Origin of the sequence: Flavobacterium salmonis (assembly GCF_903819435.1) — a bacterium.
Lineage (GTDB): Bacteria > Bacteroidota > Bacteroidia > Flavobacteriales > Flavobacteriaceae > Flavobacterium > Flavobacterium chungangense.
Genome location: NZ_CAIJDP010000046.1, coordinates 1 through 57,671, shown reverse-complemented (window position 1 = coordinate 57,671; position 57,671 = coordinate 1). Strand labels below are relative to the sequence as shown.

The following is a 57,671-nucleotide window of genomic DNA, read 5'->3' as shown; positions in this document are numbered from 1 at the left end:
ACCAAATGACTTGATTTTATACGGTTTGTAATCCTGACGCATCGCAAAAAAACGTCCGTTTCCTAAAATCGTTCCGAGCATATTTTTGCCTTCTTTCAATTGCGAAGTCACATCAAAAACATTGTATTTTACGTTTTTGGTGTAATCCGTCGGAACGGGAGCCAAAACCTGATCGCCAATTTTATTTCCATTGATGTACAACTCATACAATCCCATCCCCATAATATAAACCTTGGCGCTTTTGACTTGTTTTTTCAAGTTGATTTCTTTTCGCAAATAACGAGCAGACAATCTCGAATATTGGGAAACGCTATCATCTTTCGATAATTTTTCATAGCCAATCCAGCGTGTAGATTTCCAATCCGCATACGTTAAAATCCCGATGCTGAAATGGGCAGTTACAGCCGATTTGATTTCGCCTTTATTCGTAAAAACAGTTACTTTCCAAAATGCATTTTGTCGGTCTCCCAACTTTTTTCCGTTGTAGATAATATTAACCGATTCGTTGCTTGTTACTTTTCCGCTATCCCACAAATCGGCTTTGTTCGAGTTCAGATTTTCTAAAGTTGAAGCGACCATAATTTGATACGCCGTTTGTTTCACATCATTCACCTCCGACTTTATCTGCCAGCTCAAACGGGGCTGAACGACATCGATTCCTTCCGGATTGTTCAGCATTTCGCATTGCAGATTGGTTACGCTGATTTTGTTTTGGGCTTTCGCCGAAAGTGAAATCAACGTTATAATGATGAATGTAAGATGTAAAAAAAACTTTTTCATTGTTTTGTTTTTATGTGTTTTAGAATTGATTTAGAAATCAATCTAATTAAAACTATTATTTTTTACAGAGAGTAAGTACTACCATACCTTCCTCTGATTTTATCCATTAAGCTTAAATCTTTAACTTGAATCTTCCTGTCAGTTAATATTTTATGTGCGTTCCAGCGAATTTTCCAATTGGTATCTTTTGTCTTTTCTCTTAATTTTGAAATAACAGACTGTTGAATGCCTACTCCATTAAAATCCAACCAATAATCTAATAATGCTAAAGAATTAAAGCGAATTTCCAGTTTTTGATTATCTAATTCTTTAACCAGCATTTCTCTGACTTTCTCTGCGTCTAACGAATCAGTTTCATCAACTGTAATATTCTCCAAAAGCGGATAAAGCTGGTTCATTTTATCGTGAGTGATCGCAATTTCAAAAACCCTTGCAAATTCTTTGGTTAAGAAATCAGTCCAAAAACTATAGTTTTCACATTCAGACAAAGAATAATAAATAAGATTAATCTTATCGGTTTCAGAAAACAGTTTATCCACACAATAGCGTTTCAATTCCTCAATATTATCCCTGCATAATTTTTCCGTCTCTACTTCTATTTTTTCTGATGCTTCAAAGTCAAGATTAGAATATTCTTCGTAGCCCATTATACTGTCTAATACCATTTTAAATGTTTTAATTATTTGGATTTTTTTTAAGTTACATTAATTAGCAACTAATTTCTCCAATTTTTCCGAAACCCCAATCTCTTTTCCGTTTTTAAAAATTCGAAATCCTTTTCCTTTACCGTATTTCTCTCCAGTTTTATCCCAAAGAATCGTAATGATATTCCCGTGATACAACACATTATCCAGACAAAACCAATCCCATTTTTCCTGTGGAATCAACGGATTTACTTCAATTTTTTCGTCTGCTCTCGGACGTAAACCCACCAGTCCCGTAATCATCAAATCGTTAAAAGTCGAATGATTGTAATAACGGCTTCTCTCCTTGTCACCCATCAACCAATAACCTGTCGTTTCATCCAGATATTCCCCAATGTATGGCTTACCACGATAATATTGCGACTGCACATACAAATCCATTTGCTTGAAATAATCGGTTTTAGCAACGAAAGTCTGATTGTAATTATTCAGAACATTTGCCAAAGCTGTCAAAGTCTGTGAACTCGCAAAAGGCCAAATCGCACCATCCCATTCGCAGGTTCCGGTTCCGTGAGTTCTAAAACGCGGACTTCTGCGCTCCGCCGTTGTTAAACCAAAAGGTGCCGAAAACCCTTTTTCATCCTTAATCTGTTCCCAGGCTTTTTCAAAACCTTTGTCTTTTTGTGGCAGATTAAAATACCACGGAATAAATCCAATCGCTTCCCGAACCTGCGCCAAAGTATCTTTCTCGGTAAACGTTTCAAAGAATTCACTTTTCGCATTCCATAATTTGGTTTCTACCAATTGTTGCAAAACATCAGCTTTGGCTTTAAATTTAGCCTCCACTTCTTTGTCACCTTTCATCGATGCCATTTTCGAAATCGCCACGGCATTTCCAAACATATAACTGTTAATCGTCGGTCTTGCATTTTGTACTTTTCGCCCACCACTCAACGATTCTTCCATTCCGTCTTTTACATCGTGTTGCCAAAACAAACCATCTTTGCGCTGACGGTCTTTTTCCCAAACCGCATAATCCGCAACCATATCCGGGTACATATCCAATAAGAATTTTTCATCTTTATTCACCAAATACCGATTGTACAGCGCATCAGCCGTCCAACTGCTGAATTTATACAATTTGTTCATCGGTTTTCCTTCATTGCCACGGTACCAAATTTTGACATCCTGCTCAATGTACTGCGGATCGTGCACCCAACGGAATTCATTAATATGATGCCCCACTGCACAAGCAATCAAATTGTATTTATCGGCATACGAACGATCTACTAAAAACTCAGTAATTCCGAAACCAAGTGGCGTTTTCTTGATGTGTTTTCGAGCCGTCCACCAACGATAATAATAAATCTCCTCAAAATTTTGCTGTGGACATTCAAACAACGGAACATTCTTTTCCATCCAAGTCCAAGCACTGTCATTCGGAATCGCAAATTTCAGATTCTCATCCTCCATCGTGTTGAAATAATCCACATAATGCTTAAAATTATCCGCTTTCAAAACAACAGAAGTTCCTTTTTTAGAATGCCCCGCACCCGATTTACAACCGCTGTTCAAAGCCGAAATCAGAATCGCAAAAGCAATTATTTTGTATTTTAATTGATGTAACATATTCAAATTATTTTAATTTTTTGGGCGTGACCCTCCGTAAAAACTTCGGGTCGTGCTGTACGTTCCCGCTTTTTTTTGATAGGCAAAAAAGCCTCTCAAAAAAAGAGCTCCACTGCCATCACTCACGCGGATAACAATCACGTTTATTTTATTTCTACTTCTTACAGGTTTTCAAAACTTGTAGATTTCCTTCTATTTTTTTTCTAACAGTTTTGTCATTCCGAGGAACGAGGAATCTCCGCAAGTAACTCTACAATCAAAATCGCCAATCTTTGTCGATCCTGCAACGGAGATTCCTCGTTCCTCGGAATGACAAACAAGATGGGATATGTCTAATAACTTAATTCGCAGAAAAACTATAAGTCTGCCCCGCTTTCATTTCCACATCATATTCATTGTACTTCGGCAATTGCACTTTAGGCAATTTTGCTTCTTTAGAAATGATTGGCTTTTTCACCTCAACATCATAAAACAACGGATTCGGGTTTTTACATTTTGCTTTTTTAAGCACAACTCCTTTATCTGCTTTTAACGTATTTTCCAATTTCAATCGACAGTTTCCTCCAATTTTTGAATACACTTTCAAAGTTGAAACCTTATTGTTTTTCCAGGTCATATCAATTACAAAACCACCTCGGGTTACCAGACCTTTGATACTTCCGTCTTTCCAGACCGTTGGCAAAGCAGGCAATAAATGAATCGCATCTTCCTGACTCTGCATCAGCATTTCGGCAATTCCTGCGGTGCAACCAAAGTTACCGTCAATCTGAAACGGCTGGTGTGCATCGAGCATATTGGGGTAGGTTCCACCACCTTTTCTTTGGTCAGCGGTTACCAAGTGTAATTGATCCTGAATTAATTTGTAGGCGTGATTTCCGTCTAATAATCTTGCCCATAAATTCACTTTCCAGCCCATTGACCAGCCTGTTGATTCGTCCGTTCTGTAAATCAGGGATTGTTTGGCTCCTTCGAATAATTCCGGCGTTTTGATTGGTGAAATCTGATTGCTCGGAAACAAACCGTACAAATGCGAAACGTGTCGGTGGTTGTCTTTCGGGTTGTCCCAATCGTCCTGCCATTCCTGCAACTGACTGTGTTTTCCGATTTTCATCGGAGGCATTTTTGCCAAAGCGTCGCTTAATTTTTTCGTATAATTTGCATCCGGTGCAACCAGTTTCGAAGCTTTAATCACATTCGAAAACAAATCAAAAACCAACTGATTGTCCATCGTAGTTCCCGAAGCAATAGTCGATTTTCCGGTTCCGCCAGCGTGTGTATTTTCAGGAGAGCTTGACGGCACCACCACCAAATAGCCTGTATTTGGATCCAAAATCATAAAGTCCAAAAAGAAATCTGCAGAACCTTTAATTATCGGATAAATTTCCTTTAAATAATTGATGTCCCCTGTGTACAAATAACGTTCCCACAAATCCTGCGAAACCCAAGCACCGCCTGTCATCCACATTCCAGACGCGGCCGAATCTACCGGAGCGGTTACGCGCCAAATATCGGTGTTGTGATGCAAAACCCAGCCGTTCGCATTGTACATTGTCTTGGCTGTTACTGCTCCCGTAACACTTAATTCTTTTGCCATTTGGATAAAAGGCTCGTGCATTTCGGTAAGATTGGTTACTTCTGCCGGCCAATAATTCATCTCGGCGTTGATGTTTGTAGTGTATTTAGAATCCCAGGGCGGAGTTACCATATCGTTCCAGATTCCTTGCAAATTGGCAGGCTGACCTCCCGGCTGTGAACTTGAAATTAATAAATAACGTCCAAATTGAAAATACAAACTTGCCAATTGTGGATCGAATTCCTTTTTGAAATCACGGATTCTTTCGTTTGTTGGTTTTTTGATGGCATCGTTTGAACCTAAATCCAATGAAACTCTGTTGAAGAATTTTTGGTAATAAGCTACGTGTGCTTTTTTTATGGTTTCGAAATCTTTCGAAATAGCTTTTTCCAAAAATGATTTGCTTTTCGCTACTTCGTCTTCCGTAATGTCCTGATAATTTTTGAAATTGGTCGCTATCGAAATATACAACGTCACCTCATCGGCTTTGTTGATGATTAGGATTCCATTGCTTGCCGAAATTTCTCCGCCTTTATTTTTGGCTTCGATTCGTCCCTGAAATTTCACTTTTCCTTTTACGTTCTCGAAATTAGTCCCAACTCCCGAAAGGATAATTTGGTTTCCTTCTGTCGAAGGAACGGTTTTGTCAATCGGGCTGTTCATAAAAACATTCGCCGTAATCTGTCCCGGCTGACTTGCCGATAATTTTACGACAATCACCTGATCCGAGAACGAAGTCAATATTTCTCTGGTAAATTCAACTCCGTTTACCGTGTATTTTACTTTTGCTGTAGCGTTTTCGATATCCAAGTCACGGTAATAATTGGTATATTTTTGATGTCCCGGAAACGAAATATACGCACTCCCAAAAGTTTGGTAGGGCATTCCGTCATTGGTTTGCGACATAATATCCTGCGTTGCCAAAGCCTGTGCTTCATCAAATTTTCCTTCGAAAATCAGCTGTCGCACTTTTGGCAAAGCTTCAATTGATTTGGTATGTGCATTGCTGTTTGGCGAACCTGCCCAAATAGTTTCTTCGTTCAATTGCAAACGCTCCACTGCGGGATCTCCAAAAACCATCGCACCCAAACGGCCGTTCCCTAAAGGCAAAGCTTCGTTCCAGATGGTTGCGGGTTTATCGTACCACAGTTTTAGTTCGTTTTTCGTTTGCGCTGTTGTGTTTTGTAAAACAAATAGCGAAAGTCCTAGAAAAGCAATTATTTTATTTTTAAACTTCATATTTTTATACTTTTTGGGCAAAACCCTAATTATTTTTAACCCCAAATTTCACAAATTATCACAAATTTTTCCAGTTACGAGAGTGCGTGAGGGATAGAAGCTGGCTACCGAAGTAGCGCGGATAGCCCGACCCGATTTGAGAAAGGGGGCGACTATGCGGTTTCGAGAGTTGCCCCGTTTTTCAAATTGGGTCACGCCCAACTATTACTTCTTGACTTCATACACTTTCAGATTTTTTTCTCCGAACATTTCATATAATTTGTTGATGTCTTTCAGCGCATTTTTAGGCAGATTTTCGGCTTTGTTGCCAAAAACATATAACTTATCGTAAGGCTCAATCACACAGGTCGATTCATCTATTTCGCCTTTTTCGTTCTTCACTTTGTTCAGATCCAGACCTAAATATTTAGCCATAAACGGGTACAGCGCCATACGTTTTGAAACGCCAAAATCGTGGCCTTCCTTGGCAAAATGAGCGTTTTCTACCAAATCTTTTTTGCCGTATAATTCGTAAGTTCTTTGGATGAAAGGGAATTCCAATTCGGGAACTGCAAGCGTCCAGTCTTTTCCGTCTGACACAATCAATTGAGGTTTTGGCGCCATCATTGCCGAAATTTCTGCATTGTTGGTTCCGTTTCCGCAAAGGTGAATTCCGCGACCGCTCTCGCACGGACAACCACCCGAAAAATGCGAAGAAACCATCACCACGGGAGCCGAAACCGTAATTCGATCATCCAAAGCGGCCAAAAACATCGTGTGCGAACCTCCGCCGGAACCTCCAGTAACGCCCACTCGCAAAATATCGGCATTTTTTATGGTTGCTAAATAATCCAGTAATCGGATTCCGCTCAAGACCTGAACGGTTGAGGCGATACTGTTTCGGTGTGTTTCATCGGGAAATTGCAATAGGGATTCGCCCCAGGCAAATAAGTCGTAACTCACTACGATTGCTCCCATTTTGGCCATTATGGCACAACGGTATTGTTCGTCTTTTCGGTATCTTCCGTCCCCGAAATGCCCGTCCGGCGTTAATATTATCGGCGATTTTTTATTCAAAGGATAGGGTTTGTAGATCGATCCCGTTGTGTAAACGCCTGGCAGAATTTCCACCGCAATATTTTCAACGCTGTAACCTTTATAAATCCTTTTTGGGGTTAAAATTGGTTTTGATTTGGGCATTGGCGGTGCTTTGTCCAAACCAAATGACGTGATCATACAGGCTTTTATTTCTTTTTTGCGTTTTTCCCAGTCGGCAACATTGGAATATAAAGTGGTTAAATAATCCAAACGTTCTTTTCCTTTATCGACTGAAACTTTATGACTTTCATATTTTCGAATTTGATATTTCCCATCTGGCTGTTTGAAATAAGTTAACTCAAAAGGGACTAAAACATTCGCCATCGAAACTTCCAGATTGCCTTGTTCAATTCGCCAATCAGCGTAATCGAGTTCTTTTCCTTTTAGTAAACCTCTGTCATCAATTACTGTGATTTTGAAAATGGTTTCAATGTTTTTGATGGTTTCCGTAACCGGTTTTCTGAAATTCGTATCGGATGTGCATTGCGCGTTTGCGAGTGTCAATCCAAAGATTGAAACCAAAAAAGCAAAAAGTATGTTTTTAATTGTAGTCATTTTTAAATCTTATAATTTACATTCAATTGTATATTTCCCTGAACCTAATTTCAAATCTTTAGTCGTTTTTCCGTTGACTTTTATTTCTGAATTATTGGCGATTGGCAATTTTATGGTCGCCGATGTATTGGCTGGAATCTCCACTTTCAGGATTAGCTTTCCGTCTTTTTTCTCCCAGGCTGAAGCAATCTTTCCGTAAATGGATTTGTAGGCTGCTTTTACAAAAGTCATATCGGCTACGATTTCCGGCTGAATAAAGAAATGCTTGAAACCCGGATTTTGATCGTCGGGAACGATTCCGGCCAGGCTTTGGTAAAACCATTCTTCGATTTGTCCCATCATAAAGTGATTCCACGAATTTCCTTTGCGCGGATCCCATTGTTCGGTTAATGTCGTTAGTCCAAATTTAATCTGAAATCCATAACCCGGCGCATCGTAATGATTGTTCATTTTGTACATCATTTCGTTTTCGCCGTTTCGTGCCAAAGCCTGAAATAAATAGCGGTTTCCAACATCGCCTGTCGTCAGTCGGTCGCCTTTTGCTTTGATATCATTCAATAAATTCTGCATCACCGCCTGTTTGTATTGCGGTTCTGCGATATCCATAAAAACGGGAACGGCATTGCTGAACTGACTGCTGGTTCCATATTGTTTGGTTTCAGGATTGAAAAACTCCTTGTTGAAAGCGTTTTTGATATCCGAAGTCAGCTTTTCATACTTTGCAATATCTTCTGTTTTGTTCAATAATTTAGAGGCTTTTGCCAATAAACTCGCTCCATAAAAATAATGAGAAGTGGCCGAAAGTGCAATCGGACTATTTTTGGAATAACCCGCCGGATGTGTTCCATAATCGTACCAATCGCCCAATCCGTGCGAGACAATATGGTTGGTCGCTTTTGTCCCTAAATAATCCACATACCTTTTCATCAGGGGATAATATTTTTCAATCAACGAAGCGTCACCGTAATATTCGTAATACATCCACGGCAGAATTACGCCTGTCACACCCCATTCCGGAGAATCGGTAAAATCACCTCCGAAAACTACATATTCGGGAACGATGGTTGGGATTAATCCGTTGTCTCGCTGTGAATCTGAAATGTTCTGCATTGTTGCCGGAATAAAACTTTCGAGATTATAATTGAACATTAAACCTGGTCCGTTTAAGTGAATTTCTTCTAACCATCCTAACTTTTCGCGTTGCGGGCAATCGGTAAAAACACTTTGAAAATTACTTTTGATGGCGTTATTAATCAGCAAGTGTGTTTTGTTGAAAATGTCATTGGAAGATTCAAAAGTTCCTGCTTCTCCTGCTGAATTGTAAATGAAATTCGATTTTAAATCTACCAATGTTGGCAGATTTTCGTCTTTAGTTTCTTTATAATTGATGTTTTCTATTTGCACATATTGAAAACCGTAATAACTGAATTTTGGTTGCCATTCTTCAACTCCTTCGCCCTTCAGCGTATAATCGTAATAATACGGTTTTCCGGTTTTTCCCTGACTGACAGTTCCGTCCTCATTCAGGCTTTCTCCTATCCAAACACGAACGGTTTGCCCTTTTTTTCCTTTGACTTTTATGGTGGTAAATCCCGAAAGATTTTGTCCCATATTGAAAACATAGAAATTAGGTTTTAGTTCTTTTGCTGTTGCAACTTCGTATTGTTTTTGGATTGTAATGGGTGTGGTAGTCTGTGGTCGCAAAACTCCTTTTGGTGCTTCCTGAACGATTACTTTTTTCCAAGCCGAATCATTGAAATCTTTAGTATTCCATCCTTTTTGTTCGAGATTTGCGTTATAATCTTCTCCTCCAAAAATACTGTTGTAAGTGATCGGGCTTTTGCTGTATTTCCATGTTTCATCTGATTTTATAAAATCTTCCGTTCCGTCTTTATAAATGACTTTCATTTTGAAAAACAAAGTGGGCGGCCCAAAACTTACATAAAATTTCGAATAACGCTCGGCAAGTGTGTTGTACATTCCGTTGCCTAATAAAACTCCAATTACATTTTCACCTTTTTTTAGTTCTTCGGCAGTTAGTTCATAAGTATTGAAATTGACTGTTTTATCGTAGTCTGTCCATAACGGAGCAAACTCGCTGTTGCCGATTTTCTTTCCGTTAATCGTTAATTCATAATGTCCCAATCCCGAAAGATAAACAACTGCTTCTTTGATTTCTTTGTTAGTTGTGAAAGGTTTGCGAAGCATAATACTTCTGCGCGACAACGAATCGGAAGCATTGATTAATGAGGCCTTTTTCTCTTTGTTGAAAGTGGCGGTGTGGTAATTTCTGCCTTCTGGTAAATGACTTTCGGCTTTGGTAATTGCTCCAATCCAAGTTGGATTTAATGCTGAAGGTGCAATTCTGAAAGAAGCTGTTTTGCTCCAACTGGAAGCTTTGTCTTTTTGGTTCCAGACTTTGACTTTCCAAAAATATTTGGATTCGTTTTTTAATGAAATTCCGCTGTAACTGATTTGAAGATTTTTATTGGAAATTACTTTTCCGCTGTTCAAGATATCTGCTTCGTTTTTCTTCAATTTTTCTTCTGATGAAGCAACTAAAATCTGATAGGCAGATTGTATAACATTCTGTTCTTTTGAAACCAACTGCCAGCTTAATCTTGGTTGGTTTTCAATTACTGCCAATGGGTTTTCTGTCATTTCGCATCTTAAATGCACAGCAGAAATTTGTCCATTTAAAATGAACGAAATCAGAAGACAAAAGAGGAATAATATGTTTTTAAAATTCTTCATATTTTATTTTTTGCACGCAGATTCAGCAGATTGGGCAGATTTATTTTTTTAATTTTTTAAATATTTCAATCTTATAATTTCTTTGTCACCAATGATTTAATATTAAAAACTGCTTCGGGAATTAATTTTCCTGTATCCGGTAAATCGGTGAAATCCGGTGTGTCTGGTTCGGTGTCTGCATTTGGTGCGTAACGCTGATCGCCTGTGCGGAACATAATGCGTGAAATGCCATCAACCGGAGCATAGAATATTTTGTTGGTTTCTTTTCCGTCATTCCCTTTTACGGTGTAGGAACGGGAAGTTACGTCCAGTTTTACAGTAATCGTGTATTCTTTTCCTGCCTCATATTTTCCAATTCCGCCGTGACGGGCTCCGTGTTTCACTTTTATTTCTCCATCCGAATCGAAAACGATGCGAATCGCAGGCAATCCTTGTTTGTTTTGGAATTCTACCTGTAACAATCCGTGATTATTTTGTTCGGGTTTTACGGTGAAAGTGGCTTCCATTTTTTGGGCAAACGGAATCACACGTTCGGCGCGGGAATAGTCAAAAAAGTCCTGATCTCTTAAGGTCAGCCATTTTTTGCCATCTGTTTTCTTTTCGATTTTGGTGGATGCCCAGGATAAATTGTAAGTGTTCCATAATTTTAATTCTTCGCCGTTTGGCAAATCGTTGAAAACATCATTGGCGTTTTCTTTTACTTCACTAGTCACCGGAACTGGTACCGAAGCTACCCAAATGTCTTCTTTGTTGACGCTGTAGCTTACCCAAAGTTTTCCGTCAGGCGGAGTTCCGTTTCCTTCGAGGATTCCGCGGACGTATTGTGGTCCTACAGATTTGTAGTTTCCTCCGTAACGCATCGGGCTTACTTCACCGTGAACCAATAATAAATCTTTGTAATTTAGTCCGTCGTCACTTGTTGAAATTGCCAATGGCCAACGGTATTCTGATGGATTGTAAACGGTTGCATAACGATTATCGGAAGTTTTTTGTCCCCAGATTTTCGCATTACTATTTACAAATCCGGGCGCTCTTAACGGCGTGTATTCCCAGGTTTTGCCATCGTCTTTGCTTAAAGATGTTAAAGCGAATTTCCATAAACCGACTATATTTCCGTTTGGTAAATGGTAATAATTAAAGGCTTTATATTGTTTTTTTAATGGAATCAAAGCGTCATCTCTATCGGCTTCTTCGACCCATTGTTGCATCAGTAAAGGTTTTGACATCAGCTCATCGCAGGCTTTGACGAATTTTTTATCTTTGCTTTTGGTATAAAACGGAAAGGTCGTTGGCAACGGATTTCCGGTTTTATTGTATCTGATAAAATAAATTGGACCATACGTTCCGTCTTTATAAATTTCTCTAATTACACGACCAATTCCTTTTCCGTCATTCGGATCGTCTTTTTTGTCCAAGGCTACTCCGTAATAACCGGTTGCCAGCAATCTGTTGTCGGAGGAAACATAAAAGCCCATTCGTTGGTGCATAATGGCATCGATGTTTTTGGCAACTACTTCTACTCCTTCTTTTTTAAAGCCGTCAGGAACGTGGTAAATTGGAAAAAGCACGGCTGGTTTTGTCCAGTTTACCCCATCTTTGGAAGTCATCATAAAAGTCTGGCTCGGCGGAATGTGTTCTCCGGACGGGTCGCTTAAATAATGCAGGTAAAAAGTATTGTTCCAATATGCCATCATCGACTGGTGGTTGTACGTCCAGCCAAAACCGTCTGCTTTTTCAGGATGTTCACGGCTGGCGCGCATAATCTGTGTGGCGTGAACACCAACTGCAGGACTCAATTGTCCGTGGTGGTAATCGACATTGGAAAGTGTTTTGCCTGTATATCGTATCGTGTCTTTTTGGGCTTGAACCGAATTGACTGCTACACAGCTCAACAAAAGGGTTGTTGCTGTTACGATATTGGTTTTTATGTTTTGAAATGCAATCATTGCTTTTATTTTAATAACTTCTGTAAGACCTACCAGGTTTTAAAAACCTGGTAGGTCTGTTGAAGATAAATTATTTCTTATCAATTAATCCTTTTAGAATGTCTGCGGAAATTGTGGTAATCGTTCCGTGTTTGTGTCCCTCGGGAAGCGATATTTTTGATGATACATCTTCGAAATTTACAAAATCGGAAGTGCTTAAGGCTTTGTAATTTTTGGATCCGTAATTGTCATAATACAGCAACCAGTTTTTACCCACTTTCACGACCGTTGGTCCTTCTGATAAATATTCCGTTAAGGGTTTTGATCTTTTTTCGAATGGTCCTAAAGGCGATTTTCCGAAAGCTACTTCTATGTTTCGCATTGGTCTGGTGTTGTCTTTTAGAACCAAAACGTAATCCTTTTTGCCTTTTTTTACAATTACACAATCAATGACGCTGAAACCGGGATCGTAATACAATTTCGTATCCGAAAAGGTTTTGAAATCTTTTGTGGTTACGTAGTACATTCGGTGGTTGTTTTTCTCGTCTTCAACTCCTTTTTCGAATCGGAATGGGATTGTGGATGCCCAGATAATAATGTATTCTTTTTTGACATCGTCATAAAAAATCTCGGGCGCCCACACGTTTATGACTTCAGGTTCGTGTTTCATTACTGGAATATATTCCTGTTTTGACCAATGGATCAAATCTTTGGAACTGGCGTAGCCGAAACCGTTTCCACCTTTCCAGTCGGTTGTCCAGACCATATGGTATGTTCCGTCTGCGCCTTTTGTGATGGAGGGGTCACGCATTATTTTGCTGGATCCGATTTCGGGTTTTAGGAAGGATCCTTCCAAACCTTTCCAGTTGTAGCCGTCTTCGCTGTAGGCAAGATACAAACCTTCGGTAGCGGGTTCCCTGAAAGAGGTGAAAAGGAAAATTTCTTTCTTCTTTTGGGAATAGCTTACTGCAAAAAGTGAAAGCGTTAATATGATGAATATTTTTTTCATTGTTATATTTTTCTTCTCCACGACTTTCTCCAAAAGTGAGAAAGTCAAAACTGAAGATTTTTTTATTTAAGTTGTAATGCCATTTGGTCTTCTGAAAAATATTTTCCTTTCCATTTAATAGCATTTTTTTCAGAACTGAACGTTACAAAACCGAATTTTTCATATAATTTTTTGGCGTTTGCATTATTTGAAATTACGGTTAAGTTAATTTGTTCAATGTCGTTGCTTTTCTTAACTCTTGTTATAAGCTCTTCTATAAGTTGTTTTCCAATTCCTTTGCCACGAAACTCATTTGAAACATACATTCTGAATAAAATTCCTTTGTGTCTTAATTTTTCTCTGTCATTTCCATCTCTTGTAAAACTTACGACTCCTCCCAATTCATTTTCGACATAGGCACCCAATGTAAAACTGTCTTCTTTATCATTGGTAGGAAACTTTGAATTCAAATCGTCATTTGGCGTAATCCTAAAATTTTCTTCGTCATTAATGAGTCCAATCGTTAAAAACTCTTTGTACTCACTATTTTTATTAGATTTAATTTCAGCTATTTTTATTGTTCCCATTTTTTTATTTTTTTCTGCAAAGTGTCCAAAACTTTGTAGGTATGATTTTGTCTAATGAAATACCTACAAGGTCAAAAAAAGACCTTGTAGGATTAGGCGTTTCCTCTTAATGGGGCAAAAAAGCCAAATCTCTCTCTCTTTAGCCCCGATTGCAGTGAAAATCCTTTTGTGCCGGTGTTCGGCACAAAAGATTGTAACGGAAAGCGGGACGATGTTTCCTAAAATGCCCAATGTTTTTGCTCCTGAAAATAATTACGTTATTCTGTAATTGCTTTTTTATCCAAGTCTTTTCCTTTTTTGACAACTGTAGTCACATTGTTGAAGACATTGTTTTTTAGGAAAATATTTTTGGTGTCTTTTCCATTGGCTTCGATGAAAATATCGGTGGCGTTGAACGGAAAATTGTTGTTGATCATAATGTTCGAGGCGTTGTCGATTTTGATAACCGGAACTCCTTTTATCGGTGTTGATGAACCTACATTGTCCAGAATGAGGTTTTTAGCATCGGTGATTTTGAAAGAGGAACCCACGGTTGCGTTGACTTTTACGTCGTGAAATTCTACATCGGTCGCCGTGTTTATGGTGAAACCTTCCTTGCCATCCATATTGATGTTGGAGAACGTGATGTTCTGAATTGGCATTTCAACAATTCCGCGAACGAATCCGGCTTTGTTCACATTCCCGCCTGTAACGTTGCTGATGTGGATGTTTCTGAAAATCGGCGTGCGCTCTGTAACGGGCTCTGCGGGATTGTCTTTATCATAGAAAAGATCCAAAATAATGGCTTCTTCCTTGATGTTTTTCATCACGATATTGTCCACCCGAATGTCTTCGACAACTCCGCCACGACCGCGGGCCGATTTGATGCGGATTCCTCTGTCGGTACCGTCAAAAACGCAGTTGGATATGGTGATTTTTTTGATTCCGCCTGACATTTCGCTTCCGATAACGACACCTCCGTGACCGCTTAACATCGTGCAGTTGGTGATGGTAACATTTTCGGTTGCTTTTCCATATTTACGACCGTCTGCATCGCGACCTGATTTGATGGTGATACAGTCGTCGCCCACGCTGATATGGCAGTTTGAAATGTGAACGTTGGTGCAGGACGAAGGGTTGATTCCGTCTGTGTTTGGCGAATGCGGATTGTTAATTGTAATTCCCGTTATATTTACATTGTCGCAAAATTCAGGATTTATGGTCCAGAAAGGCGAATTTTTGAAGGTTACGCCTTCGATTAAAATATTCTTGCAATTGTAGGCCTGGAAAAAAGAAGGTCTGAAAAAGTGTTTGTCAATTGTTCTTTTGTAGTATGGTTCGTAGACGATTCCTTTGTTTTGCTCGGTCCACATTTTTTGGTATTTCGTTTCCGGAATTGGTCCTTTGGCGCTTTCAATTCGGTAGACTTCATTCCACCACGCTTTTCCTTGTCCGTCAATTACGCCTCTTCCTTTGATGGTGATGTTTTCGACATCTTTAGCATAAAATAATGGGGAGAATGACTGCATCACGATGCCTTCATAACGCATTTCTACATACGGAAGGTAATCATCGAAATTCTCTGAAAATTTCAAAAGTGCGCCTGAATCCAAATGGATTGTGATGTTGCTTTTTAGTTTTAAAGCGCCTGTTAAGTATTCTCCGGCTGGGAAAAAGATCGTTCCGCCACCGTTTTTAGATGCTTTTTCGATAGCGGCTTGAATGGCTTCGGTGCATTTAATTCCTTTATTGTTTCCGCCTTCGTTTAGGATGTTTAGCCAGCCGTCGTTTGCGAAAGCGGTGTTTAGTCCTGTGATGAAGAAAAGTATGATTATGATGTTTTTGATTTTCATAGTGTTGTTATTTGGCACGCAAATTCTGCGGATTTTTGCAGATTATTTGTTTGACGTTAGAATTAAAATCCAGTCGTTTCCGTCTTCTTTTTTGCCGGAAGGCTGGAATTCTTTTGTTCCTTTATTATCAAATGTTCCAATCTTTGTTTTTTCACCATTTCTTGGATTGTACCAGGTTGCGGTTACTTTATCACCTGAAATTTTGCCCATATTCACGGTAATTTTTCTTCCGGTATAGGTGTAAATCAAAGCATAATCATTTCCTCTTGTTGCCACCTGATAATCGTATTTTTTGCCTTGATTGGCCACTAATGACTGATCCGGAACTCTTTCTAAATATGGAAATTCCAACATCAGATTTTTAATGTACACCATTTGTCCGGCTCCAGGCGCATTGATGGCCGATGACCATAATTCTTTGTTTCCGTAGGCCGGATTGTCTCCTTTTCTGAACATCTGCATAACCGCATTGTGTCCGTAAGTGTAACCTGCTCCGCCTGCGAAAACCGACCAATATCCGTAGCGACGTACATCACTGGCAGTCCATTTTGGCTGTAAGGTATCGTGCAGTCCGTGTGGAATTCCTTCGTATGATGGTTCTCCATCAAGGGTTGGTTTGGTTGGTTTTAAATCCCAGTCTCTTTGAACGAATTTGAAATTGTCTTCTTTGAATGAATTTTTTAAAGTGTCCTGATCGTATCTTCTGTGACCTGACTGGAACATATTGAAATCCAGCCAGCTTGCATTATGAAAATTCTCTGATGAATCGGTTCTTCCGAATGGATGGAACGTTACTAACTGATCCGGATTACTGGTTTTTAAAATACTTCCGAGTGCGTTCCAAATGTCCTGAAATTTATCTCCGTAGGTATCGCCACCGTTCAGCCAGATTACATTAGTTTTGTTTTTATATCTGTCGGCTAAAAACTTAGCATATTTTTCAACATCCGCTTTCGTTACTTTGCTTTTAGCACTACTAATATTAGTTCCCCAAACCGGAACCATTGCTAAATAGATTCCATTTTTTTGTGCTACTTCCAAAGTGTAATCTACGTGGTCCCAGTAATCATATTCTGGAGCATTGTTTGGATCGTTGCCTGGTGACGTAATCTGATGCGCCACATTATCATTCATTAATGCCTGGTCGCCATAAGCATTTACAGCATTCACATTATGCAAAACCATTACCTGAACGACATTGAATCCTTTTGCTTTTCGGTCTTCCAAATATTTAACAACACCTTCTCTGTCTAATTTTCCGAATGTCAGCCAGCCTGTATCACCTAGCCAGAAAAATGGTTTCCCGTCTTCGGTAACAAAATAGTGCTGGTTTGGGGAAACTTTAAGTTTTGGCAGGTTTTTGGATTGAGAAAATCCGCATTGAGCTGTCAGCATAAAGCTTATACAAAGGGCGTATAAATATTTAATTTTCAGGTTCATTTTATTTTTATTTTGAATAATGTATTTATTTTTTTGCCACAGATTAAAAAGATTGAAATGATTTCTGGTCTGTGTATTTATTTTTTGCACTCAGATTTGGCAGATTGAGCAGATTTTAATCTGTGTTAATCCTTATAATCTGTGGCTAACTTTTCTTCACTACGAATAGTACTTTTTCTTTGATTTCAACTTGTGGAATTACGACTTGTTTACCTCCGCTGATATTTGCTTTTTTGGTGATAGTTCCATTGGAAGCATTGATTGTATATACTTCGAAAGTTCCTTTGTAATTGGATAAATCAATCGAAACATCCTGATCATTTTTCAGATAAAAAAGATAGGCATTGCCTTCATTTTCCAGTGTCCAAAGCTTATCTGAAAAAGTAGTTCCTTCTGCAAACTTCATACCAGCAAGGGCAGAATGAAAGACAGAAAGTTCAATTTTTGGAACATTTGCCAATGAAGCTCCCGCCATTAATGCCGGCCATCCAAATCTTGGTGCTCCCATAGTGGAATATAGCACTGCTTTTTCCGGATATTTTTCACGGTATTCGCGAACGGCGCGATACACCTGATCGTCTGTTTCTTTTCCGGTTTTGATTTTACGTGCGTGCTGACGTGGTGCTAAATTTTTTCCACCTTCTGGCGCGTAAAGCGTTCCGTCTTCTTTGTAGTACCAATATCTAATATCAATTACATCTACCGTTTTTGCTCTTGCTTCATCATTTAAGATTGCATCCTGAACATCTTTTGTCGCACTTAAAACTATTTTGGATTCGTTTTGATTTGTCTTTTCGTAATTGGCAATCACATCAATCCAAAATTGCATAAAGCTTAACGGCCCAGTATATTCGGCACTTGTGAGTTGCAGAACGTTAGCATTATCTTTAAAATTCTCTAAATTTTTCTCGATAAAGGCTACGTGTAATTTACGGATGTCAGCATTTTTTACATCATAAAATTGTTCGGCAAGGAAAATCCTTTTGTCTCCTGCATACGGTGGAGGTTCCGGCAATCCTGTTATATTGATATTATTCGCTGGACGCCATGGGGAACTTGCCCAATGTGCTCCGGCTTCTAAAATATTATGCTGAAAATAGGCTTCGTTTAAAAGTATTTTATTTTTTTGGCCTGCTAATTCTGCAAAGGTTTTCAATCGGTTCCAATACCAGGCATTGTATCGTGTCAAATCGTATTTGCTCAAATGGTCCCAGGCAATTCCCTGTCCGCTTCTGTCGAAAGGCTGTTCGTAAAATGGTGCCCAAACATCGGCATCGATTCTTCTGATGCGTTCGTGGTCGGCCATTCTTTGTTCGTACCAAAGTCCGTAATTATGATCGATTGCCGATTTATTATTTTCGACTAAATAGTTTACGGTTTCCTCCAGATTATCGGTATAACCAACTCCATAATGTCCCGGAACAAATCTCGTAATATGCGGCCTTGATTTTGCAATTTCAGATTCGCGTAAACTGCCTCTCCACCACGGCACATCAACGATTTCTCCGGTGATTACACCTTTTGAAGTGGTTAGTAATCCATTAGTTACGGTAATTTTATCAGTATTGGTATTTGTAAAAGCATCGGTTTTTACTTCGTCAATGCGTTTTGCTTTGGCATAATCAACCGAAATTGGATTTCTTGTTGATGCTTTACTGATAAACTGTTTTAAAGTTTCATTTAATTTATGAGCTTCGGCTGTTAAAGCTGTCGCTTGTTCTATCGTTGGACTTGAAGAAGGTTCAGAACCTAAATCCATAATTTGAGCATTCATCGGTAATTTACCCAGACGCTGTTCTAATAAACCATAAAATAAACTTCTTGGGCTGATGTGATTGTTCACGTCTTTCCAATGTCCGTTTCCTGCCCATTGCGCCCAAACTCCAAAAGCCCAGTTGTTGGCTGTTGGCGGATTGTAATTTTCTATTTTGGATGCCGATGTTTCCCAGATAACACTGTTGGCAGCATTCCAGCCTAAACCTCTTCCGTCCTGTTCTTTATTTTTGAAACTAATGGCATTTCCGTCAATTAAGGAAACGTCGAAAAGTATCCCGGTTGCCCAGCTTCCAACTGATCCGCTGAAACTATAGGGCTGATGTGATTCGCATTGCAAAAACACATTTGGTCCAGCAGTGGCGTAACCTCCGACAACAAAATCATTATATCCAAATTCCGAATAACATCTTTGAAATAAAGTCTGTTGTCCTTCGGTGTAAAACGTATTTCTTCTATGTGCTACGATTTCCGAAATTGGGTTTAAAGCCAGACAATCTTCAACAGTAATTCTTTTGGCCGTTTTTAAAATTGAAACTGCACCTCCGGCAAACTGCTCAAAATTGACTTGTCGTACCCAGATATCTTCTGCGTTTTCTATAGAAACTCCAGTCCATCTGTGTTGTTCGTCTTTTGGATTTGTGGTATCATATTCTGATTTTAATGTCAGATTTTCTACACCCGAATTATTAATTCTGCCTGACCAAGTGTAATTTACTACAGTTGATTTTGATAATTCTTCGTCTAATGCATTTGTTAAAGGCGCATCAATTGTAATTTTATTTTCCTCAATATTTATAATTTCTCTGTCCGCATGAATGACAAAATCATCAGCTTTCCATCCGATCCATCCGCTTTCTCCGCCAAAATCATTCATTGACAAAAGATCAATCCACTTTTTTGTGATTGGTGTATTGATTAAAATGTGATCTCCTTTTTTAAAAGCATCAGCATTTTTTACTGCTAAAACCGTTGCTCCAAGTGGCGTGTAATTAGTTGCAATTTCTGTTGTTTCTTTGAAAACACGATTATTAATTCCGTTTATATTGACAATAGCTTTTCTATTGATTGAAGTTCCTAACAGAATCGTTCCGTTATTGTCGGAGCCGCTTCCTCTTAGTACAATTCCACTTTCCTTAATATTGATTTCACCCGAAACTTTGAATATTCCTTTGTCTAAAAGTATCGTTCCCTTAAAACCGTTTTTATCAGCTTTCAATTTGGCAACATAATCTATTGCGAATTGAATTGTTTTGGTTGCATCACCTTGAATATGCGGTACAAAAACTTTGATAGCTACATTTGGAATCGCAACCGAAGATGCTTTATAACCGGCAAAAGAAAAATCAGGAATTTGGTTTCCCTGATTATCGGCAGTTAAAGAAAGTTTTCCTTCTTTAGTTTTTGTAATATCTGGAAATGTGTTTTGTGCGTTAGTAATGTTGGCATTAAAGAAAATAAGAAAACAGGATAAAGCGAGTAAATCCTGTTTTCTTATTATATTTTTTATCTGGATAAAATTCACTTTAAATTTTATTTAATGGGTTATTCTTTTTTAAATTAGACCTGACAGGTTTTTAAATCTATCAGGTCTTATCAAACTAACTTAAAAAACACTTATTGCAATAATATTTTTGATAACGTATCCTTGTTATTTTCTGTTTTCGTCCAATCTGTTTTACCTTTTGGATCTATACCATTAAAATATTTTTCAATATTCGTATAACCATCACCATTTGAATCTTTATTTGCATCAGAGGCATCGTTTAGATTTAAACCAAATTTCTTTTCCCAGGCATCCGGGATTCCATCACCGTCTGAATCTTTATAGGCTTTACCTTTGTATTCCGGATAACCGCCCACCTGATCAGGATGTGTGATGATTCCTTTTTTATACGAATCGACAGGTAATCTTCTTTTGATGTATGCTGCACCAATTGTATTTTCCAGGCCGTCTTTTACCTCAATTTTTCCGGTACGAACCTGTTTAACGATTCTTTCATCGACTGCATCACGTTTTGGTAAAGTTGCTCCTGCATTTTCCAACACAAAATCATAAGCCTGATCCGCTTTCATAATAGAAATTGTTGGGGTTGCAAAAGGTTTATTTTGTTTAATTTGTGCCAAAAAATCTTTGGTTATTTCAGGTGACAAATCTTCTAATTGCACACCTCCGTTCCAGTTATCGGCTGTTACTTCAGGTGAACCCGCAATAAAGTTCCCGTCAACAAATGCTTTTCCAAATCTTTTCGGACTGATAGAACCTGATTCGGGTTTTATAATTCGGTAACGAATCGGCTGATCAGTTGGGGTGATTGGTCCCGGTTTGAAATAATTATTGATAATGTTGTATTGTGAACGATAATCACCTCCATCAAGGGTACGGTTCCACCAATTGAAAACGACGTTATTCACAAAGTTAAAACTTCCATACATTCCAACTGAGGCATTTCTCGAAATATTATCGGCCCATAAATTGCGAATAAACATACTATTTAAACCACCGATAGTACTTCCGAAAGCATGATTGTAGGTATCCAGGCCTTCTGCCGAAATGGTATTCTGAATGGTTACATTAACCGCTGGCAGTTTTTCTAATTTTGATTTTTCATTCGCCTGAAATTGATGGCGGTACAACGAAATATTTTCGTCTAATCCCCAGCTCATGGAACAGTGATCGATAATTACGTTTCCGATTACGTTTCCTCCCAAAGCGTCGTCACGACGGGTTACTTCAGTTTCTCCACGCCGAAAACGCATATAACGAATGATAATGTCGTGTGTGTCTAATAAAAGAGATTCTCCCGCAACGCAAATTCCGTCACCCGGTGCAGTTTGTCCCGCGATAGTGATGTAAGGTGCACGAACAGTAATTGGCTTTTTAAGGCGAATGATTCCCGAAACATTAAACACTACTGTACGGGCTCCAACGGCTTCGAGTGCTTCACGAAAAGTTCCTTTTCCACTGTCTTCTAAACTTGTAATAACAAATATTTTACCGCCTCGTCCACCTGGTGTCTGAGCTCCGCCACCCATTGCACCTGGAAAAGCAGGAATATCAGCATGAACTAAATCAGTTGGTAATGCCGCCCAGGGTACATAAGGACGTCCTTGCAATTCTTCGGCTTTGATGATGTGTTCATTGGCTTTCCAAATCTGATCCAAACGCTCACTTTCAGCTTTCATCATGGCATCGGTTTTTTCCTGAATTGGTTTTGGAATATCAGGATATTGTGCATAGGCTGATGAAAAAAGAGAACAAAAGGAAGCTACCATAATTGTTCTTCTAAGAGTGGTCTTTTGTAAATTGTTTTGCATAAGTGCTAATATGAAATTATTAGTTAGAATAGTTTGACACTGTAATTCGCAAAAGGTTTAACTTAAAAATGTTAAAAACACACTTATAAAGAAAAACAACGATTATTCCTTCTTTTTATTCTTTTCTTTTTCTTCAATACGTTTATTCCAGCCTTCACGCTCTTTAGTTAAATCATAACCTTCTTTAGACAAATAATTGTTGATTCTTCCTTTGTATTTACCAAACCAGGCATGCTTTTCTTTTGATGAACCACCATCCATGGCGTGTTCTCTGGCTTCAACTAAAGCATCATAAATATATTTTTTTTGAGCTTCGTTCAAAGTAGGGATCATATCATTATAAGCGGTTACCGTAATTGCAAGTACGCCGTAAGTCATTCCGTCTTTTACTTCAGTGATTTTCGCTTCGTTTAATTGTGTTCCTAATTTTTTCAAATAGGTTTTGTGTAATTTGGCAATTGATTTGTCGGCATCAGCCTTTAGCTTGTCGATTTTCTTGTTTTGCTTTTCTTTGGCTAAAGTAGTATCCTCTTTTACCTTTTTGATTTCAGTATCTCTTGTGTCCTGAATTTTACTTAAATCACGGAATTGCTGCGCGATAATATTATTTACAGCGTTTTCTTTTTCCTTATTGTTCAAAGCTAATTTTTCGACAATTTTCGAAGCTCTTTCATTGGTAACCTTGATGTATTCTGGATCTGCATATTGTTGTGCGCTTAATTTGCAAAAGGCAAAAAGCAAAAACAATACAGCTAATTTCTTAATTGATGTCATTTTTAAAACTTTTAAGTTAGTCTATTTTTATAATTTAAAATCGACTAATCAGTGATTTTATCAGATCTGCTCAATCTGCGTGAAAAATTACTTTCGCAGATTGAGCAGATTATTTTTTTAATTTAAATCTAACAAAGGTCTTACCAAAGTTTCTTTGTTGTTGGCTAAATCAGTCCAGTCTACTTTGATAGCCGGGTTTACACCGTTGATGTAATCTTCGATATTAGAATAACCGTCTCCGTTTAAATCTGCCTTTGCATCAGATGGATCTTTTGGATTCAGACCGTATTTTTTCTCCCATGCATCCGGCATACCGTCTTTGTCTGTATCAACATAAGGCTTCCCTTTGTATTCAGGATATCCTCCAACTTGTGAAATGTCTGTGATGATTCCTTGTTTGTATGAATCCATCGGTAAACGGCGGTGTTCAAACTGGTAGAATTCTTTTTTCTCTAATCCTTTTGCGTATTCCGGAACTCCGGTTTTCACAGTTCTTACAATTCTTTCGTCAACCTTATCTCTGATTGGCAATGTTGCACCTACATTTTTCAAAACAAATTCATAAGCATCTTCTGCTTTCATGATTTTAGAAAACCAAGGCATTGGGAAAGGTGTGTCGCTTTTCATTTTATCGAAATAAGTTTTAGCTTCATCATACCCCATTAATTCCCCTTTTTTATTTTCGATCTGGATTCCACCATCCCAGTTGTCTTTGGTTACTTTTTCGTTACCATTCACTATATTTCCTGTTACATAAGCTCTACCAAAAACCATATAAGGCAGTTTACTTCTTCCTGATTCCGGTTTTAAGATTCTGTAGCTAATAGGCTCGTTTAAATTTGTTACTGGTCCCGGTTTGTAAAAGTTATTGATGATATTGTAGTTCGCTGTATAATCACCTCCGTCTGTTGATCTGTTGTACCAGTTGTACACCACATTGTTCACAAAATTGAAGATTCCGTTCCACCCAATTGAAGGGTTTCTACCTGCATTGCTGGCCCACATATTTTTCATAAATGAACAATTTTCCCCACCTAATGTACTTCCGAAAGCGTGATTGTAGGTATCCAATGCCTCTCCGAACAGACTATTTTGAATAGTAATGTTTACGGTAGGTTTCTTTTCGTCCGGATAACCTGCACCCGGGCTGTACATATGTCGGTACATTGACATGTTTTCGTCTAATCCCCAAGTTGCAGAAACGTGGTCAATCATAATATTTCCAACAGGATTTCCTCCTATTGAATCATCTCTACGACCAACAAAAGTTTCTCCTCTGCGGAAACGCATGTGTCTTATAATTACATCGTGAGTATTAATCCAGATAGATTCTCCTGCTACACAAATTCCATCTCCTGGAGCGGTTTGTCCTGCAATAGTAATATAAGGTGCCCGAATAATTAACGGCGTTTTTATTCTGATAATTCCTGATACATTGAATACAATGATTCTGGCACCTCCTTGCTCACATGCTTCTCTCAAAGTTCCCGGACCTCTGTCCTCAAGACTTGTAACGGTGTAAACATTTCCGCCACGACCCCCAAAAGTGTACATACCTCCTCCTTCAGCTCCTGGAAAAGCAGGTATAGACGCCTGTGGTAAATCGTTTGGTCTTGATGCCCATGGAATAAAAGGCTTCCCGTGTTTGGCTTCTTCTTCAATAATAACTAATGCCTTTTCCCAGGCTTCATCTGAACGTTTATCAGCTTCATCTATAAAAGCTTTTGACTGCGCAGCCATTTCAGGACTTATTTTTGGATATTGAGCGAAGCATTTTGCATTCCCTAAAACCAACAGCGATAAGATAAATAATGCTGAATTTTTCATGTTAATTTTAATTTGGTAATTCGTTTTAAACAAATCACCTGTATCTTTTTGAGGGAATACAGGTGAAAAGTCTAATTTTAATGTTAACGTTTTATTAAGATATTAACAAAAATGCCTGATTATTTTCAGGCATTTTTAATTTATAAGTTTATTCTTGGTAATTGAAAGTTCCATTTGCATTAGCTGCATCATTCCATCCAATCGTTTGTTTTAACCATGGATTTTGTGTTAGAATAGTTAAGGTCAATCCTTTTACATAATAATTTGGTCGCCAAAGTATATTTACTGCTGTAGTAGTACCATTGTTATCCATAGGAGTTACCAAATTAGTTAATACAAAATTAGTAGTATAAAAATTCGCTAAAGCTGTTATTTGTGCATTAAAGTTTGCATCATCAGGATCTACTGTAATACTCGATCTGGCAGCAGTTAAAGGATCAGTAGATGTTGCAGTATTTTTATATTGCAAAAAGTGACCAATTCTTTGAGTACCATTTATAGGTGCCAATCCTAATTTTTGATTAGTATTATCGACTGTACCATCAACTGCATCATCACTATACAGCATCCAACGCTGAACATCCCAAAAACGTTTTCCTTCATAAGCTAATTCAACTCTTCTTTCATACAGAACAGCATTTATAGCTGCATATTTATCAGCTAATGTACCTATACCATAGTTATTAGTCGATGGAATACCTACACGGTTTCTAATTTTACCTAAATAAGCTAAAGTATTTCCAATATCTCCTTTTGCTGCATAACATTCAGCAATATTTAATAATAATTCAGCATAACGGTATTCAAAAATGTCTGTACTTGAATATTGAAAACTTGTCGCATTTGAAGCTGCAGGGTTAGACATTTTACGTACATAAGCAGGACTTGATGTTTGATTTCCATCACTAAAGTATTCTTTATTAGAAGCATCAACCCAACGATAACCCCATACAGTATTAGATGTAGCTTCTTTGTATGGCCATTTAGCCCCTGAAAATGCAAATGTTCTATAGAAACGAGGATCTCTATCTTTAAAGAAAAGAAATGGATCATAACCATTACCTACTGTTGGTTTAGAACCGTCTTTCATAGGAAACAAATCAATCATATCTTTTGGAACAGAAATTCCTCCAGTAGCAGTGGATTGGCTTTTTAAACGAATCGATTTCTCCCATGAATTATTCAGGGCAACATTAGTAGCAGAAGACAACATCTGAACCGTAATCGCTTCTTTACAAAACCCATTATCAATCAAAAACATATTAGCCCAATCTTTAGCCGATGAACCATATAGACCAAAACCATCTGCTGTTAATTGTGTTTCTGCAGCTAATCCAGCTTGTAGTGCCGCATCCCAACGGTCTGTTGCGCTATCCCAGTTTTTATTGAATAAAGGACTAGCATAGGTTAACAAAACACGTGATTTTTGAGCTAAAGCTGCTCCTCTTGTAAAACGGCCATAATCTGTCGCAACATCCCATTGTCCTGGTAATAAAGTAGCAGCCAAATCTAAGTCAGCAACTATTTGAGCTACAACCTCAGCAACAGTTGCTCTAGGTAGTTTAATACTTTCATCTGTTGAGCTTGCGGCTTGTACGGTAAGTACAATTGGCACTCCTCCATATGTACGCATCAAATCAAAATACTGAATAGCTCTCAAATAATACATTTGTCCCTTCGCCTTATCACGAAATGTTTGACTTAAAGCTGCGCCTTTTACATCTATGTCACGTAAAAAACCATTAATATCTCTAATTCTACTGTAAGCATTATTTGCCGTGCTCGAAGTTATTGTAGTTCCGTAATAAGTAGATCCGTCAGCTGCATTAACAAATGTCTTATTTGGGTTAATTAAATCGGTGATTCCTCCAATTTCTTCAGTTAGCTTTGATTGATCTGTATTATATAAACCAACCGTATTTGCTAAAGGTGATGTATATGATGAAAAGAAATCATAATACACATTATTAATATACCAGTTTGTACGTTGTTCACTTTCATAAAATGAATCATCAATCTGACCGTAATTTTTCTTATCTTCCAAGAAATCATCACTACATGAAGCACTTACAACTAATAAAAGTGCCAATGTTATATATAAATTAATCTTTGTTCTCATTGTTTCTATTAATTTAAATTTAGAATGTAATGTTTAAGTTAACTGACCATGTTCTAAGTGTTGGATAGGCTTCATACGAAGTATCATACATGTTACGATAATGGTCTGGGTATGGATTATACAAATCCCAAAGATTATTTCCTGTAACCCCAATGCTCGCATTAGAAATTTTAAGCTCAGACAAAATTTCTTTAGGAAGTTGAAAACCCAGAGTTAAGTTTCTTACTGTACAACGGAAAGTATTTAATTGCCAGAAATCTGAAGCAGAACCAAGCATTGATGAATCATAATAAGCTAGGTTAGGATATTTACCATCTGTGTTATCATCTCCATACATATCACTCCAATAACTTTCATGCGCCCACATATTATGAGTTGAACCAACACCTTGTTTCACAACATCGATAGATCTGTAACCACCCCAAGAAGTAGCGATTTGAGTTTTCATAAAAAATGATTTATAAGACATTCCTAAATTAGTTGTAAACCCATAAGTTTTATTTTTGTTAACTAACTTCGTAAAATCCTCCCCTGTCATAATTCTTCCATCTGGTCCTTTTTGAACTCCTGTTGTACTGTCAAAAACACCGCCTAAATCTTTATAAGCCAACATTCCTTTTCGCATTCCAGTTACATTTGTAATTCCATTATAATTTGGAGTACCTCCAACAGCTGTAGCTCTTTCTGTCAAATAATTCCAATAGCTTTGAATATCTTCATCAGTGCGTAAGATTCCATCATGTGTAGAAGTTTGTTTCCAAGTTTGGAATCCCCATTGTGGATAAACCAAAGATGTATCTTCTCTCCTTTGATTAGTTGATGGTAATGCATAAGGAACATCGTAATAAGTTCCTTGTTTAGCGCTAGAGAAACCAAAGTTTAACCCTATATTATACTTAACGTTTTCTTTTATTTTATCATTCCAATTAATACTGAATTCAGAACCCCAGGCATTAATAGTCGCTAAGTTTTCTTCTGCAAACCCTCCTCCTACAGATATTGGCACACCAACTGTACTTGCCGCAGCTGTTAGCATTTCAGTACTTCTGTCATAGTACAAATCTGTTGTAATTTGTAGTCTGTTTCTCAAGAATGCTAAATCAATACCAAAATTATTTTTTACAGTAGCATCCCATCCTACATTTCTGTTTGGCGATACTCTTGTATTAATTCCGCTGCCTAAAGTCCCTCCAGCTGTTGTTCCAAACACGTATCCTTTATCAGCAATAATATCATAGTATGTTGCCCAACGCCAAGGTAAAATATTATCTTTTCCGGTTTTACCAATAGAATAACGTAATTTCAAATTATTTACACCTGGTAACAAATCTCGAAACCAATCTTCTTTAGATACTACCCAACCAGCTTGTACAGAAGGGAAAAAGCCATAATAATTTTCAGGTGCAAATTTTGTAGATGCATCAGTACGGAAAACAAACTGAAATAAATATTTTGATTTATAACTATAGTTCAAACGACCTAAGTACGAAAGTGTTCCTGATTCACCTCTTAATGCTGTAGAATTTGAAGTAGATAATTTCCCTGCTGTCAAATAAGTACCTGCATAATCTGCTGTTGTCTCTTCATAAGCCAAACGCGTACTGCTATACTCTGCCTCTGATTTTTCAACACCTGCCATAGCACTAATTTCATGGTTTCCGAAAGTTCTGTCATAATTAGCAAAAAAGTTAGTTTGCGTGCTTTTATTAAAAGCAGTATCATAATACACTCTTGAATTTCTTACGTTAGTATCTATAGAATAATCTGAATCAGTTGCCCCACTAGCTAAGTGATTATCCTGAGTTTCATAATTTTTAATTCTTGCCATAACATACGGCAACTGAATTTGTTCAGTTTTATCAATATTCTCACTTCTTGCAAAAGTTCCTTTGAAAGACAGTCCTTTAATAAAAGGCACTTTATAATTCAACGACATATTAACATTATAACCAAAATCATCATTTACCGATTTAGATCCGTTATCTAAAGTTGCAAAGTAATTCCAACCCGCAATAGTTGTATTTGCATTCGCACTTCCTAAATTTCGATCAGTTCTAGGAAAAGGCGACATCCAATATTCCTGGCCATTAACTGTTGTTTGCCAAGGAATATATTTTGGCATATGAACCAAATATCCATAATCCTGTTGTTCACCTCCTCCATTAGCTTTAGAACCATAACTACTGTCATTAATGTTTGCAGAAGCTTTAGAATATGACTTTTGTGTATGACCTGTCAAGGCGGAAACAGAAGCTGAAAAATCTAAGTTTTTAGAAACCTTAGCAGTCATTCCTGTACGGAAATTCCATTTATCATACTTTTGTTCTCCAAGATTAGCCCCTTGTGTAAAATAATTAGCACCCGCGAAATAAGTGGCTTTATCATTACCTCCACTAACAGTAAGTGCGTGTTTTTGTTGTATAGCCGGTTTCCATGCTTTATCTAACCAGTCATAATTCAAACTCTTCATTTGCTCTAACTCATCTGCAGAGAAAAGACTTGAATTATTTGTTCCAGCTCTATTATCAGCAATCATAAATCGATTGGCCCAAAGTCCATACTGATACGAATTCATTGTTTTACTATGACTTACAGCATCATTTACTGCAAATTGACTAATGTAATTAAACTTAGTAACCCCAGCTTTCCCTCTTTTAGTTTTAACAATTATTGCTCCCTGAGATGCACGAGAACCATAAATAGCTGCAGAACCATCCTTTAATACAGTCATACTTTCTATCTCAGAAGGATCTAATCTATTAAAAGTTTCCAGTGTTGATCTACCTGTAGTAGGATCTATCTGAACCATATCATCAATTACAATCAAAGGAAGATCAGAACCCCCATCTTTTGACAAAGAAAATGTTTGACGAATCTGAATATCTGCTGCTGTTCCCGGGCGGCCAGAACCTCCATTAATCGAAACACCAGGAACCTGGCCTCTTAGAGCCTCTGATAAATTCGACACGGGTAAATCCTGGATTTTTTCCATATCAATAGTTGCTATAGCACCAGTGATATTATTCTTTTTCTGAGTACCGTATGCAACAACTACGATATCATCTAATACATTAGAATCTTCTTGTAGCTTAGCATCTAAATTAGTACGTCCATTCAAAGGTATTTCTGTTTTCTTCATTCCAATGAAAGAAAAAACTAATGTTGCACCAGGCTTTACAATAATTTCATACCTACCACTGTAATCCGTAGTAACGGTATTTTTCGATGACTTTTCAGTTACGTTAACTCCAGGTAATAGCAGCCCTGAATTATCTGTAACGGTACCAGTGATCTTAATTTGACTGCTTCCATTTTGGGCATAAGTGACAATGCTCATCAATGCAAACAAAATAAAACTACATCTTTTGATAAGTGCTTGTTTCATAAATTTTTGATTTAGTTAGATTAATAGTTAGGTTAGTTTAGTTTATAAAAATATATTTTTATTGTTGTTGAAAAATGCTGCATTTATACGGCTTTTAAATACCTGCAAAATTTTAAACGTTAAAACTACATTTATTACTTGGTTTCAAAAATATAATGATTGAAAATCACAACTGTCCTGTGGCATCCTGCTTCGATATTATCATCAAAAAAAATCCAATAAAAAAACTATATCAACAAAAAAATGTAAGACAAAATAGAGTAACACTAAAAAAAATGAGGAAATTTTGAATATAACAATATACAAATAAAATAAGTAAGAAAAAATGCCCACAAATAGACAGGTTTTAGCAAACACATTAAAAAAACAGTAATTTAATTTAATTCTTTCTTCTTAAAAACATTGTAGGAAATCGATTTCTTTCAGCGAAACATCTTACAAAAAACAGCATTTCGGGATAATAATAAAAAATCAAAAAAATTTATAAAAAAAATTAAAACCAACTTTTATATAGGTTAATACTTATTAATGCCCTTTAAGATTTATCGTAAGTTTTGAGTGTTAAGACTATTACAACATTAATAAAGAATTATAGTACGTTTAAAACTGTACTTCTTCATTCCCTTAAACGTTAATCTGTCTACTTTTCTTTCCTGAAGTCTGAAAATGAGTATTGCCTTTTTCCAAAAAGAAAAGCAGGAAAATGACCTGCTTCAAAGTTCTTAAAATGATTTAGAGTTACATACACCTGACCTTTATTAGTAAAAAAGTTGATAGACAGTTTATAGACTTAAAAACTAATATTGAAAATAAAATGGTTGTAAGTATTTAATAATTATGATCATGTTTAATTTTTAGGATTCCAGCCATTTAACACCTTTTCCAAACCGTAGTTTTTTAGATCAGATTTTTTCAATTGATGTGACCATGAAACTCTTTTAGACATATCTTTTGCGCCCTCCCCTTTACTGCCTGATTCTGCATAATAAACCGTTTTTTCCTTGTCAGGGAAATTTTTATCACCTTTCCATGGATTCCAACCTTCGGGAACAATATGTGCGCCCAATTCTGCATTGATAAACACTGTTTTTGCATATGGCCTCCACGGACGTCCCAGAAAAACCTTATCTACTGTGCTCTCTTTTGCAGTAAGCTTGCAATCTACAAATACAAATCCGTATTTATCTTCCTGGGGTGTTGATGCCGCAGTCACATAAGAATTGCTTAAACTTTCAATAGTACAATTGTAAAAATAAGCTGTTGCAGCACCGAAAATAAAATCGACAGTACCACTGATATAACAGTTTTCGAAATAATTTCGGGTTCCCCCTTTTGCTAAATACAAAGTGTCCTGATTTCCTAAAATTGAACAGTTTTTCACAAAAACCCTGTCACCTTCAGTATGCAGAGCCACTGCCTGACCTACTTTACCAGCTGTATTTTCTACAGTCAGATTTTCTACAGAACAATCATTTCCCTGAACTAACAAAGTATAAGACGTATAAGTACTAAATTTTGTATCTCCCGTAACGTCAATTCCTCTAAAGGGTTTTCCGGAATAATCATTGTATGAAATAAGTGTCTTTTCTCTGTCTGAACCTTTTAAAGTAATATTTCTTTTAAAAGCCGGAATTACTACCTTTTCATTATAAATACCCGATTTGATTGTAATGATAACTCGTTTTTCTGCGTGATCCCTTACTTTGTTAATCGCCTCCTGAATGGTTTTAAAATCTCCGGATCCATCCTGTGCCACAGTTAATTCAAATCGGTTATCTGTTGTTTGCGCTGATGATAAAGCAGATATGAATGCTAAAAATAAAGTAACAATATATTTCATAAGATTTTATTTTTTAGCCATGTAAATTATATAACATTCTTTAAGTTTTAAAAAACAGAACTTATATGACTTATATGGTAAATTATTTTTTAATGAGAAAGCCACACAGACATTTCGCCTTTTCCGTGATTTCCCCATGCAAAATAAGGAATTAATTTGATACTGTATTCCTTGTTGTCTTTTGTAGAAATAGGTTTGTACAATTTTTTATCCCATGAATTATCTGGAGTAATTGATGAACTGGCAGTTATACTCAACAATTCTCTATTGTCTATTTTTATAAAATTTGTAGTGAATTTAGAATTCAAATCCAAAACAACATCATTTACTTTTACATTTGCCGGAAGTTCATTTGATTCCAGACAATATACAATTGGTCCTCTTTTTACCGCTACCTGATTTTTTACTTCTTCTACCAATGGATTTGCCTGCATCAACTCCACCGGCATTGGGATATTCAATTCGATGACATCTCCCTTTTTCCACTTTTGTGCTATTTTTTGGTAGAATCCGGAAGCAATTGCATCACTAATATTTTTGCCATTTACAGCAATCGTTGTCCCCTGGCTCCATCCTGGAATTCTCAATAAAAAAGTATAAACCTCTTTCGGAGCTTTTACTATTTTTAAAGTAACTTTTCCATCCCAGGGATAATTTGTCTGCTGTTCAATTTCAATTTTTTCTCCTGCAAGTGTTGTTGAATTCAGATTATTACTTCCGTATAAATTCACATACAAGCCTTCTTTCGAAAAGTTATAAGCATAATTGCTCACCTCAGCAATCGTTCTGGTTACGTTTGGCGCACAGCAGTTTGACAAAGCGATATAACCTTCACGTTCTTTGCTCCATCTTTGTTTGAAAGGCAAATCTTTGGAAACATTCAGCGGATTGTTATAAAAGAATTCTTTTCCTTCCAGACTGATTCCTGACAAAACACTATTGTATAAAGCTAATTCCACAATATCCGCATATTTGGCATCTCCTGTAATCTGAAGCATTCTCCAGTTCCACAACACATTTCCAATATTAGCACAGGTTTCGGTATGAGCTGTAGCATTTGGCAATTGGAAAGGTCTTCCGTAGGCCTGATGAATTTTTTGCACATCGGTTGGATTATACGAAGTTCCATCTGGAGAAACCCCGTCATACAAAGAACCGCAGGCTCCTGTGATATACATTTTTCTATATGTTACATCATCCCAAATTGATTCCAGGTTATCCAGTAATTTTTTCTCTCCGGTTTCTGCGTATAAATCGGCTACACCTGCGTACAGGTAATTAGCTCGTACGGCATGACCCATTGCGGTAGTTTGCTGTCTAAACGGAATCCTGTCCTGATTATCGTCTGTTCCATCATTGGTCGTCCCTCTAATATCGATTAGATTATTGGCCAATTCCAAATATTTTGGATTTTTCGTCGTACGGTACATTTCGACAATTCCCATATAATGTGAAGGGCAGATTGCATTTCTTGCCAATTCCGGTGAAGCTTTTTTGTAGAAATCATATAGGAAATCGGCAACGCCTTTGGCAATGTTTAAAAAATTAGTTTTTCCTGTCGCCCGGTAATGAATACAAGCTGCAGTCATTAAATGTCCCATATTGTATTTCTCAAAACCCAATTGTTTCTTCACTTCTTCCGGCCCAAGCGTTCCCCAGCGTTCGTCGATTAAAACCGGTGTATGCAGATAGCCGTCTTTTCGCTGTGCTTTCGCGAAAAGTGCAATGGCTTTATCCATTTCTGCATCAAGTTTTTTATCTTTAGTAACTGCATATGTCGCTGCCATTCCTTCAAAAATTTTATAAAAATCCCCGTCATGAAAAGATGGTCCTTTGAAAGTTCCTTTGCTTTCTCCAGCTGCAATTTCAAAATTTTTGTAAGCGTGCGAAACCTCATCATTATGATACAAGTCCCACATATAAGGTAATGTATTCTGGGTTTCAACATCAAATTGTTCTTTCCAAAAACCGTTTGTCCATTTTACATCCTGCAAACCTACACTCTGTAATTTAGAATAAGGGCTTTCAGAATTGGCTACCAAACCTTTGTTTTGGGCAAAAATTACTGTTGAAAGGAATAAAGACGATAGGATAATGTGCTTTTTCATTTGATATAATTTTTTATCTCCTTGATATGATGAATCTTAGGGAGGTTAATTTTTCTCGCAGATTTAGCAGATTTGGGAGATTATTTTTTTGCTTTTAAATTGAAATCTTAGCAAATTTCTTAAATCAAATCTGCTTCAAATCTTTCTATCATTTCACAAGGAAATTAATTTTACGGCTCATTGTATCGCCATCTGCATCTTTAACTGTTAATACAAAAGATGCTAATCCTGGTTCAATAGGCGTAAACTGAACTTCTTTTCCTTTTAAGACTACTCTCCCATTAGTAAGATCGGAAAAAGTAAATACCGGGGTTGTTTCGTAACCTTTAAAATAGTCTGCAGCATTTAAAACTGTTTTCTCACCCGATTTTATAAAGAAATGCGGCTGTGCCATCCAGTCTAAATAATTATCTAATTGCGTAAATCCGTCTTCATCTAAATCTAAATTCGCATCTGAAAAATCTCCTGCTTTAGAATTTTCGTTTAAACTGAATGCTTTTTCCCACCAGTCCGGCAAACCATCATGATCCGTATCCCAGTCTTCAGGACGGGTTTCTGATGCAAAATCTGGCCATCCTCCGGCATCAGATTCGTTATCTATCATTCCGCCTAAACCGCTTTTACTTCCTTTGTATGTAAAAGTTCCTCTTAAAGTTTCCTCTATAATTCGGTTATCGTGTTTATCAAAAAATGGCTGATTCGCACCAACATCTGAAAGCACATTTTTATAAGCTCCATTTGCTGACTGCGTATTTACATAAGAATCAAAGAAAGGTTTGTCTACAAATGTCTCATAGTCTACTTTATCGTTATTAGTAATGGTTCTTTTTCTGCCTTTTTCCTGAGATTTCTCATCAAAATAGCCAGGCATTACATTTCCGTCAAAGAAGTAACGCTGCATTCCTTTACCAACTCCCTCGTGCTGTGCATTTAGTGCTACAAAAATCCCTGTTGAAGCACCCGGTTTATAGAAATTATTTACAAAATTCACTTCGTTTGCTCCACCGTCAGTAGTTCTTTTTCCCCAGTTGTAAACGACATTGTTTCGAATATCAATTCTTCCGGTATAAAATCCGTCACCGCTTAAACCTCCTCCAATACTCCAGTTACGGCCATAATTATGTGCCAGTAAATTGTGGTGAAAACTTCCGATATCACCTCCAATGGTAGCAGCATATCCGTGCATTTTTCCTGCTTCATATTTATCGTGTCCTGCCACATTCAAAGCCTCCGAAATTAAAGTTCTCTGTAATGTAATGTGATGTGCGCCACGGGAACTGAACGATTCATCAATAGTCCAGCTGATGGAACAATGATCAATTATGCTAAAGTTAGCACCTGTTAGTCCCATACCGTCAAAAGTAGTTCCCCCACCGATTCTAACTTTCAAAAACCTAATAACACTGTCATCACCCGTCAAACCAATTGGTGCACGGCTAATCGTAATTCCTTCGCCCGGAGCTGTCTGTCCTGCAATGGTAATGTATGGCTGATTTACCACTAATCTTGATTTCAATTGAATATTACCCGAAACATTAAACACAATGGTTCTTGGTCCTATTTGCTGATTAATGGCGTCACGTAAACTTCCAGGTCCGTCATCGTTAAGATTGGTTACTTCAACCACTTTCCCGCCACGGCCTCCAACGGCAAAACGTCCGTAACCTTCTGCTCCCGGAAAAGCCAATTGAGCCGGTTTGAAAGACCACAAATTTCCTAGAGTGACATTTCCTTTAGCATCTATTTCATCAACACGCCAGTAGTACGTTGAACCGCTGTATAAATCAGAAACTGAAAATGTTCTGTCCATTAATTTACCTTTGAATTCTTTTGATGATTCAACAGCATTGGCAACAGCATTTTTATCTTCTCCAAAAAACAATTTATGTGCCACTGCGTTTTTTGGAGCATCCCATTCCAGCAAAAACTTTTTGTCTGTTGTAACAACATGTTCATTTGCATTTTCCGGTTTTGGAGAACGCGCCTGATTCATTAAGTTAGGTGTATCAATTTCAAAACCATTGATTACGATTTGCTTTACAATATCAGGATTTGTTGTTAGGTCAATTTCAAAACGAATAATAACTTCTTTCGATTTTACTGCATTAAAAATAATATATGCCATAGAGGCATCTATTTTCGCATTCGCTCTCTCACTGGCATTGATTGTTTCCGCTAATTTTCCGTTTACAAAGATTTTTATTGGTGAAAAAGTTTTTCCGGCGATAACATCAAAAGCATTGTGAAAAGTTAAAAGCGTGTGTTTTCCTGGCTTTAACCCACTGACTTTCATTTCCAGATTTTCTGCTGTAACCAGTCCGTCAGCTCCCAATCTATTGTAAAATGGAGCATTCATCCCCACTTTATACCATTTCGAACTAAAATTTCCTTTCAGTTTAAATGTTACACCATTAAAAGTTTTTTGGTCTTCTTTCATTTCATTTACAACCCATGAGTCATAACCCGGAGCATGAACTTCTTCCAGTCTTCTCTGAAAAAAATCAAAATCGACCTTTATAATTTGTTTATTTTGTGCCTGTCCGTTGGCAGTTAAAAGCAATGCTAAAGCAGCAGTGCTAAAAAATTTCTTTATCATTTTAATTAGTAATAGTTAGTTTAATTTTTTCTTTTCTTCTATTGAAATCCCTAACAGATTTATAATATCTTTTTTTCTTCCTTCCGGAGTTACTTTAATAACTTTCAATTCGCCATTAATTAATTCAACCTCAATTGTTGTATTTTGTTTAGCATGTAATTTAAAATGAACGTTCCATTCTTTTGGCCAGGCAGGAAAGAGATAAATTTTTCCATTGACTTCCTGTAAAAGCATTTCCTGCATGCCAATCATTCCCGATCCGCCCCAATTATGATCTGGAACCCAATCAAATCCTGGTCCCCAAAATGCAGGAAAACGTCGGTCTGAATTGGACATTTTCAACAAATTATATTTTGCTGCTTCTTCGGTTAAGCCTAATCTTGCCGAAAATATATTATCCTGTTTCCAGCCGATATGACTTCTGAATTTTATTGCATCCGAATCGTATTTCCATGTATTCAAAGCCGTTTCTAAATCGGGTTTTCCAACTCCGTAAATTCCCCACGGATATACCGGATACAATTGTGGCACTTCGGTATTATTAATTCGTTCCCATGTTTTTGCCGGAAGTAGCACTTTGTGGTTTTCGATAGTTCCAAAATTCAAAGGAGGGATCCGGTTTTGAAAACTTTTCATGTATTCTGTGTCTTCTTTGGACAATTCTTTTTCAGAAAGGTTTAAAAGATTTTCCGTAATTATTTTCAATGCCGAAATAGTGCTGTTGGCATTGTTGGTCATTTTGTACGTTTCGACAGCAGAACCCGGAAACAGTACTAAATGCCCGTTTCCATCCAAAGCTTTTCTGCCTCTTTTCTTAGCTAAATATTGATAGTGTTCGTCAAAAAAACGAAGACAACTAATGATGAATGGATTGTATTTCTGAATATCTTCTCCTGCATATTCTTTCTGCTTCAACATCATCTGGCAAAACTCAAAAACAGTATCCCATTCATATTCGAGCCAGGCATTATACTCCATTCCCGGATCATAATCTACTGGACGTTTCCATTCGTATTCTGTAGGATTTGGCAAACCAAAATTTTCTAATTGTTCGGCAAACGATGCTCCATTGTGGTTCCAATAGACTTTGCTTCTTAATTCAGCATTTTTCTGAAGGCTCAAATAATAATCAAGCTGTGATTTCATCATATCAAAATCACCGCTTTTTACCATCGGATGATACACTAACCTTTGATTTTGAGCAGTCATTGTTCCGCCTCCCCAATTTCTGAAATCAGGTGTAAAATTCAAATCGGGATTTGTAAAAACGGGATCAACTGTAAACAATCCACCATTGAATTTGGTTGGATATTTCCCGTAGGCATTGCATCCTAACATGTAACGGAATAACTGATAATTCTGCCCTATTTGATACAACGAATCTTTTGCAGTCGATTGATTTTTTTGTGTAAAAATAAAACTGCGGTTCCAGAAATTATTCCACCATTTTTGAGTGTTTTTTTTAGCTTGTTTTGAAGTGCTTTTATTGGATGAAATCAAACTTTTCAATCCATTATCCCAAGTAGAAAAATCAGATTGATTGGTATTTAAATAAATTTCTAAAGAATGTTTTTTCGATGGTTTTATGCTTGATAAGTTATAACCTTTAAAATCAGTTGACTGGTATTTTCCTAAGTAAGTTCCGTTTGGTTTTAAATTTTCGCCTTTAATAAATCCGCCGAAAGTCAGATTCGCAATCGGATTCAGCATTTGGTCTTTAACCGATTCCATTTTCTGTTGCTTAACTGCAACATCAAAAACAGTATTTTCTCTATTTCTGTGGTAGAATTTTATACCGTTATTTTCAAACGAAATGGAATCTTTATACGTAATAAGCTCTCCTTGAGGAGCCCATTTATAGGAATTAGCGTTGTTTTCTTTTCCTTTCGGATAACGATTTTGAAAACGCCAGCTTTCATAAGAAGTAGTCATTTTAAGCGAAGTTTTACTTTCTAAATCAACATGAATAATCGGTTTAAAAATGTCCACCCAAAGTTTTATTTTAGTATTATTCTGTCCAACTAAAACATATCCATCTTTCAGTTTTAATTCCTGATGAAAGCCATCTTTTCCTTCAAACGGATTCGGACTTAAATTAATTTTTACTCTTCCTAATTTCAATAAAGTATTATGCTCATCGAAAGTCCCACTTCGTGAAAAATAAAAATACAAATCGCCTTTCTCCACCCAGACATTCATACCAATATCACCTCCACCCAAAGGCATAGATTCTGATGAATTGTTGCTTTGCGTTGTCCATATTTGATTGTAATTATCAAGCGCAGGGATTTGCGCTTTAAGGCAAATCGTGGTAAAGAAAAGTATTAATAGTATATTATTTCTCATCGTTCTATCTCCTGCAAGATTCTGAAAACCTTGCAGTTATTTTATTTTTTTTTATTTTCTCTCACAGATTTATTCTCATTCTTTGTCATTTCGACGAAGGAGAAATCTTCGTTGCATAATCGACAAAGATTGCGGAGCTACTTGCGAAGATTTCTCCTTCGTCGAAATGACAAACTAGAGGTTAAAAAACCATTAAACAATTATAAATTACCACTCATCCGTCCTAAAAGAAGAAACCGGCAAACCTCCTGCACTAAACAATTCCGCTTTAGCGAAATCTTTCCATAAATATCTTACTGCAACTGGATTTTTTACTTTATCAGAAGTCAAAACCACTGATTTTCTTCTTACCATAGTTTTCGCCGGATAAAAAACTTTGTCTTCACCAGCAATTTCAAAACCGGTAACTTCTTTATCATAAGACGTAATTCCGTTTGCAACATCATCAAAAGAAACCGTAACCGAACCGTCTTTTATTTCCATCGATTTGTATTTCGGACTTTCAAATTCGAAACCTTCGATTCCGTAAGTTCTTGCTAAAGCCTGAAAAGCCAATCGGTTTCCTCCTTTTTCTTTGTCCATCGGATGAATATTGTTTTCTTCTCCAACGTCCATTAAAACTGCCATTGCTGAGTTTGGAATTTCCTTTGAAGCCTTAAACTGCGCTTCTCTTAAATAAGCTGAATTGTATTTTTCTAAATAATCTTTCGGATGAAATGAGGCATAATTAAATGGCGCAATCTGAGCAAAATAAAAAGGAAAATCGCCCTGATTCCACATCGTTCTCCAACTGCTGACCATTTTTTTCATCAAAGCAGTATATTCCGAAGCTCTTTCGTAATTCGATTCACCTTGGTACCAAATACAACCTTTGATTCCGTAACCAATTACAGACGAAAGCATTCCGTTAAATAAAGTTGTCGGCACACGATTGGGATCTTTTGCTAATTCTTCTTTGGTAGTTGGGATTTTGGCACTTGCGAAATCTTTCAGCATTTCTTTGTTCATCCACGCTTCCATGCTCGAACCTCCGTAAGAAACATGAATTAAACCAACCGGAACATCTAAAACTTCTTGTAACAGCGATCCAAAATACCAAGCTGTTGCACTAAAATTAGATGTTGATTTTGGGGAAGCTGTTTCCCATTTTCCTTCAAAATCTTGCAAAGGTTCTAAAACAGTTGCTCTTGGAATTGTAATTAAACGAATGTTTTTATTTGCTGATCTTACGATGATTTCATTTCCGTTTTTAACGGGTTGTCCTTGAAATCCTTTCAACGGCATTTCCATATTCGACTGACCTGAACAAAGCCAGACTTCACCCAGCAAAACATTTTTGATGGTTACTTTTTCCGCTCCTTCTGAAACTTCAATCGTGTGTGGACCACCAAAAGAAGAAGTCTGTAATTCTGTTTTCCATTTTCCAGAAGCATCTGCTTTTACCTTGTAGGTTTTAGAATCCCATGAGGTTTTGATTACGACGTTAGCGTTCTTTTCTGCCCATCCCCAGATTGGTGCGATAGATTTTTGCTGCAGCATCATATTGTCGGTAAACAATGCTGGTAATTTGATTTTGGCATTGATTTGAAAACTTGCTAAAATCGTTAATAATGCAATAATTGATTTTTTCATATTGTGTTTTTTTCCTCCGCGAATTCACGAATTATTTTTAAATTCAGATTAATAAAAAATTCATGAATTCGTGGCTAACATTTTATTTTTCTTTTACAATACTCACTGGCCCTATTAATCCAGCTTTCAACAACGGCTCTCCTTCTAAACGGAATGGCGCTGTTGTCCATGTCAATCTATCTTCTTTTGGAAGTTTTTGATCGCCTATTAAACGGTTTGCCCAGGTATTCGTAATTTTTATTATGATTGTGTTTTTTCCTTTTTGTAATGCCTGTGAAATATCAGTTTTGAAAGGGAAAGTCCAAATTGTTCCGCAGTCTTTTCCGTTGATTGAAACCTCTGCGATATTGGCTATTTCGCCTAAATCAAGCCATATTTTATTAGCATCTTTTCCTTTCCAAATGAAGTCTTTTTTGTAAACCAAAGTTCCTGCATAATATTTAATCTGATCGTTTTCAGAAGTGCTCCAGTCAAAAAGTTTATTTGTTTTTACGACTTCTTTCGGACCTTTAAATTCAGTATCAAACTGTAATTCCCAATTCTCATCTAAAGCCTGAACTTTTTCAAATTCAGAAGATTTTCCTTTAGCTAAAACATCTTTCGTTTCGTCTTTAAAAATCACAAAACCGGATTCGTTGGCCTCTAAATTTATTGAAACGATTGTTCTTCCGTTTTCTATTTTCCAATTGGCTAAAGTTGTCGTTTTATCAGTCACCGGATTGTACCATTGCGGAATTTTTCCTGCTATTCTAAACGAAGCATCAAATATTCTCTTTGCTGAATTTTGATTTGAAAGGAAATATAAATCTTCGTTTTCTGCTTTTCGGTGTGTGTAGGCAATAGTTTCTGAATCGGTTCTGTTCAGGTTCGGAAAATAAACATCTTGTGTAATTCCGATGGAAGCAAAATCATTTCCTAAATAAGGTAATTTGATAACCGTTCCTTTTTCAATTTTCCATGTTGATGAATTGGCATTATTCCAGATTTCAGCAATTATATTCTGCCATTTTTTTTGATCCGCTTCTGACTGAATTCCGGGTTGAATGTTTGGTTTTTCATCTACAAAAATCGTTGCGCCGTCTTTAAGCAACTGCAGGATTTTTTCGGCGGAAGCCAAAGATAAAACCTTATTTGGCGCCATTTTATGACTTTCCGGAAAGAATAAAGCGCCATATTCTATTCCTCCATCAAATGAAATTTTTCCGTTTATTACTTTTGCTCTGTTGATTAAAACATCGGCATTGAAAGAATCGTATTGATAACCATTTAACGGATTAATCCATTGTGATAAATCGGTAATATTTTTAGAATAGGTCACTTCCTTAGGCATTTTAGCCGTAGGCTGACCTTCATTTTCCAAACGTATTTTCTCACTTTCGATTCTTTCTTTTCCAAAAACATTCGGAATAAAAGGCATCAAACGATCTGGAACAAAAGAACGAGAAGGAAAATCTTCACCAATAAAAACTGCCAAATCAATTACTGGTTTTCCTTTTTGCAATTGAAACTGCACTCTTTGGCAATAATCAAACCAGGCTTTTCCGGGTTTCCACCAAGTTTGGTCTCTCTGGAAAAAAGTTCCAATATCGTCTAAAGTCATTCCAGGTTTTCTATCCGTCCAGGGATTATGCACAAAAACGTGATAGAATAAACGGTTAATTCCTAAAGCGTAATTGCGGTCTGCAGTTGTTTTTAGATTTCCGGGATGTTCATCCCAATCCATTCGCAAAGCCGTAAAAGATTCCGCCTGAATAATATCTTTTCCATAAATATGTCCGCCCGAAATGGCATCGACCATATCAAAAGGTTTGTCGTGCGTTGGGCTTTTCAGCCAAAATTCTCCACCTGGATAATCAACATATTTATAATGCAACAACGCATCACTCATCATTGTTGGCGCAACGTTTTCTGAACTTAACTTAACGTTGTATTCTTTTGCAATCTGAGCGACAGTTCCGTAGAAATTATCGGCAACTAAATCGGCAATTGTTTTTCTAACATCGTATAAAACTTTCTCTGAGAAATCGGCACTTTCTATCGGAATTCCAGCCATAACTGGGAGATAATCTACAAGATCGTAGCCACGTCTCTTTTTAAATTCGGACTGAAAAACCGAAGACCAGTTCTGGCTTCCGCATTCCCAGCTGTCAAAATGAAGGATTTCCAAAACTTTTGAAGCCAGTTCAGGACCAGCAGAACGAACGGCTTCTCCAAACCAATGATCCAATTGAAAACGAATTAATTCTGGATTAAATTTGTCTACTTCTAATCCTTTTCCTGCTCCACCAGTTGCATTTTCATGTCCGGTCGAAGTATGTCCCATTCGGATAATTTTCCATTTTCCTTTTGGGGCTTTCCAGTTCAGATTTCCGTCAGCATCAACAAAATTGGAAATATTAATAATTTCTGATTTTTTGAATGCATCTGTATTTGGTATTTGTTTTTCAGTAGTTTCTGGAGTCAGACGCCAAATCGCTCCTGATTTTCCTTCGTAATTATTGATTAAGGACTGATTTGAAAGTGTAATTTTACTTACTTTCAGGTTTTGTTTCCATTTTGCAAAATCCAAATCTTCTGCTCCTGGTTCTGTTCCTACTGGATCATAAACAAACCTGAAATATTTTGCCGTAACAGGCGCAATGGTATGCGTGTTTGGAAAATCCATATCCTGCCAGCCGTGACGCGGTGCAATCAGTCTTTCGTGGAATTTAAAATGAACTCCGTCATCACTCACTTCCACAATTAAGCGCTGTGCCTGATAATCTCTTCCTTTGGTTTCAATTACAATCGATTTGCAGGTAAAAGGCTGAGCAAATTCGTACTGAATCCAGCCTGCATCGGCAAACTTGAAATTTTCGTCTTTTTTAGGATCAGCCAAAAATGAAGCATCTGAATTATTTGATGTTGTAACTTTTGGCAATTGAATTTGTGATGTTGTTTGATATTCTTTTATCGGAATAGCAAAAGTCGCAATGTCTTTATAATAGTCTTTGTAATGTTCCGGAACGGGAAGTTTTGAAGCTGCTTTTTTTCCTCCTAAAATTTCAGTTGTGGACCAAACCACTCTCTGCATCGACATTTCGGGCGTTATCCACGGACCTCCTGCAACAGCAAATCCATCTGCTCCATGAAAAGCCAATTTTAAACCTAAACGATCTGCTTCTTTAAAAGCCCAATGAATCATATCCCAAAATTCAGGAGTCAATTGTAAAACAGGAGGATCAATTAATGGTGGATTTACCGGACCTTTAATGGTCATTAAATACGCACCTGCAATTCCGGCTTGTTTCATAGCTTCTAAATCGGCTGTGATTCCAGCTTTAGAATACGCCGATTTCATCCAATACCAATACACCCAAGGTTTTGAGGATTCTAATGTTGGCTGAAAAGATTCTTTTTTATAAACTTCTTGCGCAGAGACGAAGCTTGCGAGGAGTAAAAAGATAATAGTCGAAAGTTGGAAAGTCCAAAGTCGAAAGTCTTTTTTGAAAAGAAAAATTTGGTTGCGGTTAGACATTTTACTGTTATTTTTCATTTGTTTTGTCATTTCGACGTAAGGAGAAATCTTCATAAGTAGCTCCGTAACGAAAGTCCAATCTTTGTGGAATCTCTTGCGAAGATTTCTCCTTACGTCGAAATGACAAACTGTATCTTTTAACTTTTAGTTTTTAATTTTAAAATTATCAATTATCAATTATCAATTATCAATTATCAATTAATATTTAAACTTCTTCAAACTATTTTCCAATTGATTTTTTGAACCGCTGAAAGGCGTCAAATAAAAACTGTACTCATAATTTCCAGATTTAATCTGATATTGCTCTAATGGCTGTGCAACAATCGTCCAGCTATCATTTCCTCCTACTCCCATTTGGATTAAATCGATGTTTACCGTCAAAAATCCAGGGTCTTTCAAATTATACGTATGTCCTGCTGAGCTTAAGTTTTCTTGTGTATAAGGCCATGCACTCATGCTTAAAACTTTAGAATCATTTACCAATAAAAACCCATTATTTTTTTGCGGAGTACTTAATGCCATCCATCTTACATCACATCTGTTTCCATTTTCCTGTGGTTTTGGATAATGTTCGATAAAATCATTAATTGGAAGCGAATATTTACCAACGAATGAACCAAAACTTCTGTCGTTGTAATTCTCTAATTCTCCTTTTCCGTACCAAGAAATCTGATCGAATTTTCTTTGAACTCCCATCTGCATTCCGACTTTTGGAATGTTTGGCAGTTTGTTTGAAGCTTTCAAGCTGTAATCTACTTTTATCAGTCCATCTGGTTTGATGTTGTATACTACATTTACGCTTGCGCTGTCTTTTATAACTTCATAATTACTTGTGATTTTAATTTCAGAAGCTGATTTATCAATTGAAATGTTAACCAATTTTGGTTTTGCTTTATACCATTGTTTCAACAATTTTTGCGATTTCCAACCACGTTTATCATTGTCAGTTAAAGGTCTAACAAAATTCGGAAGTAAAGGTGCAAAAACCTGTTCTTCTCCATTGAAAACATATGAACTCAAGGCTCCGTTTGCTTTGTTGATTTTGATGTCGAAAGATTTTCCTTTGATGTTAAAATCTGAATCTGATTCGGAAACATTTAGATTTCCTTTTTTGGATTCTAAAACAACTTCTTTCTTTTTCAGCAGAAACTGATCTTCTGCGACAGCGTATCCTTTAGAAGCCCAAAGTTCATCTTTCGAAAGCTGGAATTCGATATTCAAAATGTACTCTGCATCTGCTTTCATTTTTGGAAGATACTGAGTCACATTTAATGTTGTGGATTGTCCTGACTCTAAATTGAATGGTTTTAGAATTTGTGTTTTAATGATATTTCCGTTTTCCAAAACTTTTAAAACCGGAATATATCCTGCCAAAGATTTTACAGCACTGCGATTTTTGATTTCTAACTGATTCCCGTTTAAAGTTGAAACCGCTGGCTGATATACCCATTTATTTTCAAAAATTGATCCTTTTGGTTTTCCGTTAGAATCTACAATTCCTTTTGTATTGAAATTTCCATCGTGGTATTTTTCACCAAAATCGCCTCCGTGAGCAAAATAATTCTGTCCTGATCTGGAATCGAATTTTACTAATCCCTGATCTTTAAATTCCCAGATACAACCTCCAATAACTCTTGGAAGCGAACGAAATTCATCCCATAATTCTTTTAAATTCCCAACTGAATTTCCCATTGCATGAGAATATTCAACGAAAATAATCGGTCTTGTATCTTTCTTTTGATCGACTAAAAATTTCGGAGTAAAAACGCCAGGATAAAAACGGCTCACCATATCTACATACGAATCATCTTGCGGATTTTCGAATCGATAAGCGTGATCGATTGTTTTAGGATATCCCAAATCAAGCGGATCGATATATCCGTCTAATTTTGCATTTCCCTGCGCTGGTTCGTAATGTACGGGACGTGTAATGTCAAAATCATGAACCCAACCCGACATGGCGGAATGATTTGGTCCTTTACCACCTTCGTTACCCAAACTCCACATTACGACCGATGGATGGTTTTTATCTCTTTCGACCATTCGGGTCATACGTTCCAAATAAGCGTTCGTCCATTTTGGATCGTTACTTAATTTCCCACCAATTCCGTGAGTTTCCTGATTGGCTTCGTCCATCACCATGATTCCGTATTGATCGCACAATTCGTAAAAATAAGGATCGTTTGGATAGTGACTTGTTCGTATAAAGTTGAAATTAAACTTCTTAATCGTTGTAATATCTTGTTTGATTTCTTCTCTCGTAACGGCTTTTCCTCTTGTTGGATGATGATCATGACGGTTTACGCCATACACATACGTTTCTTTTCCGTTAATGAGCATTTTTCCGTTCTCTTTCGAAAATTCAATCGAACGGAAACCAACTTTACAGCTTTTGGCTTCGGTAACATTTCCGTTTTTATCTTTTATCGAAATAACCATTGTATATAAATTCGGTTCTTCTGAACTCCATTTCTTCGGATTTTTAATGGTTTCTTGGAAGAATCCAAAACGTACATTATCCAGACGAGGGTAACTTTCGTTGATTAAATCAATCACAGGTCTTTGAAGTGGTACTTTGAACATTGCCGTATTATTGGCATCGTACAATTGAACATTCATCGTATAATCTTTGATTTTTTCTCCTGTAAGATTTTCAACTTTCGGACGCAATTTGAAAATAGCATCTTTGTATTCTTTGTCTAATTTCGTTTGAACAAAGAAATCCTGAATACGCAGTTTTGGCTCAGCCATAATAAAAACTTCACGCTGGATGCCGCTCATACGCCAGTGATCCTGATCTTCTAAATAAGAACCATCCGTCCAACGGATTACACGAACAGAAACTACGTTTTCTCCTGCTTTTAAATAAGGTGTAATATCAAACTCAGATGGCAGGAAACTATCTTCTCCATATCCCAAAAATTCTCCGTTTAACCACACTTCAAAACCGGAACTTACTGCTCCAAAATGTAAAGTCACGGTCATATCTTTCCAATTTTCCGGTACGATAAAACTGCGCTGATACGAACCAACTCCGTTATAATCTTTAGGGATATAAGGCGGATTTATGGGTCTAAATGGATAAACCGCGCTTTTGTAAATTGGATTATCATAACCTTTCATTTCCCAGTTAGAAGGCACTTCGATTTTATCCCAGCCTGAAACAGTATTTTTATAGAAATCTTTTGGAGCTTCTTTTTGATTAACGGCATATTTAAAATCCCAATCGCCATTTAGCATTTGGATTCTACTTTTGGTTCTGTCGCCTTTTAAAGCGTCTTCAACACTTGCGTATGAATAAGCAGTTGCTCTTGATGGTTGTCTGTTGACGCTTGTTATCGTTGGATCTTCCCACGGAGCGAACTGGTATTTTTTGTGTAATTCAGGTATTCCCGCAGGTTCTCCTGTTACGGATTGGGCATGTGTGTAAGTTGTGAATAGTAAAATTACAATCAAAAAGTCGAAAGTCGAAAGTCGAAAGTTGAAAAATTGCTGAATATGATTGGTTTTAAACATTATTTTATTTTTAGTTCTTTTGTCATTCCGACGAAGGAGGAATCTCCTTACTACATTCTACAAAAATTGGTAACCCCTCAGTGAGGAGCTACTTGCGAAGATTTCTACTTCGTCGAAATGACAAACTTGGTCTTAATACTTAATTCTTTTTACTTAATTCTTCATCTTTTTCTCCGGCGGAGCCACAAAATTCAATTTGCTTTTCCCTAAATCTTTAGACGTTGCAATGGCGATTCCTCTTTGTTCTGCTTTGTTTACGGCACAATAAAAATGATAGACAACACCATCGTGTTTTACCACAAAAGATTTATGGGCAAACATATCATCATAAGGTTCAGAAGATTTAACTAAATCGTCGCCTTTCCAGTCCATCCAGTTTACTAAATCATTCGAAACTGCGAAACGGTTAAATGCACCTTGATTCCAACCCGTCCAGAAAGCTCCAAAATAGAACATCACCCAAGTATCATTAATTCGCTGAACATAAGCATCTCCTGAGATTCCTTTATGATGGTTGATTAATGGTTTATCGCCATAACGCTTCCATGTTTTCATATCGTTTGATACTGCCATCGCAATGCGTTCTGCGCCTTTAGCAGGATTTATACTATCACCACGAGCGTTATAATACATGATGAAATTGTGTCCTGTCAACTTATCTTTATCCCTAATCACACTGTTTTTGTACATCGTACTATTGTCCCACCATTTGGCGTCTTTATCTTTTGGTGTTAAAACCGGATTTTCTAATCTTTGAAACTCGTGTGGTTTTGTCGGTTCTTCTTTGGTATACGCCATTCCGATTGATAAAACGCCTGCTTCATAACCTTTGCTGTCTCCGCCAAAATAACTCATCCAATATTTGTCATCGTACTTTTCCCATTCGTAACTTCCTCCCCAAGTTGGATCTTGCAACGAAATATATCCTGCTTTTTGGTTGGCATCCCAATGTTTTTCATTTTCTGAGAAAGACATTACTTTACCTAAATATTTCCAATCTAAAAGATTGTCACTTTCTGCTAACCATGTTTCATAACCCCTTCCGTCGTAAATTAAATACGTCATATACCATTTTCCGTCTTTTCTAAATACACTCGGACAGTCCATTTTGTATGAGTTGTCGGTAGGAACCATCACCAAACCGTATCTATAAGGTGTTTTAATTTCCTCATAAATCTCCTGCATTACGCTGTCGGTAATTTCTCTTTTCTTGTATTTGGTTGCACAACTTGATAAGAGAAGTGCTGAAATGGTTAGAATTAGGTATTTAATTTTCATTTTTATGTTTTTTTGCCACGAAGGCTCTAAGTATGTTTTCTTTGTGTCTTTGTGAGATTAATTTCTAAGCTTTACATTTAGCTCTCGCAAAGTCGTTAAGACACAGAGTTTTTTTTATTTTTCTCTCGCAGATTTTGCAGATTTTTTATCTGCCTGATCTGCAAAATCTGCGGGAAACTTTAATTTATTTTTTCAATTCCCTTAATTTAGACTCCATCACGTCTTTGTTTAATTTTACTTTTACCATTCCGGTTGGATGAAATCTTCTTTTCAAATCGATTGCATTATAAACTATTGTGTAGACGTCGTTTCCTTCAGGTATTAAACACAAAGGCGTTCTCATAATATCCCACCATTTATCAACTTTGGTTTCTATTGGTAAATAATGTGCTTCTGCCCAATTAACTCCGTCTGCTGATAACGAGTACGCAATCATATTTGGTAAATGATGTCCCCAACCGTCTGGGCCTCCATCGAAAATCGCGATGTACAAACCGTTTGGTAATTGACTTACAATTGGGTTTTCTACGAATAACGGATGCATTGTTTTAATGGGTTCCAAACCTTTATTCATTCTTAACCATGGGCCTTCTAAACTTTTGGATTCGGCTAAAGCCACAAACCAGCCTTTTCCTGATTTCTTCGGATAATCTGCCCATGAATTAAACGGATAAGCCCCGCTGTAAAATCCGAAGTATTTATCTCCAACTTGGTATGGAAAAAATGAAGCCACACCCTGACGTCCTTCCCAAGGCTGAGAGTCCAATCCCGGTTCCATAATAATTCCCATATCTTTGTAAGGTCCGCCAATTCCATTGATTCCTTCAACCGTTGATTCGCAACGCCATATTCTTCCAAATGAATGATTTGGCTCTATTTCTTTGCTAACCGTATAAGCCAAATAATAGCCGTACCATTTGTTTGCCTTTTCGTTAAAAACCGGCATATACGACCAAATTGCGGCACGGCGATCATTCATTGGATTATCGTCTTCCGTTACAGCGTAAGTTCCGCTTGCTTTATAAATGGTTGATTCTCTTTTCCAATGGATTGCATCTTTACTTGTCCAATGTCCAATTTTAGTTTTTACACGATCGTAATAGTAATCAACACCTTTTTCTCCTGCTCTTTCGGTTGGAAACATATGATACGTATCGCCAACTTTTACTACTCGTCCGCCTTCGAAACCGCCCTGAATTCCTTCTGTTCCAGACATTCCTTCATCTATAACGGGCTTATTTTCTCCGCCTATGATTTCGAAAAGCGGTTTTTCATCTGAAAATCCTTCAACGATAAAAGTTGGATTCCAGAGTTTTCCGTCTGGAAATTCTGCATTTCTTTTTTCTAATTTTTCAGAAGATTTTACGACTCCTAAAACAGCAAATAATCCTTTTCCCAGATTTATTGTTTGAGTTCCTTTTGCAAATGAAACTGCATACACATTTACAGGAGGTAAACCTGTAATCGTCAATCCGTTTTCTAAAATTAATTTGGCATTTTGAAGCTTATCAGCTTGAAGATATTCCGCATTTTTATCCTGAAAAACACCTATTAAAACCGTAACAGGTTCTTTAAATTTTAATTGCAATGAAGCATTAGTTCCATTTTTATATTTGTCTAAAGGAAGTTCAATCCCAGTCAAACCTTGAAGTTCTGGAGCTAAACGAACAATATTGTGTTTGCTTCCTGAAAATACATGCGCGTATTGCGTGGTTTTGAACGTTTTGTAATTGGATTTTACAATTTCAAATGATGCTGGTTTCCATGCGGTTTGTGCTGTGGCTTGGATGCAGACAATTAACAGCATTAGGAAAATGGCTTTTACTTTGAAGTTGTATTTATTATTTTTTGAAAACATTGTTTTTTTATTTTTTATTGACTTCTAAATTTCCCCAATCTTGTCATTTCGACGAAGGAGAAATCTTCGTTTGCTGAGCACGCTTTGCAGATCAAACTTTGTGGAGCCTCTTGCGAAGATTTCTCCTTCGTCGAAATGACAAAACTGACGTGACAATCTTTGTGGTTACGAGTGTGATTCCTCGTTCCTCAGAATGACAAACTAGACGTTATAAACTATCGGCTAATCTCTCATAACTTATAACTTATAACTCATAACTTAAATAGCCTTATAACTCACTTTATACTCCACATTCGGTTTTAGAATCAACTGATATTTATTTTTTGCTAATTCTGTAATGGTCCCTGAATTTGTTTTAGGTTTGCTGGCACTTTCAAAAATCAATTTTCCTTCTCCTTCGCCCGCTTTTACTTTGATTTCTTTGGTATTGCAATACACGGCAACTTCTCCGTTTGGTGTGGGCACTTTTCCTTCCATCCATTTTAAACCTCCTAAATTTGGTTTGATTTCGTATTGGGAATAACCCGGCGCAGTTGGCTTTACACCTAAATAATATTTTCCTAATAAGTAAATCGGACTTGCGCCCCATGCGTGGCAAAGGCTTTTTCCGTAAGGGCGACCATACATCGTTAAATGTTCCGTTCCTTTTTTGTTCGGATTGTATTCTTCCCAGAAAGAGGTTGCGCCTTCATTTAGCATTCCTCCCCAATAGTCCTTCATTTCTTTTAAAACGTAATCTTGTTCGCCCATGGCACACAATGCTTCCAATTCGTAAAAACGCATGTAAGGAGTTGTAATTTGAAGAACATCTTTATTAAGCAACACCTTATTTTTTACACTTTGTTTCTGTTCTTCATTAAAATAATTAAAGAAAATACCGAACATATTAGCATATCTGGTTACAATATTTTGCATTTTACCGTCGATGCGCTGATGCTTCATGACGTTTTCTTTTTTATCCCAAAAGACATCAAATAATTTCGTTTTTAAATCATCTCCTAATTTTTGATATTGTTTTTGGTCTTCACTTTTACCTGCAATTTCAGCACTAACAGCCATTGCTTCTAAACTTCTCGCTAAAAGCATTTGTTCAAAACTAACTTCGCCCGTTTTTGGAAGTCCGTCTGCCCAATCAATAAATACCCAGTCACCTTCTAATGGTTCCAGGAATCCGTTTTTGTTTCTTCTTTCTAAACAGAAATCCATAAGTGATTTCATTCTTGGATAAAAAGTTTTGATGAATTTCGTATCGCCTGTGTGTAAATAATAATCGTAAACACCTACAAACCAATACAGCGAATAATCCATGATGATATTTACGTGAGCCGTTACAGGATCTTTTCCACGAAGTGCTAAAAGCGTTCGTTCTACAGAAGCCGAATCAAAGAATAAATAATAATTCATTAAATAACTTTGATAAGCATCGCCAGACCAAACCCAGCGGTCACGTTTGATTCCGTCTATAAAAAACTCACGAGACGTTAAATGCATTGTATAAGCAGATACATCCCAAATTTTATTCAATTGTTCATCAGATGATTTGAATGCACCACGATAATCTAATGGTAGATATTCATACAACATCGAAATAGAATCGTATTTTACTCCTGCATCTGCTTGTACCTGAACATAGCGAAATGCTTTTGAACCATCATGTGTATAGGTTTCAGATTGTTTTCCATCAAAAGATAAATGATCTAAGGTTTCGCATTTGGCAGAATCCAAAGCTTCTTCGCGAGATTCTCCATAATAAAGCGCTAATTTCCCTTTTCCTTTTAAACCGTGAATTTTAATGTAACCAAAAGTTTCTTTTCCAAAATCTACCAACTGACCATCTCCTATTTTTTCTGTTTTTTTAGCGCTTAAAGGTTTCGTTGTTAATTTAAACTCAGAAGGTTTATTTTCTGGCGAATTAAAATTCCAAGAACCAACAGGCACCCATGGTGTACCGGATTGTTGTGCTTTTCCAGTTTCATCAATCCAAAGTTTATCTTCATTTGTTACTTTCCAAGATGCATCAGATTTAACGTATTGACCTGAAATATAAATAGCCGGCAACACTTCCTGATTATAAACTTTAAAGGAAATTTTGTGTTTTCCGGCAGGAACAGTAATCGATTTTGGCTGTCCGTAAATTTGAACGCCATCTAAAAGTAATTGAAAAGGTCCTTCTGAGAAGATTTTTACTTCGTCAGGCTTTAGAATATCTACTTCTGTTTGAAAAGTGACCAAAGCATAAGGACTGTAATATTGCCAAAGTGGAGGAAACACAGCTTCGCGTTCTGTACGTCTTACCTGCATTTTATTGCTTAACCAAACTTCAAAATCGCCTGGATACCAAATCCATGTGGCAGGCTTATTTTCCTGAGCAAATACAAAAGCTGAGGAAAATAAAATAATAAAAACAAATAATTTTTTGAAATTTAGAAATCGATTTCGCATAAAAAGATATTTTGGGTTTAAAGATAAGTGTTCCTTTTACATTTCATAACCTGTACTGTCCTGTACCATCCTGAAATTAACAAAATATTGCAGTTTTGAAAGAATTTTAAAACACAATTAGAAACAACTGTTGCACTAAAAAAATAAAAGCTCATAAAGTAAAACTTAAAAACAGAAATTACAACAAATAAAACTATATGTGAGATGAAGAAGGAATCTGGAATAGAACAATTTATTATCTTAATTTCAGCAATATCATAATTTCTGATCTTCCAAAATATAATTAGCAGGTGTCGTACCCAAGTGTTTTTTGAACATATAAATAAACGCACTGGCAGTTTCATAACCCAAATCGAGTGCGATTTCTTTTATAGATTGTTTTTCGCCCAGTCGCTTTATGGCTTCGAGTAATTTTAAGCGGGTGCGCCAGTCGCTGAAATTCATTCCGAGTTCTTTAATGAATAATCGGGATAAGGTTCTGCTGCTCATAAAAGAAATTTCTGCATAATGGTCGATTGTGTTTTTACTGGCCACATCGTTGAGCAGAAGCTCTACTACTTTTTGCAGTCTCTCATGATTCGTTGTAGGCAGGAAAGTAGCGCTCGGTTCAATTAAGGTAAGTTCATCTAAAAACACGTCAATAATTCTTCTTTTTGCAGGTGTAAGATTCCCTTCAGTTCCAAAAGAAATGATTTTAAAAAGCAATTGTTTCAGGAATATCGAAATATCAAAAGAAAAGCTAGAAGTTGGGAGTCCGTCCGTAAACGATGGGTCAATAAAAATGCTGTACAAATTGACATCTTTCTGAAATGTAACCTGATGCTCCAAACCACCAGGAATCCAAAGTCCCTGCAACGGATTAACCACCCAAATCTGATTGTCGACCACAACATTCATCACGCCGCTTGTTGCGTAAATAAGTTGTGCCCGCGGGTGCGAATGCGAAACGCAAACAGCATCGTTTACCACTTCGGTATAACCGACAACGGGTAATTCAGGATTTATTTGAAATCCAAAATCGACTACTTTATATGTCCGAACATCGTTATTCATTGTCCAAATATAGTAATTAAGACATTGTTATTTCTTTTCACCTTTGTAAAAAATTAATTGCAGATATCATTTCTAATCTGTCATAATCTAAAAATAACTCATGGAGACCATTAAAACCAATTCGGAAATAGTCAAAAAAACTACTTATTCTATTCTTTTTATCATCAGTTTTTCGCATTTAATTAATGATCTTTTACAGGCTGTTGTTCCGTCCATTTATCCGTTACTGAAGGAAAATTTCAATTTAAGTTTTTCTCAAATCGGGATTATCACTTTTACGTATCAGATTGTCGCTTCTATCCTTCAGCCTTTTGTGGGAATGTATACCGACAAAAAATCAAAGCCTTATTCGTTGATTATCGGAATGTGTTTTACCATGACCGGGTTATTTCTTGTTTCGATTGCTTCGAGTTTTACTTACCTTTTATTATCTGTGAGCTTAATCGGAATCGGGTCTTCGATTTTCCATCCCGAATCTTCGAGGGTGGCGCATCTGGCTTCGGGAGGTAAAAAAGGGCTGGCGCAGTCAATCTTTCAGTTAGGCGGAAATGCGGGAAGTGCTATCGGGCCTTTATTGGCAGCTTTTATTATCATTCCGCACGGACAAAGTTATGTGGCTTGGTTTTGTATTATTGCTTTGGTTGGGATTTTTGCTTTGTATAAAATTGCGCTTTGGTACACGGAACATCTGGCTTTAAGAAATGCCAATAAAGCAGCGCATAAAATTGAAACGCATCATTTGTCTAAAAACAGAGTAATCGTTTCCCTGATTATTTTGTTGGTTTTGATTTTCTCCAAATATTTCTACATGGCCAGTATTACGAGTTATTATACGTTCTTTTTGATTGATAAATTTCATATTTCGATTCAGCAGTCTCAGGTTTATTTATTTTTATTTTCGGGTGCAGTCGCTGCCGGAACTTTGATTGGCGGACCAATTGGTGATCGCTTTGGAAGAAAATATGTAATCTGGGTTTCGATTCTGGGTGTTGCTCCTTTTACGATGATGCTGCCTTACGTTTCTCTATTCTGGGTTGGAATTTTATCTGTAATTATTGGTCTGATACTTTCGTCTGCTTTCTCTGCTATTTTAGTTTACGCAACAGAATTAATGCCGGGGAAAGTGGGGCTGGTAGCTGGTCTTTTCTTCGGATTTGCTTTTGGAATGGGTGGATTAGGTTCTGCGGTTTTAGGAAAAATTGCTGATGCCACCAGTATCGAATATGTTTTTAAAATTTGTGCCTTCCTGCCGTTGATTGGTATTATTACCGGCTTTTTGCCGAATATTGAAGGTCGAAAAAAGGCCTAATTTTTTAATCTCGCAAAGTCGCGAAGTCGCAAAGGTTTCTTTTTTGGCATTTAAAGCAAGTTTTACAAACAATCTTACAGTATTTCATAAAAAAACAGATAGTTCTCCAACTGAAAACTATCTGTTTTTTTGTATCTAATTTTCAAAGTGAAACACTAAAATTGTACCCCTTTAATCTTTAATAATACGTTTACTAATTTTATTTCCATTAGTTGTTAAAGTCAAAATATAAGCTCCAGATGGAAGATTTTCTAAACTTAAGTTTTCTGTTTGCCTATTCACAGTTTTAGTAACAATCAATTTACCGGACAAATCAAACAGCTCAATTAAAGTGCCTTTTGCCATTTCGTTGTCTAATTCTATTGTCAGGATGTTTTTTACCGGATTTGGATAATAATTAAATGTGAAATCAGAATTAACATCTTCTATTGTTTCCACATTTAGATCTGTATTTATTTTTTTAGCGGTTGTAAAGTTACTTTCGGAATAACCTAAATCAGGATTACTGCCGGAATACGAAAGACCAACATTAGTTCCTTTGTCAATTAAATCGCTTCCCTGAACTAATTTGAAAGGCAAGTTATTTGGAAGATCACCATTTGACTGTCGGGCTCCGATGGCAAGTGAAGTACTGGTACTTGTAAAATCGGAGGTATTTACAGTGACACTTAGATTCCACGAGTTGTTTTGCTGTGTAGCGTTTGAAATAGAAATTGTTCCGGATAATGAAATATTATTTTTGAAAATATGTTTCTTTCCCGACTGCACCGGATTTCCAAAACCAAAGTTGATGTTGTTTCCGAATCCTGTACAATTATATAGTGTTATGCTTCCGGTATTGTTGTTCTGATCGAATCCTTTTTTGGGATGTCCTATTGCAACACATTTGGTCAGTACATTGTCAGCCGGAACAGAGTTTCCTCCTACTTTAAAACCATTTCCGTTTCCGGTAAACCCTCCGTAATTCCACACATCAACACCGTTTCTGATCGCCCAGCAGTTTTCGAAAGTTACTTTTTGGGTACTGTCAAAACAATCGTATCCGTCATCTGAATTTTCCCAGGCACGGCAGTTGATAAATTTATTTCCCGGTCCCTGTTCTTGTTTTGGGCCAAAACCATCAGCCATGCTTCCCTTCTTTTTGGGATCATAATTTCTGTACGCATCGCAGTTTTTTACCGTTGTATTCGAACCTCCTTTGTTAATTTCGAGACCGGTATTTCGATTATTGTAAAAAGCACAATTTTCAAAAGTAGTATTAGAACCTGTTACATAAGCGCCCTGATAGCCTGCTCTGGTAATGGCAATTCCTTTAAAACTCCAATAAGACCCTGTAATGCTAAAACCATACGAATCCTGCACCCATTCCTGATCCGGAAAAGAAAAATCTATTACGGCTCTTCCGTTGTTTACACATTCTACCTTGATTGGATTTGAAGAAGTTCCGGATTTAGTAAACGAAATAGTGTTTTTGGCACCCGCAGTATACGCAATGGTATACGTTCCGGCTTGTAATAAAATAACATCTCCGGCAACAGCTTTGCCAACAGCTGTTTTAAAATTCATAGCGTTAGTAAAACTCGAACCCGAATTAGAAGCACTTCCGGTTGGTGTCACATAATAAGTAGCTGCTGAAACTGATCCCGATACCAAAAGGGACAGCATGAAATAGTAGATTTTTTTCATAAGTTTTGTGTTAATTTGAGCAGCACAAGGTACTTATGGTTTTTTATAAAAATATTGAATTAATTCAATGGTTTTGAAGAAATTGAAATTGATTTTGAAAATTGAGGAAAATGATTAAAAATATGTTTGGTAAGATTTTGAATTGAATTTCTTTGTGGGTACGAGCTAGAAGCCATAAGTGTTCGAAACCTCAAAGTTATTATATTTGAGTCTAAAACAGACTTATGAAATTAGAAGAAGTTTTAGGTTATATTCCGAAAGGAGAATTAGA

The 57,671-nt window shown here is 36.9% G+C and carries 30 protein-coding genes (1 of these 30 running past the window's edge); 1 reads left to right on the top strand and 29 read right to left on the bottom strand.

Features of this window, described 5'->3' with window-relative positions:
- The 28 genes from FLACHUCJ7_RS00925 to FLACHUCJ7_RS00790 all read right to left on the bottom strand — a co-directional run.
- Positions 1–780, bottom strand: the start of a protein-coding gene (locus FLACHUCJ7_RS00925; protein ID WP_180907559.1) for a glycoside hydrolase family 78 protein. Its footprint begins 1,974 nt before the window's first position; 780 of the gene's 2,754 nt are visible here — the first part of the coding sequence; its start codon is at positions 778–780; its stop codon lies beyond the left edge, outside the window.
- A gap of 62 nt (positions 781–842) precedes the next feature.
- Positions 843–1,445: a hypothetical protein gene (locus FLACHUCJ7_RS00920; protein ID WP_180907558.1), complete on the bottom strand. Its 603-nt coding sequence runs from the start codon at positions 1,443–1,445 to the stop codon at positions 843–845.
- A 39-nt stretch (positions 1,446–1,484) separates the two neighbouring features.
- Positions 1,485–3,053 carry an MGH1-like glycoside hydrolase domain-containing protein gene (locus FLACHUCJ7_RS00915; protein WP_180907557.1) on the bottom strand — a complete coding sequence of 523 codons (1,569 nt, stop codon included), beginning with the start codon at positions 3,051–3,053 and terminating at the stop codon, positions 1,485–1,487.
- 340 nt (positions 3,054–3,393) lie between these two features.
- A complete protein-coding gene (locus FLACHUCJ7_RS00910; RefSeq protein ID WP_180907556.1) occupies positions 3,394–5,865 on the bottom strand; it encodes a glycoside hydrolase family 95 protein in 2,472 nt (823 codons plus the stop codon).
- A gap of 204 nt (positions 5,866–6,069) precedes the next feature.
- Positions 6,070–7,497 (bottom strand): acetylxylan esterase, encoded by a 1,428-nt coding sequence (locus FLACHUCJ7_RS00905; protein ID WP_230408771.1) that lies wholly within the window; start codon positions 7,495–7,497, stop codon positions 6,070–6,072.
- Between the two features lie 9 nt (positions 7,498–7,506).
- Entirely contained in the window at positions 7,507–10,251 is a 2,745-nt protein-coding gene (locus tag FLACHUCJ7_RS00900; RefSeq protein WP_180907555.1) for a glycoside hydrolase family 78 protein, read from the bottom strand.
- 71 nt (positions 10,252–10,322) lie between these two features.
- Entirely contained in the window at positions 10,323–12,197 is a 1,875-nt protein-coding gene (locus FLACHUCJ7_RS00895) for a sialidase family protein (RefSeq protein ID WP_180907554.1), read from the bottom strand.
- A 70-nt stretch (positions 12,198–12,267) separates the two neighbouring features.
- The gene (locus FLACHUCJ7_RS00890) at positions 12,268–13,185 is read right to left on the bottom strand and encodes a glycoside hydrolase family 43 protein (protein WP_180907553.1); all 918 of its coding nucleotides are present in this window, start codon (positions 13,183–13,185) and stop codon (positions 12,268–12,270) included.
- A gap of 62 nt (positions 13,186–13,247) precedes the next feature.
- Entirely contained in the window at positions 13,248–13,751 is a 504-nt protein-coding gene (locus FLACHUCJ7_RS00885) for a GNAT family N-acetyltransferase (protein ID WP_180907552.1), read from the bottom strand.
- A 257-nt stretch (positions 13,752–14,008) separates the two neighbouring features.
- The gene (locus tag FLACHUCJ7_RS00880) at positions 14,009–15,583 is read right to left on the bottom strand and encodes a glycoside hydrolase family 28 protein (RefSeq protein ID WP_180907551.1); all 1,575 of its coding nucleotides are present in this window, start codon (positions 15,581–15,583) and stop codon (positions 14,009–14,011) included.
- Between the two features lie 42 nt (positions 15,584–15,625).
- Positions 15,626–17,023 carry a glycoside hydrolase family 140 protein gene (locus FLACHUCJ7_RS00875; RefSeq protein WP_180907550.1) on the bottom strand — a complete coding sequence of 466 codons (1,398 nt, stop codon included), beginning with the start codon at positions 17,021–17,023 and terminating at the stop codon, positions 15,626–15,628.
- 145 nt (positions 17,024–17,168) lie between these two features.
- On the bottom strand, positions 17,169–20,321 hold the full coding sequence (locus tag FLACHUCJ7_RS00870) for a DUF6298 domain-containing protein (RefSeq protein WP_180907549.1): 3,153 nt from the start codon (positions 20,319–20,321) through the stop codon (positions 17,169–17,171).
- Positions 20,322–20,413: 92 nt separating this feature from the next.
- Positions 20,414–22,114: a pectate lyase family protein gene (locus tag FLACHUCJ7_RS00865; RefSeq protein WP_180907548.1), complete on the bottom strand. Its 1,701-nt coding sequence runs from the start codon at positions 22,112–22,114 to the stop codon at positions 20,414–20,416.
- A 102-nt stretch (positions 22,115–22,216) separates the two neighbouring features.
- Complete coding sequence (locus tag FLACHUCJ7_RS00860; protein WP_180907547.1) at positions 22,217–22,888, bottom strand: DUF3826 domain-containing protein; 672 nt, start codon at positions 22,886–22,888, stop codon at positions 22,217–22,219.
- 117 nt (positions 22,889–23,005) lie between these two features.
- Positions 23,006–24,715 (bottom strand): pectate lyase family protein, encoded by a 1,710-nt coding sequence (locus tag FLACHUCJ7_RS00855; RefSeq protein WP_180907546.1) that lies wholly within the window; start codon positions 24,713–24,715, stop codon positions 23,006–23,008.
- Positions 24,716–24,863: 148 nt separating this feature from the next.
- The gene (locus FLACHUCJ7_RS00850) at positions 24,864–26,834 is read right to left on the bottom strand and encodes a RagB/SusD family nutrient uptake outer membrane protein (RefSeq protein ID WP_180907545.1); all 1,971 of its coding nucleotides are present in this window, start codon (positions 26,832–26,834) and stop codon (positions 24,864–24,866) included.
- Positions 26,835–26,853: 19 nt separating this feature from the next.
- Positions 26,854–30,219 carry a SusC/RagA family TonB-linked outer membrane protein gene (locus FLACHUCJ7_RS00845; protein WP_180907544.1) on the bottom strand — a complete coding sequence of 1,122 codons (3,366 nt, stop codon included), beginning with the start codon at positions 30,217–30,219 and terminating at the stop codon, positions 26,854–26,856.
- Between the two features lie 847 nt (positions 30,220–31,066).
- Complete coding sequence (locus FLACHUCJ7_RS00840; RefSeq protein ID WP_180907543.1) at positions 31,067–32,059, bottom strand: pectinesterase family protein; 993 nt, start codon at positions 32,057–32,059, stop codon at positions 31,067–31,069.
- A gap of 89 nt (positions 32,060–32,148) precedes the next feature.
- Entirely contained in the window at positions 32,149–34,167 is a 2,019-nt protein-coding gene (locus FLACHUCJ7_RS00835; protein ID WP_180907542.1) for an aceric acid hydrolase, read from the bottom strand.
- A gap of 148 nt (positions 34,168–34,315) precedes the next feature.
- Complete coding sequence (locus FLACHUCJ7_RS00830) at positions 34,316–36,763, bottom strand: pectate lyase family protein (protein ID WP_180907541.1); 2,448 nt, start codon at positions 36,761–36,763, stop codon at positions 34,316–34,318.
- A gap of 15 nt (positions 36,764–36,778) precedes the next feature.
- Positions 36,779–39,109, bottom strand: a complete 2,331-nt coding sequence (locus FLACHUCJ7_RS00825; RefSeq protein ID WP_180907540.1) for a DUF5703 domain-containing protein — start codon at positions 39,107–39,109, stop codon at positions 36,779–36,781.
- Between the two features lie 207 nt (positions 39,110–39,316).
- Positions 39,317–40,741 (bottom strand): sialate O-acetylesterase, encoded by a 1,425-nt coding sequence (locus tag FLACHUCJ7_RS00820; protein ID WP_180907539.1) that lies wholly within the window; start codon positions 40,739–40,741, stop codon positions 39,317–39,319.
- Between the two features lie 82 nt (positions 40,742–40,823).
- Complete coding sequence (locus tag FLACHUCJ7_RS00815) at positions 40,824–44,276, bottom strand: glycosyl hydrolase (protein ID WP_230408770.1); 3,453 nt, start codon at positions 44,274–44,276, stop codon at positions 40,824–40,826.
- A gap of 180 nt (positions 44,277–44,456) precedes the next feature.
- Positions 44,457–47,774, bottom strand: a complete 3,318-nt coding sequence (locus FLACHUCJ7_RS00810; RefSeq protein WP_230408769.1) for a glycoside hydrolase family 2 TIM barrel-domain containing protein — start codon at positions 47,772–47,774, stop codon at positions 44,457–44,459.
- Positions 47,775–47,927: 153 nt separating this feature from the next.
- Positions 47,928–49,052, bottom strand: coding sequence for a glycoside hydrolase family protein (locus FLACHUCJ7_RS00805; protein ID WP_180907538.1), 1,125 nt, complete (start codon positions 49,050–49,052; stop codon positions 47,928–47,930).
- A 184-nt stretch (positions 49,053–49,236) separates the two neighbouring features.
- The gene (locus FLACHUCJ7_RS00800; RefSeq protein ID WP_180907537.1) at positions 49,237–50,910 is read right to left on the bottom strand and encodes a glycoside hydrolase family protein; all 1,674 of its coding nucleotides are present in this window, start codon (positions 50,908–50,910) and stop codon (positions 49,237–49,239) included.
- Positions 50,911–51,168: 258 nt separating this feature from the next.
- A complete protein-coding gene (locus FLACHUCJ7_RS00795) occupies positions 51,169–53,352 on the bottom strand; it encodes an alpha-L-rhamnosidase-related protein (RefSeq protein WP_180907536.1) in 2,184 nt (727 codons plus the stop codon).
- A gap of 255 nt (positions 53,353–53,607) precedes the next feature.
- Complete coding sequence (locus FLACHUCJ7_RS00790; protein ID WP_078225607.1) at positions 53,608–54,405, bottom strand: AraC family transcriptional regulator; 798 nt, start codon at positions 54,403–54,405, stop codon at positions 53,608–53,610.
- A gap of 100 nt (positions 54,406–54,505) precedes the next feature.
- On the opposite strand from FLACHUCJ7_RS00790, the gene FLACHUCJ7_RS00785 reads away from it, so the two are divergent.
- Positions 54,506–55,714, top strand: coding sequence for an MFS transporter (locus FLACHUCJ7_RS00785; protein WP_180907535.1), 1,209 nt, complete (start codon positions 54,506–54,508; stop codon positions 55,712–55,714).
- 171 nt (positions 55,715–55,885) lie between these two features.
- Here FLACHUCJ7_RS00785 and FLACHUCJ7_RS00780 read toward each other — a convergent pair whose 3' ends face one another.
- Entirely contained in the window at positions 55,886–57,400 is a 1,515-nt protein-coding gene (locus FLACHUCJ7_RS00780; RefSeq protein ID WP_180907534.1) for a right-handed parallel beta-helix repeat-containing protein, read from the bottom strand.
- Positions 57,401–57,671: the final 271 nt, after the last annotated feature.

What these genes read in the sequence shown, in the direction of transcription:
- FLACHUCJ7_RS00805 (WP_180907538.1), bottom strand. Translation starts at nt 49,052, where the DNA reads ATGAAAATTAAATACCTAATTCTAACCATTTCAGCACTTCTCTTATCA.
- FLACHUCJ7_RS00800 (WP_180907537.1), bottom strand. Translation starts at nt 50,910, where the DNA reads ATGTTTTCAAAAAATAATAAATACAACTTCAAAGTAAAAGCCATTTTC.
- FLACHUCJ7_RS00905 (WP_230408771.1), bottom strand. Translation starts at nt 7,497, where the DNA reads ATGACTACAATTAAAAACATACTTTTTGCTTTTTTGGTTTCAATCTTT.
- FLACHUCJ7_RS00825 (WP_180907540.1), bottom strand. Translation starts at nt 39,109, where the DNA reads ATGAGAAATAATATACTATTAATACTTTTCTTTACCACGATTTGCCTT.
- FLACHUCJ7_RS00920 (WP_180907558.1), bottom strand. Translation starts at nt 1,445, where the DNA reads ATGGTATTAGACAGTATAATGGGCTACGAAGAATATTCTAATCTTGAC.
- FLACHUCJ7_RS00895 (WP_180907554.1), bottom strand. Translation starts at nt 12,197, where the DNA reads ATGATTGCATTTCAAAACATAAAAACCAATATCGTAACAGCAACAACC.
- FLACHUCJ7_RS00795 (WP_180907536.1), bottom strand. Translation starts at nt 53,352, where the DNA reads ATGCGAAATCGATTTCTAAATTTCAAAAAATTATTTGTTTTTATTATT.
- FLACHUCJ7_RS00910 (WP_180907556.1), bottom strand. Translation starts at nt 5,865, where the DNA reads ATGAAGTTTAAAAATAAAATAATTGCTTTTCTAGGACTTTCGCTATTT.
- FLACHUCJ7_RS00915 (WP_180907557.1), bottom strand. Translation starts at nt 3,053, where the DNA reads ATGTTACATCAATTAAAATACAAAATAATTGCTTTTGCGATTCTGATT.
- FLACHUCJ7_RS00845 (WP_180907544.1), bottom strand. Translation starts at nt 30,219, where the DNA reads ATGAAACAAGCACTTATCAAAAGATGTAGTTTTATTTTGTTTGCATTG.
- FLACHUCJ7_RS00860 (WP_180907547.1), bottom strand. Translation starts at nt 22,888, where the DNA reads ATGACATCAATTAAGAAATTAGCTGTATTGTTTTTGCTTTTTGCCTTT.
- FLACHUCJ7_RS00820 (WP_180907539.1), bottom strand. Translation starts at nt 40,741, where the DNA reads ATGAAAAAATCAATTATTGCATTATTAACGATTTTAGCAAGTTTTCAA.
- FLACHUCJ7_RS00840 (WP_180907543.1), bottom strand. Translation starts at nt 32,059, where the DNA reads ATGAAATATATTGTTACTTTATTTTTAGCATTCATATCTGCTTTATCA.
- FLACHUCJ7_RS00790 (WP_078225607.1), bottom strand. Translation starts at nt 54,405, where the DNA reads ATGAATAACGATGTTCGGACATATAAAGTAGTCGATTTTGGATTTCAA.
- FLACHUCJ7_RS00815 (WP_230408770.1), bottom strand. Translation starts at nt 44,276, where the DNA reads ATGAAAAATAACAGTAAAATGTCTAACCGCAACCAAATTTTTCTTTTC.
- FLACHUCJ7_RS00785 (WP_180907535.1), top strand. Translation starts at nt 54,506, where the DNA reads ATGGAGACCATTAAAACCAATTCGGAAATAGTCAAAAAAACTACTTAT.
- FLACHUCJ7_RS00850 (WP_180907545.1), bottom strand. Translation starts at nt 26,834, where the DNA reads ATGAGAACAAAGATTAATTTATATATAACATTGGCACTTTTATTAGTT.
- FLACHUCJ7_RS00855 (WP_180907546.1), bottom strand. Translation starts at nt 24,715, where the DNA reads ATGAAAAATTCAGCATTATTTATCTTATCGCTGTTGGTTTTAGGGAAT.
- FLACHUCJ7_RS00780 (WP_180907534.1), bottom strand. Translation starts at nt 57,400, where the DNA reads ATGAAAAAAATCTACTATTTCATGCTGTCCCTTTTGGTATCGGGATCA.
- FLACHUCJ7_RS00885 (WP_180907552.1), bottom strand. Translation starts at nt 13,751, where the DNA reads ATGGGAACAATAAAAATAGCTGAAATTAAATCTAATAAAAATAGTGAG.
- FLACHUCJ7_RS00810 (WP_230408769.1), bottom strand. Translation starts at nt 47,774, where the DNA reads ATGTTTAAAACCAATCATATTCAGCAATTTTTCAACTTTCGACTTTCG.
- FLACHUCJ7_RS00875 (WP_180907550.1), bottom strand. Translation starts at nt 17,023, where the DNA reads ATGAACCTGAAAATTAAATATTTATACGCCCTTTGTATAAGCTTTATG.
- FLACHUCJ7_RS00880 (WP_180907551.1), bottom strand. Translation starts at nt 15,583, where the DNA reads ATGAAAATCAAAAACATCATAATCATACTTTTCTTCATCACAGGACTA.
- FLACHUCJ7_RS00830 (WP_180907541.1), bottom strand. Translation starts at nt 36,763, where the DNA reads ATGATAAAGAAATTTTTTAGCACTGCTGCTTTAGCATTGCTTTTAACT.
- FLACHUCJ7_RS00835 (WP_180907542.1), bottom strand. Translation starts at nt 34,167, where the DNA reads ATGAAAAAGCACATTATCCTATCGTCTTTATTCCTTTCAACAGTAATT.
- FLACHUCJ7_RS00890 (WP_180907553.1), bottom strand. Translation starts at nt 13,185, where the DNA reads ATGAAAAAAATATTCATCATATTAACGCTTTCACTTTTTGCAGTAAGC.
- FLACHUCJ7_RS00865 (WP_180907548.1), bottom strand. Translation starts at nt 22,114, where the DNA reads ATGCAAAACAATTTACAAAAGACCACTCTTAGAAGAACAATTATGGTA.
- FLACHUCJ7_RS00900 (WP_180907555.1), bottom strand. Translation starts at nt 10,251, where the DNA reads ATGAAGAATTTTAAAAACATATTATTCCTCTTTTGTCTTCTGATTTCG.